This is a genomic window from Arthrobacter sp. UYCu712 (assembly GCF_040547005.1).
Classification (GTDB): domain Bacteria; phylum Actinomycetota; class Actinomycetes; order Actinomycetales; family Micrococcaceae; genus Arthrobacter.
The window spans coordinates 278,289-328,985 of sequence record NZ_JBEPOZ010000003.1 but is presented as its reverse complement, the minus strand read 5'-3'; the positions used below and the strand labels follow the sequence as shown (position 1 = coordinate 328,985).

At 66.6% G+C, this 50,697-nt stretch carries 50 protein-coding genes and 6 pseudogenes (1 of these 56 cut by a window edge); 33 read left to right on the top strand and 23 right to left on the bottom strand.

Translation table 11 applies throughout. The annotated features are described in order from the left end of the window. From ABIB51_RS05350 to ABIB51_RS05330, 5 genes and pseudogenes are all read left to right on the top strand, one after another. Nucleotides 1-108, top strand: a pseudogene (locus ABIB51_RS05350) (lipoyl synthase); the annotation flags it as partial. Between the two features lie 33 nt (nt 109-141). Next, nucleotides 142-981: a methylenetetrahydrofolate reductase gene (locus tag ABIB51_RS05345; RefSeq protein WP_354186178.1), complete on the top strand. Its 840-nt coding sequence runs from the start codon at nt 142-144 to the stop codon at nt 979-981. Then, complete coding sequence (gene cycA / locus ABIB51_RS05340; protein ID WP_354186176.1) at nt 971-2,437, top strand: D-serine/D-alanine/glycine transporter; 1,467 nt, start codon at nt 971-973, stop codon at nt 2,435-2,437. Before ABIB51_RS05345 ends, cycA begins: the two co-directional genes overlap by 11 nt. After that, nucleotides 2,434-3,339 (top strand): formyltetrahydrofolate deformylase, encoded by a 906-nt coding sequence (purU, locus tag ABIB51_RS05335; protein WP_354186174.1) that lies wholly within the window; start codon nt 2,434-2,436, stop codon nt 3,337-3,339. Before cycA ends, purU begins: the two co-directional genes overlap by 4 nt. Before the next feature lie 38 nt (nt 3,340-3,377). Beyond that, entirely contained in the window at nt 3,378-3,563 is a 186-nt protein-coding gene (locus ABIB51_RS05330; RefSeq protein ID WP_354186173.1) for a hypothetical protein, read from the top strand. Nucleotides 3,564-3,754: 191 nt separating this feature from the next. Here ABIB51_RS05330 and ABIB51_RS05325 read toward each other — a convergent pair whose 3' ends face one another. After that, a complete protein-coding gene (locus tag ABIB51_RS05325) occupies nt 3,755-3,958 on the bottom strand; it encodes a hypothetical protein (RefSeq protein WP_354186172.1) in 204 nt (67 codons plus the stop codon). A 509-nt stretch (nt 3,959-4,467) separates the two neighbouring features. On the opposite strand from ABIB51_RS05325, the gene ABIB51_RS05320 reads away from it, so the two are divergent. From ABIB51_RS05320 to ABIB51_RS05305, 4 genes are read left to right on the top strand one after another with little or no spacing between them, the layout of a single operon-like run. Beyond that, nucleotides 4,468-4,923 carry a hypothetical protein gene (locus tag ABIB51_RS05320; RefSeq protein WP_354186170.1) on the top strand — a complete coding sequence of 152 codons (456 nt, stop codon included), beginning with the start codon at nt 4,468-4,470 and terminating at the stop codon, nt 4,921-4,923. After that, nucleotides 4,892-5,794: a tetratricopeptide repeat protein gene (locus ABIB51_RS05315; RefSeq protein WP_354186168.1), complete on the top strand. Its 903-nt coding sequence runs from the start codon at nt 4,892-4,894 to the stop codon at nt 5,792-5,794. Before ABIB51_RS05320 ends, ABIB51_RS05315 begins: the two co-directional genes overlap by 32 nt. Further along, entirely contained in the window at nt 5,761-6,042 is a 282-nt protein-coding gene (locus ABIB51_RS05310) for an FAD-binding protein (protein ID WP_354186166.1), read from the top strand. The genes ABIB51_RS05315 and ABIB51_RS05310 overlap by 34 nt, the downstream gene beginning before the upstream one ends. A gap of 42 nt (nt 6,043-6,084) precedes the next feature. Beyond that, nucleotides 6,085-6,663, top strand: a complete 579-nt coding sequence (locus tag ABIB51_RS05305; RefSeq protein ID WP_354186164.1) for a BBE domain-containing protein — start codon at nt 6,085-6,087, stop codon at nt 6,661-6,663. Between the two features lie 336 nt (nt 6,664-6,999). Here ABIB51_RS05305 and ABIB51_RS05300 read toward each other — a convergent pair whose 3' ends face one another. Then, nucleotides 7,000-7,911 (bottom strand): alpha/beta fold hydrolase, encoded by a 912-nt coding sequence (locus ABIB51_RS05300; protein ID WP_354186162.1) that lies wholly within the window; start codon nt 7,909-7,911, stop codon nt 7,000-7,002. A 99-nt stretch (nt 7,912-8,010) separates the two neighbouring features. Here ABIB51_RS05300 and ABIB51_RS05295 point away from each other — a divergent pair, with 99 nt between their 5' ends. Next, entirely contained in the window at nt 8,011-9,435 is a 1,425-nt protein-coding gene (locus tag ABIB51_RS05295; RefSeq protein ID WP_354186160.1) for a sensor histidine kinase, read from the top strand. On the opposite strand, the gene ABIB51_RS05290 is transcribed toward ABIB51_RS05295, so the two are convergent. Further along, on the bottom strand, nt 9,410-10,093 hold the full coding sequence (locus ABIB51_RS05290) for a response regulator transcription factor (RefSeq protein ID WP_354186159.1): 684 nt from the start codon (nt 10,091-10,093) through the stop codon (nt 9,410-9,412). The genes ABIB51_RS05295 and ABIB51_RS05290 overlap by 26 nt on opposite strands. 193 nt (nt 10,094-10,286) lie before the next feature. Between ABIB51_RS05290 and ABIB51_RS05285 the strand changes: the two genes are divergently transcribed. Both ABIB51_RS05285 and ABIB51_RS05280 read left to right on the top strand, forming a co-directional pair. Further along, nucleotides 10,287-10,667 (top strand): hypothetical protein, encoded by a 381-nt coding sequence (locus tag ABIB51_RS05285; protein ID WP_354186157.1) that lies wholly within the window; start codon nt 10,287-10,289, stop codon nt 10,665-10,667. A gap of 127 nt (nt 10,668-10,794) precedes the next feature. After that, nucleotides 10,795-12,174, top strand: a complete 1,380-nt coding sequence (locus ABIB51_RS05280; RefSeq protein WP_354186155.1) for a sensor domain-containing phosphodiesterase — start codon at nt 10,795-10,797, stop codon at nt 12,172-12,174. Nucleotides 12,175-12,182: 8 nt separating this feature from the next. Here ABIB51_RS05280 and ABIB51_RS05275 read toward each other — a convergent pair whose 3' ends face one another. Both ABIB51_RS05275 and ABIB51_RS05270 read right to left on the bottom strand, forming a co-directional pair. Next, nucleotides 12,183-14,519, bottom strand: a complete 2,337-nt coding sequence (locus tag ABIB51_RS05275; protein ID WP_354186153.1) for a putative bifunctional diguanylate cyclase/phosphodiesterase — start codon at nt 14,517-14,519, stop codon at nt 12,183-12,185. Between the two features lie 229 nt (nt 14,520-14,748). After that, complete coding sequence (locus tag ABIB51_RS05270; RefSeq protein WP_354186151.1) at nt 14,749-15,021, bottom strand: hypothetical protein; 273 nt, start codon at nt 15,019-15,021, stop codon at nt 14,749-14,751. Between the two features lie 347 nt (nt 15,022-15,368). Between ABIB51_RS05270 and ABIB51_RS05265 the strand changes: the two genes are divergently transcribed. Next, nucleotides 15,369-15,701 (top strand): sugar phosphate isomerase family, encoded by a 333-nt coding sequence (locus tag ABIB51_RS05265; RefSeq protein WP_354186150.1) that lies wholly within the window; start codon nt 15,369-15,371, stop codon nt 15,699-15,701. Nucleotides 15,702-15,739: 38 nt separating this feature from the next. On the opposite strand, the gene ABIB51_RS05260 is transcribed toward ABIB51_RS05265, so the two are convergent. After that, nucleotides 15,740-16,546: a DeoR/GlpR family DNA-binding transcription regulator gene (locus tag ABIB51_RS05260; RefSeq protein ID WP_354186148.1), complete on the bottom strand. Its 807-nt coding sequence runs from the start codon at nt 16,544-16,546 to the stop codon at nt 15,740-15,742. 167 nt (nt 16,547-16,713) lie between these two features. Between ABIB51_RS05260 and galT the strand changes: the two genes are divergently transcribed. The 6 genes and pseudogenes from galT to ABIB51_RS05230 all read left to right on the top strand — a co-directional run bounded on the left by galT (nt 16,714) and on the right by ABIB51_RS05230 (nt 21,483). Continuing rightward, nucleotides 16,714-17,880 (top strand): galactose-1-phosphate uridylyltransferase, encoded by a 1,167-nt coding sequence (gene galT / locus ABIB51_RS05255; protein ID WP_354186146.1) that lies wholly within the window; start codon nt 16,714-16,716, stop codon nt 17,878-17,880. Then, nucleotides 17,877-19,064, top strand: coding sequence for a galactokinase (gene galK, locus ABIB51_RS05250; RefSeq protein ID WP_354186144.1), 1,188 nt, complete (start codon nt 17,877-17,879; stop codon nt 19,062-19,064). Before galT ends, galK begins: the two co-directional genes overlap by 4 nt. 38 nt (nt 19,065-19,102) lie before the next feature. Then, nucleotides 19,103-19,324 (top strand): annotated as a pseudogene (locus ABIB51_RS23185) (NAD-dependent epimerase/dehydratase family protein); the annotation flags it as partial. A 208-nt stretch (nt 19,325-19,532) separates the two neighbouring features. Further along, complete coding sequence (locus tag ABIB51_RS05240) at nt 19,533-19,739, top strand: hypothetical protein (RefSeq protein WP_354186140.1); 207 nt, start codon at nt 19,533-19,535, stop codon at nt 19,737-19,739. A 161-nt stretch (nt 19,740-19,900) separates the two neighbouring features. After that, on the top strand, nt 19,901-20,293 hold the full coding sequence (locus ABIB51_RS05235; protein WP_354186138.1) for a M20/M25/M40 family metallo-hydrolase: 393 nt from the start codon (nt 19,901-19,903) through the stop codon (nt 20,291-20,293). 116 nt (nt 20,294-20,409) lie between these two features. After that, on the top strand, nt 20,410-21,483 hold the full coding sequence (locus ABIB51_RS05230) for an NADH:flavin oxidoreductase/NADH oxidase (RefSeq protein WP_354186136.1): 1,074 nt from the start codon (nt 20,410-20,412) through the stop codon (nt 21,481-21,483). A 23-nt stretch (nt 21,484-21,506) separates the two neighbouring features. Here the strand turns inward: ABIB51_RS05230 and ABIB51_RS05225 are convergent, their stop codons facing one another. Beyond that, on the bottom strand, nt 21,507-22,049 hold the full coding sequence (locus tag ABIB51_RS05225) for a TspO/MBR family protein (RefSeq protein ID WP_354186134.1): 543 nt from the start codon (nt 22,047-22,049) through the stop codon (nt 21,507-21,509). A gap of 72 nt (nt 22,050-22,121) precedes the next feature. Beyond that, entirely contained in the window at nt 22,122-22,724 is a 603-nt protein-coding gene (locus tag ABIB51_RS05220) for a TetR/AcrR family transcriptional regulator (protein ID WP_354186132.1), read from the bottom strand. Nucleotides 22,725-22,806: 82 nt separating this feature from the next. Between ABIB51_RS05220 and ABIB51_RS05215 the strand changes: the two genes are divergently transcribed. From ABIB51_RS05215 to ABIB51_RS05195, 5 genes are all read left to right on the top strand, one after another. Next, complete coding sequence (locus ABIB51_RS05215) at nt 22,807-23,586, top strand: SDR family NAD(P)-dependent oxidoreductase (RefSeq protein ID WP_354186130.1); 780 nt, start codon at nt 22,807-22,809, stop codon at nt 23,584-23,586. 47 nt (nt 23,587-23,633) lie between these two features. Next, nucleotides 23,634-23,966: an ArsR/SmtB family transcription factor gene (locus tag ABIB51_RS05210; protein WP_354186128.1), complete on the top strand. Its 333-nt coding sequence runs from the start codon at nt 23,634-23,636 to the stop codon at nt 23,964-23,966. Between the two features lie 13 nt (nt 23,967-23,979). Beyond that, the gene (locus ABIB51_RS05205; RefSeq protein ID WP_354186126.1) at nt 23,980-24,477 is read left to right on the top strand and encodes an SRPBCC family protein; all 498 of its coding nucleotides are present in this window, start codon (nt 23,980-23,982) and stop codon (nt 24,475-24,477) included. Between the two features lie 116 nt (nt 24,478-24,593). Beyond that, a complete protein-coding gene (locus ABIB51_RS05200; protein ID WP_354186124.1) occupies nt 24,594-25,751 on the top strand; it encodes an aminotransferase class V-fold PLP-dependent enzyme in 1,158 nt (385 codons plus the stop codon). A gap of 111 nt (nt 25,752-25,862) precedes the next feature. Beyond that, nucleotides 25,863-26,042: a hypothetical protein gene (locus ABIB51_RS05195; RefSeq protein ID WP_354186122.1), complete on the top strand. Its 180-nt coding sequence runs from the start codon at nt 25,863-25,865 to the stop codon at nt 26,040-26,042. Nucleotides 26,043-26,170: 128 nt separating this feature from the next. On the opposite strand, the pseudogene ABIB51_RS05190 reads toward ABIB51_RS05195, so the two are convergent. From ABIB51_RS05190 to ABIB51_RS05180, 3 genes and pseudogenes are all read right to left on the bottom strand, one after another. After that, nucleotides 26,171-26,615 (bottom strand): annotated as a pseudogene (locus ABIB51_RS05190) (fumarylacetoacetate hydrolase family protein); the annotation flags it as partial. Nucleotides 26,616-26,754: 139 nt separating this feature from the next. Further along, a complete protein-coding gene (locus ABIB51_RS05185) occupies nt 26,755-27,387 on the bottom strand; it encodes an HpcH/HpaI aldolase family protein (RefSeq protein ID WP_354186120.1) in 633 nt (210 codons plus the stop codon). 25 nt (nt 27,388-27,412) lie between these two features. Continuing rightward, nucleotides 27,413-27,874, bottom strand: a complete 462-nt coding sequence (locus ABIB51_RS05180; RefSeq protein WP_354186118.1) for a hypothetical protein — start codon at nt 27,872-27,874, stop codon at nt 27,413-27,415. Nucleotides 27,875-27,962: 88 nt separating this feature from the next. Between ABIB51_RS05180 and ABIB51_RS05175 the strand changes: the two genes are divergently transcribed. Then, a complete protein-coding gene (locus tag ABIB51_RS05175; protein WP_354186116.1) occupies nt 27,963-28,301 on the top strand; it encodes a YciI family protein in 339 nt (112 codons plus the stop codon). Between the two features lie 10 nt (nt 28,302-28,311). Here the strand turns inward: ABIB51_RS05175 and ABIB51_RS05170 are convergent, their stop codons facing one another. Continuing rightward, the gene (locus ABIB51_RS05170; RefSeq protein ID WP_354186114.1) at nt 28,312-29,070 is read right to left on the bottom strand and encodes a FadR/GntR family transcriptional regulator; all 759 of its coding nucleotides are present in this window, start codon (nt 29,068-29,070) and stop codon (nt 28,312-28,314) included. A gap of 263 nt (nt 29,071-29,333) precedes the next feature. Between ABIB51_RS05170 and ABIB51_RS05165 the strand changes: the two genes are divergently transcribed. The 7 genes and pseudogenes from ABIB51_RS05165 to ABIB51_RS05135 all read left to right on the top strand — a co-directional run bounded on the left by ABIB51_RS05165 (nt 29,334) and on the right by ABIB51_RS05135 (nt 37,255). Next, nucleotides 29,334-30,647: an MFS transporter gene (locus ABIB51_RS05165; protein ID WP_354186112.1), complete on the top strand. Its 1,314-nt coding sequence runs from the start codon at nt 29,334-29,336 to the stop codon at nt 30,645-30,647. Nucleotides 30,648-30,812: 165 nt separating this feature from the next. Continuing rightward, complete coding sequence (locus ABIB51_RS05160) at nt 30,813-32,597, top strand: dihydroxyacetone kinase family protein (RefSeq protein ID WP_354186110.1); 1,785 nt, start codon at nt 30,813-30,815, stop codon at nt 32,595-32,597. Next, nucleotides 32,594-33,064 carry a ribose-5-phosphate isomerase gene (locus ABIB51_RS05155; RefSeq protein ID WP_354186108.1) on the top strand — a complete coding sequence of 157 codons (471 nt, stop codon included), beginning with the start codon at nt 32,594-32,596 and terminating at the stop codon, nt 33,062-33,064. The genes ABIB51_RS05160 and ABIB51_RS05155 overlap by 4 nt, the downstream gene beginning before the upstream one ends. Further along, entirely contained in the window at nt 33,048-33,884 is an 837-nt protein-coding gene (locus ABIB51_RS05150) for a triose-phosphate isomerase family protein (protein ID WP_354186106.1), read from the top strand. The genes ABIB51_RS05155 and ABIB51_RS05150 overlap by 17 nt, the downstream gene beginning before the upstream one ends. Beyond that, the gene (locus tag ABIB51_RS05145; RefSeq protein ID WP_354186104.1) at nt 33,881-34,678 is read left to right on the top strand and encodes a sugar phosphate isomerase/epimerase family protein; all 798 of its coding nucleotides are present in this window, start codon (nt 33,881-33,883) and stop codon (nt 34,676-34,678) included. Before ABIB51_RS05150 ends, ABIB51_RS05145 begins: the two co-directional genes overlap by 4 nt. 1 nt (nt 34,679) lies before the next feature. Beyond that, nucleotides 34,680-35,540, top strand: coding sequence for a phosphogluconate dehydrogenase C-terminal domain-containing protein (locus ABIB51_RS05140; RefSeq protein WP_354186102.1), 861 nt, complete (start codon nt 34,680-34,682; stop codon nt 35,538-35,540). Nucleotides 35,541-35,635: 95 nt separating this feature from the next. After that, a pseudogene (locus ABIB51_RS05135) lies at nt 35,636-37,255 on the top strand (transketolase family protein). 75 nt (nt 37,256-37,330) lie between these two features. Here ABIB51_RS05135 and ABIB51_RS05130 read toward each other — a convergent pair. The 9 genes and pseudogenes from ABIB51_RS05130 to ABIB51_RS05090 form a co-directional block, all read right to left on the bottom strand. Further along, nucleotides 37,331-38,683 (bottom strand): LssY C-terminal domain-containing protein, encoded by a 1,353-nt coding sequence (locus ABIB51_RS05130; RefSeq protein WP_354186100.1) that lies wholly within the window; start codon nt 38,681-38,683, stop codon nt 37,331-37,333. Between the two features lie 71 nt (nt 38,684-38,754). Further along, nucleotides 38,755-39,155, bottom strand: a pseudogene (locus tag ABIB51_RS05125) (NADPH-dependent F420 reductase); the annotation flags it as partial. Nucleotides 39,156-39,247: 92 nt separating this feature from the next. Next, nucleotides 39,248-42,730, bottom strand: coding sequence for a polysaccharide deacetylase family protein (locus tag ABIB51_RS05120; RefSeq protein WP_354186098.1), 3,483 nt, complete (start codon nt 42,728-42,730; stop codon nt 39,248-39,250). A gap of 420 nt (nt 42,731-43,150) precedes the next feature. Beyond that, nucleotides 43,151-43,306 carry a hypothetical protein gene (locus tag ABIB51_RS05115; protein ID WP_354186096.1) on the bottom strand — a complete coding sequence of 52 codons (156 nt, stop codon included), beginning with the start codon at nt 43,304-43,306 and terminating at the stop codon, nt 43,151-43,153. A gap of 160 nt (nt 43,307-43,466) precedes the next feature. Next, complete coding sequence (locus ABIB51_RS05110) at nt 43,467-45,341, bottom strand: Na+/H+ antiporter (RefSeq protein WP_354186094.1); 1,875 nt, start codon at nt 45,339-45,341, stop codon at nt 43,467-43,469. 47 nt (nt 45,342-45,388) lie between these two features. After that, complete coding sequence (locus ABIB51_RS05105) at nt 45,389-46,726, bottom strand: ammonium transporter (protein ID WP_354186092.1); 1,338 nt, start codon at nt 46,724-46,726, stop codon at nt 45,389-45,391. Nucleotides 46,727-46,905: 179 nt separating this feature from the next. Further along, nucleotides 46,906-48,246 carry a S8 family serine peptidase gene (locus ABIB51_RS05100; RefSeq protein WP_354186090.1) on the bottom strand — a complete coding sequence of 447 codons (1,341 nt, stop codon included), beginning with the start codon at nt 48,244-48,246 and terminating at the stop codon, nt 46,906-46,908. Nucleotides 48,247-48,478: 232 nt separating this feature from the next. Beyond that, nucleotides 48,479-48,703, bottom strand: a complete 225-nt coding sequence (locus tag ABIB51_RS05095; protein ID WP_354186088.1) for a hypothetical protein — start codon at nt 48,701-48,703, stop codon at nt 48,479-48,481. A gap of 119 nt (nt 48,704-48,822) precedes the next feature. Beyond that, nucleotides 48,823-49,140 (bottom strand): DUF6221 family protein, encoded by a 318-nt coding sequence (locus ABIB51_RS05090; RefSeq protein ID WP_354186086.1) that lies wholly within the window; start codon nt 49,138-49,140, stop codon nt 48,823-48,825. Between the two features lie 107 nt (nt 49,141-49,247). Between ABIB51_RS05090 and ABIB51_RS05085 the strand changes: the two genes are divergently transcribed. Beyond that, a complete protein-coding gene (locus ABIB51_RS05085) occupies nt 49,248-49,940 on the top strand; it encodes a GAF and ANTAR domain-containing protein (RefSeq protein WP_354186084.1) in 693 nt (230 codons plus the stop codon). Nucleotides 49,941-50,172: 232 nt separating this feature from the next. On the opposite strand, the gene ABIB51_RS05080 is transcribed toward ABIB51_RS05085, so the two are convergent. Both ABIB51_RS05080 and ABIB51_RS05075 read right to left on the bottom strand, forming a co-directional pair. Further along, nucleotides 50,173-50,457 (bottom strand): CapA family protein, encoded by a 285-nt coding sequence (locus ABIB51_RS05080; protein ID WP_354186082.1) that lies wholly within the window; start codon nt 50,455-50,457, stop codon nt 50,173-50,175. Between the two features lie 94 nt (nt 50,458-50,551). Next, nucleotides 50,552-50,697 (bottom strand): annotated as a pseudogene (locus tag ABIB51_RS05075) (CapA family protein) (its annotated part continues 199 nt past the right edge of the window); the annotation flags it as partial.

Below are 50,697 nucleotides of genomic sequence, written 5' to 3'. Positions count from 1 at the left end.
ACCGCGATGCGCAAGAAGGGCTGGGAAATCCCCGCCGAACTCGCGCACATCGAAAGCTCCGGAAGCACCCGCCAGGAAGCCAGCTCGCTGCTCGCCGCCACTGCCTGACCAGACCCAAACCCTGATGCTCAGAGAGGACCAATGATGTTCCCCATCAGAATTGAAATCATCCCTACCGAGGGAATTGTTGAGCAGGTCGTGGCCCTGGTGCCCAAGACCACAACGCTCAGCGTGACGTGCCTGCCGCAACACGGAATCGAGCGGACTATGCGCGCCGCCGTACAGCTGAGCATGCTCGGATACACCGTCGTCCCGCATCTCGCGGCGCGGAGCCTGCACGGCCGTGCCGATCTCACCGGAATCCTGCGTGACTGCGACGTTGCGGGCATCGGCGAGGTGTTCGTGATCGGCGGGGACCGGAAGCGGCCGGCCGGTCCCTACGAATACGCCCTTCCGCTCCTGGAAGACATCGCACAATACTCCGGCGGCGCCATGCGGGCAGGCGTCGCGGGCTACCCGGAGGGCCACCCCTCCGTCAACCCCGTCGAAATGCTCGACGCCCTGCTGGCCAAGCAGCACCTGGCCACCCACGTGGTCATGCAGATGTGCTTCTCTGCATCGAAAATCCATGATTACACGGCGCTGCTGCGCCGCGAAGGCGTCCGGCTGCCCGTCTGGGCCGGGGTGGCGGGGCCCGTCCAGCGGACCAGACTGGTCTCCCTGGCGACGCAGATCGGCGTCGGAAGTTCCCTGAAATTCCTGAGCCGGAAGGGCCCGCTGGCCCGCAAACTCCTCAGCGGGGACCGCTACTCGCCACAAACCCTGGTCTCCGGGCTGGAAAGCCGGCCCGACCACATCGCGGGCATCCATCTCTACAGCTTCAACAGCCTTGATCCGGTTCCCTTCGGGCCGGGCCAGGCGTCGTCTACCTCCGCAACACTCCAGCCAGCATTGATTCGAGGAGCAGCACGTGACTACTAAATCCCTAGCCTCCCACCAGGAGCCGCATCTTGAGCGGCAGCTCAGCAACCGGCACATCCAGCTGATCGCCATTGGCGGCGCTATCGGCACCGGCCTGTTCATGGGTTCGGGCAAAACCATCTCCGCGGCCGGGCCTTCCGTCATCTTCGTCTACATGATCATCGGCTTCATGCTGTTCTTCGTCATGCGGGCCATGGGCGAACTGCTGCTGAGCAACCTGAACTACAAATCCTTCAGCGACTTTGCCGCGGACCTCCTGGGTCCCTGGGCCGGCTTCTTCACCGGCTGGACCTACTGGTTCTGCTGGGTGATCACGGGAATCGCAGACGTCATCGCCATTGCCGGCTACTCAAAGGAACTCTGGCCAGGGCTGCCGCTGTGGATCCCCGGCCTGATCACCATCGCCCTCCTGCTGTTGTTGAATTTGGCCACGGTGAAGGCGTTCGGCGAGACCGAGTTCTGGTTCGCACTGATCAAGATCATCGCCATTGCGGCACTGATCGTGGTGGGCCTGTTCATGATTTTCAGCGGGTTCCAGTCCGACGCCGGCCCCGCCACCTTTACGAACCTATGGAGCCACGGCGGATTCTTCCCGAACGAGTTCATGGGATTTGTGGCCGGCTTCCAGATCGCCGTGTTCGCCTTTGTAGGCATTGAACTGGTCGGCACCACGGCCGCCGAGGCCAAGGACCCGGAGAAGAACCTGCCCAAGGCCATCAACTCCATCCCCATCCGCGTGCTGCTCTTCTACGTGGGCGCCCTCATCATCCTGATGTCCGTCACGCCCTGGACCCAGTTCCAGGCCGGCCACAGCCCGTTCATCGCAATGTTCTCCCTGGCGGGCCTGGGCGCCGCGGCCACGGTGGTGAACCTGGTGGTACTCAGCTCGGCCATGTCCTCGGCCAACTCCGGCATCTACTCCACATCACGCATGGTGTTCGGGCTGGCGCAGGAGGGCGACGCGCCGTCCGTCTTCGGCGGCCTGTCACGGCGCAAGGTTCCGCAGAATGCCTTGTTCCTGTCCTGCGTTCTCCTGCTCTCCGGCGTGGTGCTGATGTACGCGGGCCAGGACATCGGCAAGGCGTTCGACATGGTGACCACCGTGTCCGCGGTCTGCTTTGTGTTCGTGTGGTCCATCATCCTGGCCAGTTACCTGGCCTTCCGCAGGCGCCGGCCGCACCTGCACGAGGCGTCCAAATACCGGATGCCCGGCGGCGTGCCCATGGTCTGGCTGGTCTTTGCGTTCTTCGCCTTCGTCCTGTGGGCACTGACCACACAGCCGGATACTCTGCTGGCGCTCCTGGTCACGCCGGTCTGGTTCATCCTGCTGGGAGCCGCCTGGCTGGTGCTGCGCCGGCGCCCCGCGCACCTGGCCCGTTACGCCGCGTTCCAGGCCGATCTTGCCCGGGAAGAGGAAACCTCCAACGCTCGAGAGTTCGATAAGGTGCAGAAATGAGCACGGCACAGACCCCGGACAGCCCTTCCCCTACGCCGCAGGACACTCCAAGCGTGGTTGAACATGTTCTGACCGTCGACTGTGCCGAGTCGCCGGGCATCGTCCGGGATATCTCAGGATTCCTGTTCGACCACGGCTGCGACATCCTGGACATTAAGCAGTACGGGGACAAGGGGCACGGGCACTTCTTTATGCGCGTCCACTTCTCCTCGGCGCAGGAGTCCAGCACCGAGGGCCTGCGCCGGGACTTCACGCCTGTGGCCGAGAAGTGGCAGATGAGCTGGCAGTTGGAGCCACACGGCCGCAAGCGCCGCGTGCTGGTGATGGTGTCCAAGATGGGCCACTGCCTCAACGACCTGCTGTTCCGGGCACGCACAGGAGACATCCCCGTGGAAATCGTCGCGGTGGTGTCCAACCACCGCGAACAGGAAGGCCTGGTCCAGTGGCACGGGATCCCGTTCTTCCACCTGCCGGTCTCGAAGGACACCAAGCCCGAGGCCGAGGCCAAGCTCCTGGAAATCGTGGACGCCCTGGACGTGGAGCTCGTGGTCCTGGCCCGCTACATGCAGGTGCTCAGTGACGAACTGTCGGCCAAGCTTGCAGGGCGGACCATCAACATCCACCACTCGTTCCTCCCCAGCTTCAAGGGTGCGAAGCCCTACCACCAGGCCTACGACCGCGGCGTCAAAACGGTGGGCGCCACGGCGCACTACGTCAACGCCGAACTCGATGAGGGCCCGATCATTGCGCAGCAGGTTATCGAGGTGGACCACACGTACACCGCCGATGACTTGGTGGCAGTGGGCCGGGACGCCGAATGCGCGGCCCTCCGCAACGCCGTCCGCTGGCATTGTGAAGGCAGGATCCTGCTGCTCGGCAACCGCACCGTCATCTTGCGGTAGTGCTCATGGAACCGACAGGGGGAACACTCTGGCGCCGTGTGTCGTGGAACACGCTACCCACCGGGCAACCGGTGCGGCTCTCGCAGGACGGGCGCACTATCGGCTCCGGCGTCGTGGACGGCACCACGCCCGACGGTTCCATCATCTGGGTTGTCCTGGACGGCTGGCGCGAACGGCGGATGTTCCACCGGGAGGACTATGTGCGCGTGGAGATCATTGCGTAGCGGGCCAAGGCGCCCGCGGGATCTGAACCGGAAACGGACCGACCGGCGGTTGCGCCTGGAAACATGGGCGGTCACCGCCACGTTCCTTGTTCTGATGGCCGCCACCGTTTCGCAGGCAATGTCCTTCGGGCGATGAGAAAACGGAAACGGACGACGGCGGGAGGTGACTCCCGCCGTCGTCGTTGTGTTTGCTAGGCCGAAACTGCCTCGAGGCTAGCTGGGCCGTGGTTCAGGCTGAGCGTAAAGGTGTTGGGTCCGCTGGCGTGGACCGCGATGTTGCTCTTGGGGGTGTTGTGCCGGACCGAGAGGTCGTGGATCAGGGAATCCAGCTCGTGGTGCATCGTGGAGCGGTCCCAGAGCTTGTGGGTTACAGAGTTGGCAGTTTCAAACGTCATTGTTCAGTGCTTCCATTCATGAATCCGGATGTCCGGCTGCCGCACCGATGCGGAGCCGCCGTGGGGCCAAACCAGGAACGCCTGAGACCTTGGCAGCTCTACGAGCTCACCGGTTTGGCCTCATTGCGTCCACCAGGATGGGTAATGCTGTGCCGCTGATCCGCTGCGTACGCTGGGCGTCGGAGTGGTCAGGGCTGCTGCGGGCTGGGACGCTTTCGTCCCGGCCGTGCCTTTCCATAGTGCATGGGGCAGCTTGGGCGGCCCAAGCCAGATGGCGATTTTTGCGGGTGAGACTCATCACAGCTGTGCAGCTGGAAGGTGCTGGCCCGCGAAGGTACGTCAACTGCGTCATTGCGGCTGACCAGGGCCACGGCGTGCTGCGATTGCTGTTGCCACGGCATTTCCCGGTTAGGATCCTCAATGTCAGAGGACTCCACAGTGTGCATCAAGACCGAAGCGATGACCATTGCCAGCACCTAAGACACGATCCCTGCGGCGAAGGGTTGAATATGGCCGCCGGCACGCTCGAAAGAGGGCGGACGGCTTTCAAGCAGCAGGCGTGGGCGGATGCGTTTGCTGAGTGGTCGGCCGCAGACCGTGGCGTGCGTCTGGAACCGGATGATCTCGAATTGCTCGCCACGACCGCCTATTTGATAGGCAAGGACGACGCCGGTGCAGAGGTCCTGGCGCGCGCGCACCGAGAGCGATTGCACCGTGCGGATCCACCCGGCGCTGCCCGGTGCGCGGTTTGGCTCGCGATACACCACATGCTGGGCGGCGAAAACACCCGGGCCGGCGGCTGGCTTGCCCGCGCCCGTCTATTGCTTGACGAGGTCGGACATGACTGTGCGGAGCAGGGCTACGTCCTGGTGTTGGCCGGGTTGGAAAGTCTGGCGAAGGGTGACGCACCGACCGCGCGCGCCACATTCAGCCTTGCCGCTGATTCAGGCGGCCCGGTTCAGTGACCCCGATCTGGTGGCACTTGCCCGGCTTGGGCTCGCGCAGTCCCTGGTAATAGCCGATGAGTCGAGCCGGGCGGTTGATTTGCTGGACGAAATCATCGTCCCTGTCACCGCCGGAGAGGTCTCCCCAGTCACTGCCGGGATCGTATATTGCGCGGTGATCGAGGCGTGTTTTGACCTGTTCGACCTGCGTCGGGCGAAGGACTGGACGGCGGCTCTCGGCCGCTGGTGCGCGGCGCAACCGGATTTGGTCCCATACCGCGGGCAGTGCCTGGTGCACCGGGCCCAGATCCTGCAGCTCCACGGGGCTTGGACGGATGCCGTGGTTGCGGTACACGCCGCATGTAGGCGGCTGGCCGACCCCCCGGACCAGCCAGCACTCGGCGGAGCGTACTACCAACAGGGCGAAACGCATCGCCTGCGCGGCGAATATGCGAAGGCCGAGCAGGCCTACCTGCGTGCCAGCCGCTGGGTGCGGGACCCTCAGCCGGGCCTCGCTCTGCTTCGGCTTGTCCAAGGGCAAATCGAGGCGGCAGCCGCGGCCATTCGCCGGTCGCTGGGCGAAGCACGCAACAGGGTGGACCGCGCCAAGCTGCTCGGTCCTTGCGCCGAGATCATGCTCGCGGCAGGTGATGTGCACGCCGCCCGGGCGGCGGCCGACGAACTTCAGGGGATCGCGGATGGATTCGGCGGGTCGTGGCTGGGCGCAGGCGGCGCAGGCATCCGGGCCGTGCTCGTTGCAGAGGGGCATTCGCAGTCTGCAGTGGCGGCGTTGCGCCGCGCATGGTCGGCCTGGGATGTCTGCTGCAGGACGTGGACCGGGCCACACAGGAATAGGGGTTGGCGACCGTACTCGGCTTCATCTCCGAAGTAGGCGTCGCAGGTCTGGCCCTTGGCGGCGGCCTGGGCTATTTGACCCGCCGATTCGGCTGGACGGTCGACAATTTGGAGGAGGTCGGAATCGTGACAGCTGACGGTCAGATCCGCACCGCCAACCGCGCCGAAAACGCCGATCTGTTTTGGGGGGTGCGCGGAGCCGGGGCCAACCTCGGGGTCGTTACACGGTTCACGTTCCGGCTGCACGCCGTCGGCCCCACCTTGTTCGGGGGCTTCATCGCCTAGCCGTCCGAGCGGACGGATGAGATCCTCCGCACCTACCGGACAATGACGGGCGACGCGCCCCGGGAGCTTGCAGTGTGGCTGCGCCTCATCACGGCGCCGCCGGAGCCGTTCATCCCGCTGGAGTGGCAGGGCAGGAAGATCTGTGCCATGACCGAGCCCAAGGGCCTGCACTACTACTGGAAGACCGAGTACGCTGCCGAACTCCGCGACGAGCTCCTCACGACCGTTTCGGGCCAGTTCGCCGAGTGTCCTGTCCCGGGCGCGGAGCTGGGATTCCTCCACCTCGGCGGAGCGATCAACGAACACCCCGAGGACGACGGCGCGGTCGGGAACCGGAACGCGCGGTATGTGCCCGGCGTCAACGGCATGTGGGAGCCGAACGAGCCCCGGGCGGAAGCGTACCGCCAGTGGATCCGCGACGCCTGGCGGCGGCAGCGCCCCTTCGCGACCGGTCGCACCTACATCAACTTCCAGACCGCAGACGATAGCCAGGAACGTGTCCGCGCGAGCTACGGCGCAAACTACGCGCGGCTGGCGGACATCAAACGCAGATACGACCCGGGAGACCTGTTCAGGGTGAACCGCAATGTCGTACCCTCAAAAGTCGTTCCGGAAAGCTGATGTCCCGAGCCCAGTATCCGCGAAAGCCACACGGCCGTAACGGACCGGATCCGCACGGATTGCCCGCCCGGGACGGCCGCCGTCGTCAGTGTTCCACGAACCGGGGGGGCGCTAGGTGGCGAGTCCCCTCGTCTCTTCCCTGGCGCCCCTGCCGAGCCAAGCGTTAACCCCATCACATGGTGCTGGGATGGGTGCGAAGCTGTAGTCATGGCCTTCCCTTTCACGCATGCTGCCGGCTCTTCAGGTGGAGAGCCGGCCTCGCGGCAGGGAGGCGCAGGAATCCTGCCGACGCCCACATTTTACTCCTGAAAATAGCCTGTGAGCAGGGAAAACATCTCAGGACCGCAGCTCGTCGAGCAGCCGCTGCACGTACTCCGGCTGCTCGATGTTGGCGAAGTGGCCGCAGCGCGGGATCGTCACCAACTGGACGTGCGGGACTATTCCGGCCAAGCGGACCAGGTCGGACGCAGGCGTGAACACATCGCTGTCGCCTCGGGTCGCCAACACCGGGCAGCGGATGCCGCGCCACCGGCCAAAATCGTAGTGAGCCGCGGCCTGCGCAGCCGCTGAGAAGCTGGCCGGCCGGGCGTCCTGGCCGAGGCCGCGGATCGCCCCCGCGGAAATGGCTGCGGGAGCTGCGAAGAAGGGGGACATCAGCGGTCCCATCACAGGTGTGGCGCCGGTTGCACGGACCAGCGCGGGCCCTGCCGGTCCAAGGGCCGCCATGGACCGCATGAGCAGCAGCATGCCGACAAACAGCGGGAACCTGGAAAGGCTGCGCAATGGCCGCCGGGCCGCCTCGGCCACGCCGAAAGTGGTGGCCGAAATGGCGGCGACGCTGGCCGTCCGCTCCGGCCAGGCCGCGGCGATGTGCAATGCCAGGAAGCCGCCCATGGAGTGGCCCACCAGGTTCCACCGCCGGTAGCCGAGCACGTCCAGAACCCCGGTGACAGAGCGTGCCATCGCTTCGATGTTGAACTGGTCCAGCCGGGCATCCGCCGTGGAGTCACCCCAGCCCGGCAGATCAATCAGCACCCGGTCATGGGCCGGCGCCCCGGAAAGCAGCGCCTGGAAGGTCGTCCAGGATCCGGCGGCGCCGTGAAGGTAGACATCCGGTGTGCCAGACCCTGGCGGCAGGCCTCCCGCGCCCTGCTGGACACGCACCGTGCAGGGGCCCAGCTCCGTGGCAACGATATGCCGCCGCAGCGTGGCCGCTCCCGTGCGGGCCGTTTCCTGCTGAACACTCATGGTCACTTTCTGCTTGTGGTCTCTGAAACTGATTCGGAGCCGCAGGGCTGCGGGACGGGGCCGGTTGTCGGTGGCCGGCTGTTAGCCCATTCTTGAATCATGAACGTCGAGCCCCGTGCCGGTCTGCCTGCGTCCCGCGCGGGACAGTGGGGAGTCCGCAAGCGCGCGACGGCGACTGCCCTCGGCGTCGTCGCCATGGCGCTGCTGCTGGGCGGGGTCACCCTTCTGGTCCTGCTCCAGGGGTCGTTGGTCGCTTCGACCGAGTCGGACGCACGGCACGAATCCCAGGAAGTCATCGTCGTGATGCGGGACCACGGCGTTGCCGAAGCAGGACGCTACATTGCCGCAACCGTGCTGGGCGGGCAAATCGTCCAAGTCCTGAACCCGGCCGGCGCGGTCGTGGCCGTGTCCGTACCCGGCGCGGGGGACAGCCCGCTCACCTCCCTGCGGCCGGCCCCGGACCAGGTCCTGACGGAGAATGTATCGAGCCTGGAGAGCATCGGTGACTCCGATGAATTCCTGATCGTCGCGACCGCTGTCCGGCTGGATGACGGAACCTACACAGTGGTGGTCGCGTCCCCGGAACACGTCCTGGCGGAAACCGTTTCCACCGTCTCCTGGTACCTGCTCGGCGCCACTCCGGTGTTGCTGCTGATCGTCGGCATCTCGGTTTGGCTATTGGTGGGGCGGTCCCTGCAACAGGTCGAAAGAATCCGCGGTCAGGTCTCCCGCATCGACGGCGCGCGCCTGGACGAACGAGTCGATGTTCCGCCCACCAACGATGAGATTCAGTCCCTGGCGCTGACCATGAACAAGATGCTGGAACGGCTGCAGTCCTCGGACCGCGAGCAGCGCCGTTTCATCTCGGACGCCAGCCACGAACTCCGCAGTCCCTTGGCGACCCTGCGCGCCGGGGTGGAGGTCGCTGCCGCGGACCCGTCGGGCAAGACCTGGCGCGAGCTGACGGACATCCTCTCCGAGGAGACCTCCCGCATGCACTACCTCGTCGAGGACCTCCTGACCCTCGCCAAGGCCAATGACGGGGGCTTCCGGTTCAACGAGGACGAGGTTGACCTCGACGACGTCGTCGACCGCGAAACCCGGCGCCTCCGCTCCACAAGCAGACACGTCATAACAGCGGACCTCACCCCCGTCCGGATCACCGGGGACGCGCGGCGGGTGGGACAGGTTCTCCGCAACGTCCTGGACAACGCCGACCGGCACGCCTTCTCGCGGATCCAGATCAGCCTGAATTCCGGTGAGGCCGGAACCGGCGCGGTTATCACCGTGGACAACGACGGCGATCCGGTACCCGAAGCGGAGCGGCAAAGGGTTTTCGAACGGTTCGTCCGCCTCGACGCGAGCAGGTCGCGGGAAGGCGGCGGAAGCGGACTGGGGTTGGCTATTGCGGCCGGAATCATGGCGGCCCATCACGGCTCCATCCGCGCCACCGAAAGCCCGCTGGGCGACTGCCGCTTCGAACTGGTGTTCCGCGGACCTACCCAGGACCCTGGCCGGCGCTGAGCAGATAGCCCATCCCCCGGACCGTGGACAATGTCTGCACGCCGAAGGGAACATCGATTTTGCGCCGGAGGTAGCCGATGTAGACCTCCACCACGTTGTCCCCGCCCTCAAAAGCCGGGTCCCATACGTTGTCGAGTATTTCCGCCTTTGTCACGACCTGGTCGTGACGCCGGATGAGGTATTGCAGGAGCCCGTATTCCCGCGGCGTGAGTTTGATCGCGGTGTCCCCCCGGCGGACGCTGCGAAGCAGTGGGTCCAGCGTCAGGGTGCCCAGGGTCAGGACAACAGGACGCTCAGGCGCGCCGCGGCGGATCAGCGCCCGGACCCGTGCCACCAGCACCAGAAAGCTGAAAGGCTTCGTCAGGTAGTCATCAGCGCCCAGATCGAAGGCATCGGTCTGATCGTATTCGCCGTCCTTCGCCGTGAGCATCAGCACCGGAGTCCAGACCCCGCGCTCGCGAAGCAACCTCAGGACCTCATAACCGTTCATCTGCGGCAACATCAGATCCAAAAGGATCGTATCGTAGGGATTTTCCGTGGCCGCCCACAGACCGCTGACGCCGTCGTTCATGACGTCCACGACGAACCCTTCATTGGTCAGTCCGCGGCGGACCGTTTCGGCGAGACCCTTTTCATCCTCCACGAGAAGAATCCTCATAGTCCCCACTCCCCTTGATACAGGCAGTATGACGCACCGAGTTGAGCCGGACCTGAGAAGTCCCGGCGATGGGTCCGCGGCGGCCGCTGGCGTGCACCGGCCCGCATTTGCGGGGCGTGACTCCGGGCAATGACGGCACTCAGCCTATTCTCACGTTCTCCTGAGTAACGTGGCAAGCATGAGGACATGCTCCGTGCTCCGATGCCAGAATCCCGGCTCCGCCGTCGTGGTGGCCGGGCATAGATCGGCCGATTTCCTCGACATCGACGTCTGTGCCGCGCACAAGGCGAAGATGGACTGCGGTGCCCACTGGGACCTTTGTGGAGACCACGTAGTGATGGATCAGGACATCGCGCCGGCCCTCGAGAGATGGACACTTGTCCCGAGCATGGGGACCCACGGCTTCACGCTGATCCTTGAAACCGCGGGCCGGACAGCGCCCATTGAAATGTTCCTGACCACAGCCGATTCCACCTCGCTGGCCCTGTTCCTCTACCCGTCAAACGGCCTGCCCTTGCCCGCTGAATTCGTGGACGCCGTCCTGAAAGAAGGGGAAGAGGACTCGGACTGGTAGAGGCCAATTCCCTTCCTGTCCCGCAGAGGCTCAGGTGTTCTGCAGTTTCCGCACCGGACCCGGGTCGGTGAGGAACCGATACCGCATCGCGGGTTACCATCTGTTCGACCAGCAAGGGGGTGCGGAAATGGCAGATAGAGAACCGGGCAGGCCACGCGTACGGGACGTTCTGGCATGTGTGCTGGCGGTCCAGGTGGTCTTCGCACTGACGGCCGGCGCGGTGCTGATAGTGGATCCGACGGGGTTGTTGGACCATCCAGGGGCGCAGTTGCTGGCCGCATTGTTGACTCTGATGCCGATTGTCATGGCCGGCCTTCTTGCCTGGCGGTTCCGCGAAGGTCACCGCGTGGAGAAGCTCCGGGCGGGGGACGCAGCTCAGCTGATTGACACGGTCCTGAGTACCAGCCGGGAATGGCTGTGGGTCGTGGACGGCCAGGGAAATTTCACGTTCTCCAGCCCCACCAGCCTGGGCCTGCTTGGGTATTCGCCGTCAGAGCTTGTCGGCAACCATTGCAGCCTGGTCATCGATCTGGCCGATCTCGCCAAGGCCAAGGGCGTTTTCCAGGGGTCGGCCCAGTCCAAGGGACGGGTCGTGGCGCGCTGCCGGCACCGGGACGGCAGTGCAGTCTGGATGGAGGCGGTCTCCACGGCACGAACGTCCGGTGACGGGCAGACGGGCGGCTTCCAGGGGACCAGCAGGCTCGTCCAGCCCAAGACCGCGCAGGAAGCAGCGGCCGCACGCAGCCGGGCCCGCATCAGGACAATGATTGACGGAGGCCAGCTGCTGACAGCGTTCCAGCCCATCCACAGCCTGGCCGCAGGCCACGTCATCGGGGTCGAAGCACTGTCACGGTTTGTCGGGGACGACGGGGCCGGCCCTGAATTCTGGTTCACCGAAGCTGCCGCCGTGGGACTCGGTGAGGATCTCGAGTTCGCCGCGCTCCATTCGGCACTCAAGGCAGCCCAATCCTTGCCAGCATGTGTTTATGTGGCACTGAACGTCTCCCCGGCGAGCTGCCTGGATCCTCGGCTCCCGCGTGTCTTTAAAGAGACAGGTGTTCCTTTGGACCGAATTGTCCTGGAGCTGACGGAGCGGCTCGAAGTGTCCGAGTACGGCCCGCTGCTCGCGGTGCTGAAGCCGCTGCGGCAGCGCGGACTGCGCGTCGCGGTCGATGACGCCGGGTCAGGCTTCGCCTCCATGCGGCACGTCCTGCACATCCGGCCCGACATCATGAAGCTCGACCGCAGCCTGATCACCGGGATCGACGATGACCAGGGCCAGCATGCCCTCGGCGCCGCGCTGGCGGAATTCGCCCGCCAGATCGGCGCCACACTGACCGCGGAGGGAATCGAAACCGAGGCGGAACTGAGCGCCGTCACCGGGCTCGGGATGACCGCCGGACAAGGCTATTTTCTCGGCAGACCGACCGTCGACCCCGTCGAATGGGCCACGTGGCACGATGTTCCGCATTCAAGTCCCTCCCGCGACACAGTCAGCGGCCACTAATCCCTCCGTCAGGGTCGGGGGCGCGCGCTTTCGGCCGCCGGGTCCGGACAGAGAATGGAAAAGGGGCCTGCCTGCGGTTGTTGACGGCGGTCAGCGAGCCATGCGTCCAGTTCCGCGGCGGGGACGGGCTTTGACATGAAAAAGCCCTGAGCCACGTCGCAGCCGTAGTCGCTGAGGGCGCGGTAGGCGTCCGCGTCTTCGACTCCTTCGGCGGTCATGTCCAGTCCCAGGCTGTGCGCCAGGTCGATGGTCGAAACCACCAGTGCCGTGGCGCGGGAGTCATCGGTCATGGACAGTATGAAGGACTTGTCGAGTTTGAGCTCGTCGATGGGGAGTTCCCGCAGGTAGGACAAGGAGCTGTACCCCTTGCCGAAATCGTCGACGGCGATCCGGACGCCCATATCGCGCAGCGCGGACAGCACCCTGTAGGCACGGTCGCGGTCAGCCACCAAAACGTCTTCCGTGATCTCGAGTACGAGGACGGAGGGGGACAGCCCTCGCTCTGAGGTCATGGCGTCAATCTGGTCCGGCAGGCCGGAGTCGATGATTGATGGTGCGGAGAGGTTCACCGCCACCGTCAGCGGCCGGCCCTCCGCTGACCAGGCTGCCGCCTGGTCCAGGGCCTTGCCCAGGACGATGCCCGTCAGGCCCGGCATGAGCCCGGCTTCCTCGAACCGCTTCAGAAAATCGTCGGGCTGCAGGAGCCCCAAGTCCGGGTGTTGCCAGCGGACAAGGGCCTCCACACCCCGGACGTGCCCAGTGTCCAGATCGATCTTTGGTTGGAAGTGCAGGAGCAGTTGGTCCTGGCTCAGGGCCTCGTTGAGCACCTGCACGGTGTGGGACGGGTTCGGGCCGGAGATGGCCTCCCCGCCGTCGTAGACGAAGTGGCCGCTGTGCGTCGATTTCGCCGTATACATCGCCATGTCAGCCCTGCGCAGCAACATCGCCAGGTCCTGCCCCTGGTCCGGGTAGCACGAGATTCCAATGCTGGCGTTGACATGGACGGTGACACTGCCCAGATCGTAGGGTTCGGCCAGAGCAGCCCTCAACTTCAGGGCCACGGCCTGCGCTTCCTCGGTTCCACAGTTATCGACATGCATGACGAACTCATCGCCTCCCATTCGTGCCAGCAGGTCTGCGGGCCGAAGCTGTCCGGATAGGCGGGCGGCGACCTGGGTGAGGAGGGTGTCGCCCACATCGTGGCCGAGGCTGTCGTTGATCTCCTTGAACTTGTCGAGGTCCAGCAGGAGCACCGCACTGCGCCGTCGACCGTTTGAGGCAAGGCGACTCGGCACGTCCGCGTAGAGGGCCCGCCGGTTCGGAAGCCCCGTCAGCTCATCAGTCCGTGCCTGGCGCTGCAGGTCGGCCAGCCGGATCCGCTGCCGGAAAACCAGCGGCAGCGCCGCCAGCGACAGCGTCAGGCTGGCCAGGAAAACGGCGAGCAGGGCCACACGCACCTGGGTCCCCAAAATCAAGACCACTAAACTGGCGACCGTCGCCAGGGCAGGAACGGCCTGGGACGGGACGCGCAGTTTCTTGTTGCCGGGCGCGTCGTCATTGCGGCCCTGCATGACTACCCAGATGCCGATCAGGGCGATGCCCAGGGCCCAGAAAGCGTCCAAGGTGGTTCCGACGACGTAGACTCGGTTCAGCTCCAGCAGGGCATAGCCGACGTCGGCGCCGGTAAACGTGAGCAGGCCCATGACCAGCAGGCCCCATCCCCGTCCGATGCTGCGCCCTGTGCTCGCTGCAATGCCAATCACTGCTGCCACCAAAAGCAGGTCCAACAGGGGATAGGCGGCGCCGAGAGCCATGGCCAGGGAACGCGGGCCGTCGAGGACGGAGTTCAGGATGGGCTCCAGAAGGATCCCGAGGATGGCGGAGGCCCCAAGGGCTCCGACGGCGCTGTCGAGGACGACGGGCCACGTCATGTCGGGCAGGCGGCGGCGGATAACCACGGCCAACGTGGCCAGCATGAACACATAGAAGCCTGTGTAGCCGACGTCGGCAGGGGAGGGCAGGGGCACGTCCTCGCCGGCGGCAGACTTGTACACGTAATAGGTTTCACCGGCAGCCTGGCAGGTCAATGCGGCCGCGGCGAGGAAGATCTCCGGCCGCCGGCGCTTCGTGCGGTGCACTATCAACCACCCGACTGCAGCGGGAAGCCATACCGTGAGCAGGTCGAGGAATCCGTCCACCAATGGGCTGAAGTCCTCATCCTGCCGAAAGGCGAGTCCGGCCGAATAGGCCCCGGCCACAGTTAAGAGTCCGTAGCTCCACAACCGGGAATGACGCCTGTCTATCCCGGGGAAACCGCGCCGGCCAGCGGGCTCTTCGGTAACCATCGATCTCCATCCCGTTCCTGGCCTGCCATCGCTTTTCGAGGACAGCAACCGGCCACCTGAACGTGGAGCCGATCGATTGCACAGTCCACTATGCAGTAACGACGATGCAGCTCAACGTCACGGGGCAACGACGCGCGGAACCACCCGGAAGAAGGTCATCCTCCGGACTGAGGTGGCAGGTTCTGTCGCTGGAAACGGGCGGCTCCGCGGCCGGACCGGCGTTCAGGCGTCAGACTGCAGCGGACTCGTCATAACGGCCATGGCGGTGCAACCACACATAAAGGCCCGCTGAGGAACAGGCGGCCAGCACAGGTACAGCCCAAATCGCTGAATCTGTACCGCGCAGCAAGACGGCAACTGCAACGACGGTGGCCGCCGTGATGCCGATGCCCGGTGACGCAGCCGAGAGGCTGCGCATGACGTCTTTTCTGAACTGTCCATGCAGAACTGTGAGGCCGATGATGACAACCGGGAGTGCGATTGCCGCTCCGAGCAGAATCATCCCCTCGGCAAGGCCGATGATAACGACTCCGGCAGCGAAAGGACGCTAAGGAGTATCCAAAAGGCGTTCTTAGTCTCACCATTCCGAATTATTTGGTTCATTGGTTCGACCCTGCGCAGCAACCCCGCGGCCGTCCTGGGACTCGCCACCGGCTCCTCGCCGTTGCCGCTGTATGAGGCACTGGCACTGCGGGATGTCGACCTCGCCGCGGTTGCCGCCTTCGCCCTGGACGAATACATCGGACTGCCGGCCGGGCACCCGCAAAGCTACGCCACCGTCATCCGGTCACAGGTGGTTGAGCCGCTTGGCCTGACGCCGCGGCTGGTCCACGTCCCGACGGCAACCCGGTGGATGAGGGCCACGCCGGCGACGCTTACGAAGCCGCGATCCTGGCTGCAGGCGGGATCGACCTGCAGATCCTGGGCATCGGATCCAACGGCCACATCGGTTTCAACGAGCCGGGCTCGCCGTTCTCGTCCCGAACCCGGGCGGTCACCCAGGGGCTGGCGACGATCTTCGAGGCACGGCACCTGCTCCTGATCGCCCATGGTCCGCGCAAGGCGCAGGCGATCAACCGGGCACTGCGGGTACCCGTGACGGAGGACTTCCCGGCGTCGCTGCTGCAGCTCCACCCCCGGGTAGCCGTGGTCCTGGACCGGGCGGCGGCGGCCGTCCTGTAGGTGCTGGATCCGGCTCCGCGTCGGGCGGGGCGGGAATATTAGCCGGCTTGGGCGTCCTCAGCTGCCGCGGAGGCTCCGCCGCCAGCCAGGCGCAGCCGCCCCACGCGCTCACTGAGGATCCGCCGGGCCTCGCCGGGAAGCCCTTCGTCGCTGATGAGCTCGTCGGCTTCCTCCAGGCCGGCGATGGTGCTGATGCCGAAGGTTCCCCACTTCGTGTGGTCGGCCAGCACCACCACGCGGCGGGCCGCCGCCACAAAGGCGCGGTCCGTTTCGGCCTCCAGCACGTTCGGCGTGGTGAACCCGGCGTCGGCGTCAACGCCGTGGACGCCGAGGAACAGCACGTCGAGGTGCAGCTGCTTCAGGGCCGAGGTGGCGAGTGGACCCACCAGGGCATCGGAGGGCGTGCGCTCGCCGCCGGTGAGGATCACCGTGGACGGGGACGCGCTCTGGTGGAACACATCGGCGACGCGCACCGAGTTGGTGACGACCGTGATCCGGGGTCCGGCGGACAGCAGCTGCGCCAGCGCCCAGGTGGTGGTGCCCGCGCTGAGCCCCACCGCCATGCCCTCGCGCACCTGTGCCGCGGCCTCGTGCGCGATCGCCATCTTCTCATCCTGCAGCTGCGTCACCTTCAGCTCGAACCCGGGCTCGTGGGTGCTCACGCCGCCGGGCAGCTTGGCCCCGCCGTGGATCTTCTCGACGGCGCCGGCGACGTCCAGGGCTTCGATGTCCCGCCGGACCGTCATGAGGGATACACCCAGCATCTGAGCGAGGTCCGCGACCCGGACGATCCGCTCGCGCTGGACCTCGGCGATGATGGCGGAATGGCGGGCTGCGGCTAGCATTCTGCGTCCTTCGTGGTGTGCTGGCGGAAACGTGGGGGAGCGGGCGGCGGCGACTCGGCAAGCTTCCTCCTGCACATCCTAACGTCCGCGTGCACTGAACAGACCAACATTTTGATTCATTATGTGCTCTATTGTTTGAAAATGTTTTCTCATGTACAAATAGAACCATGACGCGAACCACGATGACCAGGCTGGCCGACGGCCGGGAGATCCTCTACTTTGACGACGCGGGGTCCGCCGAGCGCCCCGCGGAATCCCTGGTGGACCACCGGGATCTGCCTGCCCGCCCCGAGCCCGGCCAGCTGCGCTTCGATGCGCTCAGCCGGGAATGGGTGGCCGTCGCCGCGCACCGGCAGTCGCGCACCCACCTGCCGCCGGCGGACCAGTGCCCCATCTGCCCGACGACGCCGGCCAACCAGACAGAAATTCCGGCGCCGGACTACGACGTGGCCGTCTTCGAAAACCGGTTCCCCTCGCTCGGCCCGGACACGAGCGAGATCCCCTCGGCACCGGCCTGGGGGACCACGGCACCCGCGGTGGGACGCTGCGAAGTGGTGGCCTTCACCCCCGAACACACCGGATCCTTTGCCGAACTTGGCTGGCGGCGCACCCGGACGGTGGTCGACGCCTGGGCCCAGCGGACCGAGGCCCTCAGCGCCCTGCCCGGCATCCAGCAGGTCTTCCCGTTTGAAAACCGCGGACCGGAAATCGGCGTCACCCTGCACCATCCGCACGGGCAGATCTACGCCTACCCCTACGTGACGCCCCGCGCCGCGGTCCTGGCCGCCGCGGCCGGCGAGTATTTCGACAACTCGGGCGGCACGGCAACGCTCACCTCATCCCTGCTCCAGGCAGAACGCAGCGACGGCAGCCGGATGGTGCTCGAAGGCGAACACTTCAGCGCCTACGTCCCCTTCGCCGCCCGCTGGCCGCTGGAAGTCCACCTCGTCCCGCACCGCCAGGTTCCGGACCTGGCCGCCCTGAACGGGGCGGAACGCGATGAACTGGCGGATCTCTACCCCGAACTGCTCAAGCGCTTCGACGCCCTGTACCCGACGCCCACCCCGTACATCGCGGCCTGGCACCAGGCTCCGCTGGACCCGGCCCTGCGCCGCGCCGGTCAGCTGCATCTCCAGCTGACCTCGCCCCGCCGCGCCGCGGACAAGCTCAAGTACCTGGCCGGCTCCGAGGCCGCCATGGGCGCCTTCATCAACGACACCACCCCCGAATCCGTCGCGGCCCGGCTGCGCGAAGTGGCCGGCGAGCGGGCCGGCGTCGCGAGCCCCGCAACCCTCGCTCCCGCCACTCTGGCCCCGGAAGGCGCCCCCGCATGAACCCGACAACACGCACCGACGCCCAAGCCGGCAGCCTGGCGGACCGCTTCGAGGCCACCTTCGGCGCAGCCCCGCACGGCGTCTGGGCCGCCCCCGGCCGGGTCAACCTGATCGGCGAGCACACCGACTACAACGAGGGCTTCGTGCTGCCCTTCGCCATCGACAAACGCGCCAGGACTGCGGTCCGGCTCCGCAGCGATTCCGTCCGCAAGGACAGCACTATCCGGCTGCTGTCCACTTTCGGCGACCAGGAGCTCGTCGAGGCCGACGCGGCCGCCCTGATACCGGGCACCGTCACGGGCTGGGCAAAATACCCGCTGGGTGTGGTCTGGGCCCTGCAGCAGCACGGCATCGAGATCCCCGGCTTCGACCTCCTGCTCGACTCCGATGTGCCGCTCGGGGCCGGGTTGTCCTCCTCGCACTCGATTGAATGCGCCGTCATCACGGCCCTCAACGAGCTCACCGGGGCCGAGCTTTCGGCTGAGGAAATGGTCCGGCTGACCCAGCATGCGGAAAACGCGTTCGTCGGCGCACCGACCGGCATCATGGACCAGTCGGCGTCCCTGCACGGGGCCACCGGCCATGCCGTTTTCCTCGACTGCCGGGACCAGGCCGTGGAACTCGTACCCTTCGAGACCCCGGAAGCCGGGCTCGTGCTGCTGGTCATCGACACCAAAGTCTCGCATTCCCACGCCGACGGCGGCTACGCTTCCCGGCGCGCGTCCTGCGAGCTCGGCGCCGACGTCCTGGGCGCCAAGGCCCTGCGTGATGTCGCCGTCGAGGACCTCGAGGAGGCCAGCGGGCTGCTCGATCCGGTGACCTTCCGGCGGGTCCGCCACATCGTCACCGAAAACGACCGCGTGCTGCGGACCGTGGACGTCCTGCGGACCCAGGGGCCGGCGCACATCGGCAGCCTCCTCGATGCCAGCCACGTCTCCATGCGGGACGATTTCGAGATCTCCTGCCCGGAACTCGACCTCGCCGTGGACACTGCCCGTGCCCACGGTGCCATCGGTGCCCGGATGACCGGCGGCGGCTTCGGCGGCTCGGCCATCGCCCTGACCCCGGTGCAGGACGAGCAGCAGGTCCGGGACGCCGTCCTCCGGGCGTTTGCCGACGCAGGGTTCACCCGGCCGGACATCTTCACCGTCACGCCGGCGGCAGGGGCGGAACGCATCGCATGAGAATTCTGGTTACTGGCGGCACCGGTTACATCGGTTCGCACGGCGAGCACAACCCCAGCCCGTACCTGGAAAAGATGGAGATCGGCGCGAACAACCCCTACGGCCGGACCAAGGAACAGGTCGAGGACATCCTCGCGGACCTCGGCGCCGCGGACCTGCGCTGGCACATCGCGCTGCTGCGCTACTTCAACCCGGTCGGCGCGCACCCCTCCGGCCGGATCGGCGAGGACCCGCAGGGCATCCCGAACAAAGAAGACCCTCGGCGCCGTCGCTGCCGCCGCAGCCATCGCCCTCTCCCTGTCCGCCTGCGGCGGGTCCGGCCCGGCATCCACCGAGTCCAAGGGCGAAATCAACTACTGGCTCTGGGACGCCAACTAGCTCCCGGCCTACCAGCAGTGCGCGGACGATTTCACCAAGGCCAACCCGCGAAGTACCCCGAGTACGCCGCGAAGAAGCAGCTGCTCGCCCTTGATTCCCCGCCCGAACCTGCGGCTGGTCCTCAACGGGGATGAGGATGTGGGCAGCCCGTCGTCAAGGCCGGTCATCGAGGCTGAAGTGGTCCGCGGCGCCGCCGTCCTCGTGTTTGAAGCCAGCGTGGGGGGAGCCCTGAAGACCGCCCGGAAGGGCGTGGGCATCTTCCAGGTCAAAGCCACCGGACAGGAGGCGCATGCCTGACTTGACCCGGAAGCGGGCGCCAGCGCCATCGATGAAATCGCCCGCGTGATCGCACAGCTGCACGGTGAAACGGACCTCGAAAAGGGGGAGGGACCCGGACGGACGTCAATGCCGGCTCCGCGACAGCAGACATCGACGTCCGGGTCTCCTCCGAAACGGAGGTGCAGCGCATCAACGCGGTGCTGGACGGTTTGACGGCACGCAATCCCAGCGCCACCCCGGGCGTCAGCGGCGACTGGAACCGGCCGGTCATGGCCCGGTCAGCGCAGACGGCACGGCTGTTCGCCAAAGCGGCATACGTGGCCGACCAGCTTGGATTTCCACGCGCCGAGACATCGGTTGGCGGTGCCAGTGACGGCAACTTCGCTGCGGCGCTCGGCCTGCCGGTCCTCGACGGACTGGGTGCAGTCGGCGACGGCGCACACGCCCGGAACGAATGGATCAGCATCGACGGCATGCTCGAGCGGACGTGCCTTGCAGCCGGGCTGCTGACTGCCCTAGCAGAGGCTCCGGAGCGAAGCATCGGCGCTGTCGTGGGAGCGGCTGCCGGGTGAGAAGTCCGACGGCGGGCGGCGGCTCCGCGGAACCGCCGCCCGTCGTCGTCGTCGTGCATCACCACAGGGCCGACAACCTCGTCGGCCAGGACACTTGATGTGGAGAATGGATCGGAATGGATCGCGGAAGATTTGCTGAGCCGCTGAAGCTGCGCGGAGTCGAAATTGCCAACCGGGTCTGGATGTCGCCGATGTGCCAGTACTCTGCCGGTCAGGACGGCGTGCCCACCAACTGGCACCGCGTGCACTATGGTTCCCGGGCCGTCGGCGGCGCGGGAATGATCATGGTGGAGTCCACAGCCGTCGGGCCCCGGCACCGGACGACGCCCAATGACCTCGGCATCTGGAGCGCGGAGCAAGTCGCGGGGCACCGGATGCTTGCCGCCCAGATCAAGGAACTGGGGTCCGTCGCCGCAGTACAGCTCAACAGTGCGGGCCGGAAGAGCTCACACAGGCAGCCCTGGGTCCAGAGCGGGCAGAACAGCGCGGTCCCGGTCCAGGGCGGGGGATGGCTGCCGCTGGCCCCCTCCGCCCGGGCCTTCGGCAAACTGACCACGCCCGTTGAAATGACTGCCGCGGACATTGACGGCGTCGTTTCCGCGTTCGTCGCCGCCACGGTGAACGCCCACCACGCCGGGTACGACGTGGTGGAGATCCATGCGGCCCACGGGTACATGCTCCATCAGTTCCTGTCCCCGGTTTCGAACGCCCGCCAGGACGAGCACGGCGGACCGCTGGAGAGCCGGATGCGACTCCCCTTGCGGGTCGCGAAGGCCGTGCGTGAGGCCTTCCCGCCGGAGAAACCCGTGTTTGTCCGGATGACCGCAACGGGCTGGATCGAGGGCGGCATCAGCCTTGACGAGGCAAAGGTGTTTGCGCAGCGCCTGGGCCGGTTGGGGATCGATCTGCTCGACGTGACATCCGGGGCCCTGGCTGCGGACGCCCCGCCGCCGAACAGGAAGGGCCTGAACCTGGATTTCGCGGAATCGCTCAAGGAAGCCGCGGGAATCGCCGTGGCCCCGGTGGGGCAAATGGCGGACCCTGACCTGCTCCGGACCGTCTTCGAGACATCCAGCGTCGATGCCGTGATCGTCGGAAGGGCGCTGCTGCTCGACCCCTACTATGCGCTCCGACTGGCTGGCGGCCGGCCGAAGGAATACTGGCCGAGTCAGTACCACCGCGCCCTGTAATTCCAGCCAATCGATGCGACTCTTCAGTTGTTCACGGCGGCGTAGACGTTCAGGCTCGCCGAGAACACCAGCCACGAGACGTAGGGCAGCATGAGCAGCCCGGCTGTGGTGCTGATGGGGCCGAAGCGGAGGACCGTGATGATCGCAGCCACGGCGTGCGCTCCGATCACCAGGAGTCCCAGCCACAAGGCGGCGGTCCCCAGCATCGGGTACATGCCGAAGAACGCCAGCGGCCACGCCAGGTTCAGCACGAGCAGGAGCCCGTACACGGTGAGCGCATCCCGCCGGGGGAGCGACCGCTGGCGCCACACGAGCCACGCTGCCACGGCCATCGCCGCGTACAGTACTGCCCAGACCGAGCCGAACATCCACCCCGGCGGTGTCCACGGCGCCTTGTCCGCGGCGGCGTACCAGCCGTTGCTGTTCAGGATGATCGGAACGGAGCCCAGCGCCGACACGGCCCAGGACAACGCCAGGAAGCCGAGCAACGCGGCCAGCTGCCGCGGCCACGGGCGTCTGGCCGGGCGCGACGAGCCCGGGACGCTTAGTTCAACATTCTCTTGCACTGACCCACCTTGGTCGAGCCTGGGCGGTCCGTCAAACTGCGACGGCGGGATCTCCCGCCGCCGCGGTTCCAGTCAGGCCTGCGGGAGCCGCAACACGTCCATGGCCGCCAGCAGATACGGCGCCGGATCCGGGTCCGTTCCGGCCGCCCATCGTGTCCACGCTTCAAAGGTGGCCCCGATGTACGCGGCACACAGGTATCCGGCGGTGCCTTCCTCGACGCCGGCGGCCGTGAGGTGGAGCCGGGCGCGTTCGCGCTGGGGTGCCAGCGAGGCGTAGCTCCGGCTCGCGAGTTCGGGGTGTTCGGCGATCAGGCGCAGGCGTCCGCGCGTCACGGCGAGGTCAGGGATCACCGCCGCCCCGGCGAGGGCGGCCGCCCTCAGCCGGCACAGGACGTCCCCGTCAGCGCCGTGGGGCCGGGAGCCCGCCAGGACAAGCCCGGAGGCCTCCACCACCGGGTCCATCCCGCCCCAGATGAGATCGGCCTTGCTGGCGAAATAGCGGTAGAGGCTTTTCCTGCCGATTCCCGCCTCGCGGGCAATGTCTTCCATCGAGGTCTGCTCGTAGCCGCGTTCGGCGAAGAGCCGCAGCGCGACGCCGGCCACGGCGTCCGGATCGATGGTCACCGGGCGCCCGGTGGCACGTGGAACGGCACGCGTCCGGTCTTCCTCAGGCATCCCACCAGTATCCACCCTTACATAATGACACAGGGTGTCATAAGCTCGCGGGGTCACACTCTCCAACGTTCGGAAGGACATCATGGGCATCGAAGCTGCATGGCAGGAAGCCGCCACCACGGGCCGCTTTGCCGGGAAAAACGTCATCGTCACCGGGGCGGGCTCCGGGATCGGCCAGGCCACGGCCCTGCGCATCGCCAGGGAGGGCGGCAGGGTCATCGCCGCGGACATCAGCAAGGAGCGCCTGGACGCCCTTGTTGCGGACAATGCCGGACTGGACCTGGTTCCGGTGCCCGGGGACATCTCCACCGAGGAGACCGTGGCGGCCGTTGTGGTTGCCGCCGGCGGACGGGTCGACGCCCTCGCGAACGTCGCCGGCATTATGGATAACTTCGCCCCCATCCACGAGGTGGATGACGAGCTGTGGGAGCGGGTCTTCCGGATCAATGTCACCGCCCTCATGCGGCTCACCCGTGCGGTGGTGCCGCTGATGCTGGAGGCGGGCGCCGGCTCCGTGGTCAACGTCGCCTCCGAGGCCGGACTGCGCGGGTCCGCCGCCGGGGCCGCCTACACCGCGTCCAAGCACGCCGTCGTCGGCCTGACCAAGAACTCCGCGGTGATGTACGGGCCGACGGGCCTGCGCTTCAACGCAGTGGCCCCCGGCGCCACCATCACCAATATCGAGGCCACCTGGGGATCGCAGCTCGCGGCCGAACGCCTCGGCCCGCTGATGGGCGCCACCATTCCCGCCCCCGCCACCGCCGCGCAGCTCGCCGCCTCCATCACCTTCCTGCTCAGCGAGGACGGCACCAACGTCAACGGCGCCATCCTCGCCTCCGACGGCGGCTGGTCCGCCCTGTAGCCGGGACCCCTTGACACTCCTCCGCCGCCGTCATATTCTACAACCAAATGGTTGTAGATCAGTTGAGTGATGCCGAAGTCGACCGCCTGTTCCAGGCGCTCGCGGATGTCACCCGCCGGGACATTGTGCGGCGCGTGACGGTGGGGGAGTATTCCGTCTCCGGCCTGGCCGCTCGCTATGCCATGAGCTTTGCCGCCGTCCAGAAGCACGTGGCGGTGTTGGAGCGTGCCTCCCTGGTTACCAAGGAGAAGCGCGGAAGGGAGCAGATCGTGCGGGGCAATCATGACGGCCTGCAAAAAGCCCGGCGGCTGCTCGATGAGTACGAGGCGATCTGGCGGCAGCGTGCCGAGCAGATTGCAGACATTCTCGCTGAAGGATAGGAAGGGTTCCGCAATGACTGTTGTCAGTTCCACCAAGAATCTTGAAGCACTCAGCTTCACCCTCGTCACCGAATTCGACGCTGACGTCAAGCGCGTCTGGCAGGTCTGGGAGGACCCGCGGCTGCTGGAGCGCTGGTGGGGGCCGCCGACCTGGCCGGCCACCTTCGAGCAATTCGACTTCCAGCGTGGCGGGAAGGCGGCCTATTACATGACCGGCCCCGACGGTACGAAGGCACGAGGCTGGTGGCGCATCACAGCCATCCAGGCTCCGAACCAGCTGGAGTTCGACGACGGCTTTGCCGACGGGAACGGCGACCATGTCGAGGCGATGGGCATCACGCACGCGACCGTCACGCTCGAAGAGGTCGGCGACCGCACACGGATGACGGTGCTCTCCACGTTCGAGTCGGAAGAACAGATGAACCAGATGGTCGAGATGGGCATGGAGGAGGGCATGAAGGAGGCCGCCGGCCAGATCGACGCCCTCCTCGCGGAGCACTCCAACCCCTGACAGGCCCACTGGGGGCGGCATCCGCCCGACGAGGCGCAACGCGCAGAGGACGACGGCGGGAGCTTCCGCCGTCGTCCTCTCTGCGTGCCGCCGGGGTCCGGAGGAGGTGCGGCAACATGTCCCAGCAGGTACGCGGCGTTCCCGATCCGGGGTTGCCGCCGCTGGTCAGTTCGGCCGATTTCGCCGGCCTTCCGGGGCTGTGCCACCTGGCAGCGGCAGGGGAGACGCCCATGCTCGCCTCCCATGCAGCGCTCTTCAACGAGTTCATGCACGACAAGGCCCTGGGGATGGGCGGGCGGGAACGCATCTACGCGAAGGTTTCGCGGACCGCCGACTCGCTGGCGGCCCTGCTCGGCTGCCGGCCGTCCGAGCTGGGATTCCCCCAAAACGTGGCGCAGGCCGTGAACATGGTGGCGCGCAGCATCGACGTTCCCGGCGGCAACGTCGTCATGCCGCAGTGGGAATACCCGTCCGACATGTATCCGTGGCGGACCGGCACGGCCATGGAAATCCGTCTGGTCCGGAGCCCGGACCATCTGATGGATCCCCAGAGGTTCGCCGACGCTGTGGACAGTTCGACCCGGGCGATCGTGACCAGCCTGGTCTCCTACTACACCGGCGAGCTGATCGATCTGCAGGAATACCGCGCGATTGCCGACTCCTGCGGCGCGGTGCCGATCGTGGACGTCTCCCAGGCCCTGGGCGTTGCGGGTTTCGACGTTTCGCTGGCTGACTTCGCCGTAGCGTGCGGGTACAAGTGGGCCCTGGGCACGCACGGCGCAGGGATCGCGTACTGCAACGCTGCCCGGCAGCCTGGCTGGCAGCCGCGGGAATCCGGCTGGACCTCTGCGGTGTGGGTGGATGCGGACGTCCGGGACACCTCGGTTACACCGGTCCGGGACGGGCGGCGCTTCGAGCTCGGAAACCCCGCCGCGCTGTGCGTGCAGATCCTTGGAGCCGGCATCGACTACCTGCGCGCCAGCGGACTGGCCAGGATCGAGGCCCATGTGCGGGCACTGACTGACGTCTTGTGGACTGAGCTCGACGCCCTGGGGATGCGGATGCTCACCCCCGCCGACCCCGCCAGGCGGGCGGGAATCGTCGCGTTCGAGGTCGACGACGAAGGCGTGTGGCGCCGCGGCCTCGAAGCCCACGGGGTGCTCGCCTGGACCGGGGACAAACGGGTGCGGATTTCGCCCCACCTGTACAACGGGATGGCGGACATCCGGCAGGCCATCGAGGCCGTCGGGGCGGTCCGGAAAACGGTCAGGTAATGGGATCCGCCTGAGTGGCTGACTTCCGGCGGAGCACGGCGGGCACCGTGCCTCAATCAGTAAGCCGGCAGGGACGGCCATCTGTGCGTGAGCCGGCGTCGAATTCCTGTCATGAACGAATACAGCCCGGCGGCGCAGGAGCGGGTACGGGACGCCGCCTACGACGCACTTGAAAACGTCCTCAACAGCATGTTCGCGCCCCTCGGCCGGCATGCCCTCGCCGCACGGTGGAACCAGGCCTGCGAAGCGATGGCGAAACACCTCGAAGCGCAGGACACCGGCGAAGACTGATCCGATCTGATCGGGGCACGTTTCACGACAAAGCGCCCCCCCATCGGTAGTTGCCGTCCGCAGCGATCAAGACGGCAACTACCGCGAGCTACCTCGGCGGTGATCCAGGATTCACCCGGGCAGTACAACTAGATGACGGCTGCAGCAGACGCCTGCACGGGCCGCTGGGCAGGCAGGTAGTCGAACAATTGCCGCAGACCGAAGGACCTTCCGGCAGCTCTTCCGCGGCGCCCACGCGGTTGACCAGGGCCCGAGATGGCGGCTGCGGATCGTCGCAACGTCGCCCATATGGTGGGTGAAACCCTGGCCCGGCTCGTCCCTGTCCCGGGTCGGGGCGAACAGGGTGCCTGTAAACAACGCGAAACCGTCCGGGTACTGATGGTGCTTCCCGAACGTTGCTGCCACGAGTTCTTCGAACGGCCGGCTGATCCTGGCCACGGAGCTGCGGCCCTCCAGCGAATAGCCGTCCTGGCCCTCGACACGCAGCAGGAACTCCTCCTGGCGCAGTGTTTCCAGACTGAACCCGTCGTCGAACAGCCGGATCAGCGGGCCCAAGGCGCCGGACGCATTGTTGGACGTGCCGGGGAAGGTCGCCGCGGGCAGCTGCCAGGTGACTGGCGGCTGCCTCCAACATGTGCGACAGGTCGTTTGCGACCGCAACGAAGGTGAATCCCTCCTCCAGGCGGCGGGCAGCGTCCTCGCCGCTGCCGACCTAGATGCCGCTCGCAATCCCTGCCGCGTCGGCAGCAGCCCGGATGCGTACGAGAGCCGCCTCGAAGGCGGCGGCCGCATCGGGATCGCCGGGGAACCTGGCACCCACAGCCAACGACAGATCGACGGGGCCGACGAACACGGCATCGACCCCGCTGACCGCGCTGAGTTCCTCGACCCCGGCCAGTCCTTGCACGGTTTCGATCATGACGATCCGCAGTATCTGCCCATCCCTTTGGGACAGTTCCCTACCGTCCGAGGGCTGCGTCCGCATGGGGCCGAAGGACCGGTTGCCGCGGGGCGGGTACATCGACGCCCGCACGATTTCCGTTGCCTCGGCCGCGGTGTCGACCATCGGGACGATGATCCCGGACGCGCCGGCGTCGAGCGCCTGCCCGATGTACTCGGCACGCGCCGCCGGGACCCGGACGAAGCCGGCGGTGCCCGTTCCGCGGAGCGGACCGAGACCCGCCAGCCAGCCGCGGAAATCCGTGGCACCGTGCTGTCCGTCCAGGACGATGAAGTCGTAACCGACGCCGGCGAGCTTCTCCGCCGCCAGCGCCGAGTCCAGCACGGACCAGTAACCCACGGTCCGCTCCCGATCCCGGAGTTTGTGCACAGTTGCTTCGCTCATTGGCGGTTTCCCTTTCCCGGGCCATTCAGTTGCGGGCGATCTGCTCGTTGATTCTTGACGCTACTGCCTCGGGGTGTTCAGCGGATACGATCCATTTCCGGGTCTTGGTTTCCAGGGCAACGGCACGGCCGCCGGCGAGCGCACCCCGGGTGTTGGCGCCCACGGCCCGGGCTCCGTACCCGTCGGCCAGGGTCGTTTCTGATGTCTTTGAGGCCGCCAGGATGCCGGACAGGCGGATCTTCGACGTGTAGAACGGCCTGCAGCGAATGACCACATGTCCGGCGACGACGTCGATGCGCACGCGCATGCCGAGGACCACCCAGGTGAGCGCGATGACCCCCGCGCTGATGATCAGCCCCGGCCCCGGGATGTTGCCGGCGATGATCGCATCGCCCGGCCGAATTCGCCGGAAAGCTGCCCGTTCGCCGGAATATTCCAGCGAACTCGCAGGTTTCCGGCGAATTCGCGCTTCGGGAGGAGCCGACATTCCGGCATGCTCCCGGAGGGGCCGAGGGGTTGCCCTCAACTGTCCATAACCGTTGCAGTCCGGCCCGCCCGCGGGGCAGCATCGAGACATGACAAAATACCTCATCTCCTTCCCGAGCGAAGCCATGGTGCTCACCGACGAGGAGTTTCCGATCGTCTCCGCCGAATCCCATGCTGTGATCGAGGAGGCGAAGGCTGCCGGCGTCTACGTATTCGGCGGTGGGATCGAGGAGGAAGTCGATCCCGTGCTGGTCTCAGCCGACGGGTCGGTGAGCACCGGGATCTATCCGGGCTCCGAACTCAAGGGCGGGTTCACCGTGCTGGAGCTGCCGACGCGCGAGGACGCGGTCGAGTGGGCGAGGAAGATCGCGGTGGCCTGCCGTTGCTCGCAGGAGCTCCGCGAGTTCATGTACGACCCGCAGAGCTAGCCGTACTCAGCTAGGCGCCGGTTTCAGGCTGGTCGGCGTCGAAGCCGGCCAGCAGGCGCCGGGACGCCGTATTCATGTGCGAGTGCATCGCCGCCGTGACGGCAGCCTCGTCGTGTGACTCCAGTGCGCGGAAAATCTCCCAGTGTTCGGCGAGCGCTGCCGCAGCGTGGCCCTTCTCCGTCAGTGCCCGGTCCACCCAGATCCGCAGCAGCGAGCGGATGCTCTGGAGGAGTTCCTTGAGGACCTGGTTGCCCGAGCTGGAGGCGATCTCCCGGTGGAAGGCGGCGTCGGCCTCCACAAAGGCACCCAGATCGTCGAGGCTGTGCTCCATCGTGGCAAGGTTGCCGCGCATGCGCTCCAGCGCCTCGTCGGTGATCCGCAGGGCCGCGAGCTGGCAGGCCTGAACCTCGAGGCCGCCGCGGAGTTCCACCAGTTCGCGGGTGCGCGGGGCGCCAAGCATGAGGCCCCAGCTGAGGGTGCGGGGCAGCAATTCGGAAATGCCGTCGCGAAGGTACGTTCCGGAGCCGGGCCGGACAATGACGATACCCAGGATCTCCAGGGCGGCCAGCGCCTCCCGGACCGCCGAGCGGCCGACTCCGAGAGAGGCGGCGAGCTGGCGCTCCGCCGGCAGGCGGGTCCCGACGGCGATCTCCCCGCTCGTGAAATAAGCCAGCAGGCGTTCCGCGACCTCAGACACCACCGAGCCCTGTTCCATGGAACCGAGGGCAGCACTGATTTTGGCCGTCGAAGCGGCGGAGTTAGCGGACACACTCAAAGCCTAACAACGGGAGCCTGCGGCAGAGAGCAGGAGCAGCTTCAGAAATAAACATGTCAACCGGTTGACCAATTTACCGTTCGGTCTTATGGTGTTAATCACACGCTTAGTGCCGGCCGTGCCAGCTTTCCCGAACTAGGCAATGAGACACATCCCGAGGCATCCAATGCAGGAAGCCGCCGGGAGACCAACATCTAGGAGTCAATGTGGACACCACACAATCAGTGGTCGAAAGATCTGCAATCAGGAAAGTGTCAATGCGGCTGGTGCCGTTTGTCGCCCTCATGTTCTTCATCAACTATCTGGACCGCACGGCCATCTCCTTCGCCGGCCCCAACGGCATGAACGCGGACCTCGGCCTCTCAGCAGCCCAATTCGGCTTCGCCTCCGGCGTCTTCTTCATCGGCTACATCCTGCTGGAAATCCCCAGCAACCTGGCCCTGCACAAGTTCGGCGCCCGCCGCTGGCTCGCCCGCATCATGGTCAGCTGGGGCATCGTCTCCCTGCTGTTCACCTGGGTCAGCAGCGTGGAGCAGCTTTACACCCTGCGCTTCATCCTGGGTGTGGCCGAAGCCGGGTTCTTCCCCGGCGCCATCCTCTTCCTCAGCCTCTGGGTGCCTTCCCGTCACCGCAGCAAGATCCTGGCCCTCTTCTACCTGGCCCAGCCGCTGACCACCGTCATCGGAGCACCGCTGGCCGGCCTCCTCATCCAGCAACACGGACTCTTCGGCCTCGAGGGCTGGCGCGTCATGTACCTGGGAGTGTCCATTCCGGCCATCATCGTCGGCATCATCGCCTGGTTCTACCTCGCCGACTCCCCGGCCAAGGCCAAATGGCTCAGCCCGGACGAGAAGACCTGGCTGACCCACGCCCTGGAGAAGGAAAAGAAGGAAACCTCGGCGAGCAACCAGCACGTCAGCGTCCGCACGGTCTTCTCCAACGGCAAGGTCTGGATGCTGTCCGCCATCTACTTCGGCTTCATCTACGGCCTGTACGCGCTGGCGTTCTTCCTGCCCACCATCATCGCCGGCTTCGAAGGTCAATACGGCACCAAGTTCGACGTCTTCCAGAAGGGCCTCATCACCGCCATCCCGTACCTGCCCGCGGCCCTTGCGCTGTACTTCTGGTCCAAGGACGCCACGAAGCGCGGCGTCAAGACCTGGCACATCGCCCTGCCTGCCCTGGTCGGCGGCCTGAGCATCCCGCTGGCCCTGTTCGCCGGGTCGCCGGCCGCGACCATCGCCGTCATCACTGTCACGGCCATGGCCATCTTCGCCGCACTGCCCAACTTCTGGACGGTCCCCACTCAGTTCCTCACCGGCGCCGCAGCCGCGGCCGGCATCGCCCTGATCAACACGGTGGGCAACCTGGCCGGCTTCAGCGCCGGCTACGTTACCGGCTGGCTGAAGGACTGGACCGGCGGCTACACCGTCCCGATGTTCGTCGTCGGCGGCTTCATGCTCCTCTCCGCCATCCTCATGGTGATCCTGAGCCGCTCCGGCAAGGTCAGCGAAGGAGTTCCGGCCGAAGCCCTGGACCCGGCCGGAGCCGGACACCACTCCGAGCCCTAACAGACCCGGGGACGTCCCCCTCACCCGGGGACGTCCCCGCACCAATCCGCACCGGCCGGCACATGCAGACCCCGCCGCAGTCACGTCCGCCGCCGCCGCCGCCACCGCCGGCGCCTCCACGAACAATTTCCCCCAGCTAGCCTCTATACTTCCGGGAGACACCGCATGACCCGCCTGTTCAATGAACCTTCGGCCTTCGCTGACGAAATGATCGAGGGCTTTGTTGCCTCCCACAGCCGCTGGGTCATGCGCGTCTCCGGAGGTGTCGTCCGCAACACCCGCAGCGCACCCGGCACCGTTGCACTGGTGATCGGCGGCGGCTCCGGCCACTACCCGGCCTTTGCCGGCCTGGTGGGACAGGGCCTGGCCCACGGCGCCGCGATGGGCAACCTGTTCGCCTCACCCTCGGCGCAACAGGTCTACACCGTGGCCAAGGCGGCTGACAACGGCGCCGGAGTCCTGTTGGGATACGGCAACTACGCCGGTGACGTCCTGCACTTCAACCAGGCCCAGGAACGGCTCCGCAACGAGGGCATCGACTGCCGGAGCATCGCGGTCACGGACGATGTCTCCTCCGCTCCGCTGGCCGAACGGGCCAAGCGCCGGGGCATCGCCGGCGACCTGACGGTCTTCAAGGTGGCTGCCGCGGCCGCGGAGGCCGGCTACTCCATGGACGCGATCATGGACATTGCCGATCGCGCCAACCACCGGACCCGCTCCTTCGGTGTTGCCTTCACCGGCTGCACCCTGCCCGGCGCCGACCACCCGCTCTTCTCCGTCCCGGAGGGCCGCATGGCTGTCGGTATGGGCATCCACGGCGAGCCCGGCATCGGGGAAACGGACATCCCGACGGCGGATGAACTCGCCGAACTGCTCGTCGCCAAGCTCCTCACCGAAATCCCCGAATTTCCCGAAGGCCTCGCCGCCGATGGCACCCCGCGCCGCGTGGTCCCCATCCTCAACGGCCTGGGCAGCGTCAAATACGAGGAACTCTTCGTCGTCTACCGCCGCGTCGCCCAGCTCCTGGCCGAAGCGGGCCTGGACGCCGTGGACCCGCAGGTGGGCGAACTGGTCACCAGCTTCGACATGGCCGGAACCTCGCTGACGCTCTTCTGGCTCGACGACGAACTGGAAACCCTCTGGAATGCCCCGGCCGACGCCCCGGCCTTCCGCCGCGGCGCCGTCACGGCGGAGGCGCTGGAAACGCCTGCCGGCGGAACAGGCGGCGAGCCCGCCGACGTCGAACTGTCCATCCCGGAGGCCACCGCGGAATCCCGTGCCGGAGCCGTCCGTGTGCTCGCCGTTCTGGGCGCTGCGAAGACCGTTGTGGACGCCAACGCCGACGAGCTCGGCCGGATCGATGCCATCGCCGGCGACGGCGACCACGGCATCGGCATGGAACGCGGAGTCGGAGCGGCCGTCGCCGCCGCCGCGGACGCAGTCGCCCGCGGGGCAGGAGCCGCCACGACCCTCCACCTGGCAGGCGACGCCTGGGCGGACAAAGCCGGCGGCACCTCCGGTGCCCTGTGGGGCATGGCGCTGCGGGCGGTCGGCGACGCCCTTGGCGACGCCAAGACCCCGGATGCCCGGGCTGTGGCCGACGGCGTGGCCGGCGCCGCAGCCGCGATCATGGAATTCGGCAAGGCAAAACCCGGCGACAAGACACTGGTGGACGTACTGGTCCCGTTCCGCGACTCCCTCAGCGCAGGCGTCGACGCCGGCAGGTCCATCGGGGACGCCTGGGGCGCGGCAGCCAGCGTGGCCGAGCAGGCGGCCAAAGACACCGCCCAGCTGCTGCCGCTCATGGGACGCGCACGTCCCCATGCCGAGAAGAGCCTCGGCACCCCCGACGCCGGTGCCGTCTCCATGGCGCTGATCGTACGAGCAATTCACACCACCCTCACCGGGGGCACCCCCGCCGAGAACAACGAAGTCAAGGAGAACGCATGAGCGCCAAACTGCGCCTGGTCATCGGAGCCGACGACGCCGGATTCGACTACAAAGAGGCACTCAAGGCCGACCTCGAGGCCAGCGACCTCGTCGAATCCGTCCACGACGTGGGTGTGGACGCCGCCAGCCACACCCCCTACCCCTCAGTGGCCATCGCGGCGGCCGAACTGATTGCCGCCGGCAAGGCGGACCGCGCACTGCTGGTCTGCGGGACCGGGCTGGGCGTCGCAATCGCCGCGAACAAGGTCCCCGGCATCCGGGCCGTCACAGCCCACGACAGCTACTCCGTGGAACGCTCGATCCTCAGCAACAACGCCCAGGTGCTCACCTTCGGCCAGCGTGTTGTAGGCCTGGAACTTGCCCGCCGGCTCGCCCGCGAATGGCTTACGTACACGTTCGACGAGGCCTCCGCCTCGGCCGAAAAGGTCACACTGATTAAGGACTATGAAGGTGTCACTTCCCGCTAAGCGCAGCGCCGCCTCCGCCACCGTGACGCCCAGGGCCACCATCGGCGTCAGCCTCAAGATGTACCTCGGCTACGAACACACGCTGCAATGGTGCCGGGAGGTGGCCGAAATCGCTTCGGCACACCCCGCGGTCCGGAGCGGCGGCATCGAACTGTTCGCCCTGCCCGCCCATCCGGTGCTCGCCGAAGCGGCACGGATCCTGGGCCCGGCCGGTGCCGCCACCGGAGCCCAGGACATCTTCTGGGAGGACGAGGGCGCCTTCACCGGGGAAGTCGGCGGCAAGATCATCGCCGAGGTCGGCGGCCGGTACGCGGAAGTCGGCCATGCCGAGAGGCGCCGCATCTTCGGCGAGGATGACGACGTCATCGGGCTCAAGGCTGCCGCCGCCTACCGTAACGGGCTCACGCCGGTCCTGTGCGTCGGGGAACCCGGCCGCGGGACGGCAGCGGACGCCGTCCGGCACTGCATCCGCGAGATTGATGGCGTGCTGAACCGGGCCGATAGCCTTGGCCAGTCCGGACGGACAATCGTCGCCTACGAACCGCAATGGGCCATCGGCGCGGCCGAACCGGCCACGCCGTCGTTCATCAGCGACGTCATCCGCGGCTTGGAGGCGCACCTCCGCAGCCGGCCTGGGCAGTCCGACAGCCCGGTCATCTACGGCGGCAGCGCCGGACCCGGCCTCATCGGACAGCTGGACTCCGCTGTGGCCGGGCTCTTCCTGGGCCGCTTCGCCCACGACCCGGCCGCACTCAGGACCATCCTGGACGAAACAGCCGAACGGCTGGGACTCCTGGCCAGGACAGGGGCGAGAGCATGAGCACCATCGGACTGAGCAGCTACGCCTTCTTCTGGCAGCTCTCGGAAAAGGTTTCGGAACCCCTCAGCCTCCACGAGGCACTGCAGCGCACGGCGGCCCTCGGCGTGGACCTGTTCCAGATCTGCGACTACGCACCGCTCGAATCCATGGGCGAAGTGGAACTCACAGACATCCGGGCCACCGCCGACTCCCTGGGAATCGCTCTGGAAATTGGCACCAAAGGCATCCGCCCGGACCACCTCCGGAAGTTCCTGCGGATCGCCGGCATCCTCGGCTCGCCGCTGCTGCGGACCATGTTCAACGTTCCGGGCCACACTCCCTCCGCGGAGGAAGCCGCCGCGATCTTCACTGCCGTGCTGCCGGAGTTCGAAGCCGCCGGGGTCAAGATCGCCGTGGAAACCTACGAACAAGTTCCCACGGCCCGGATCCTGGAGGTCATCCGCAGCGTCGGCAGCCCTTATCTGGGTATCTGCAGCGATCCCGCCAATACGGTCGCGGCCCTGGAGCTGCCCCGGGACGTGATTGATGCCGTGGCGCCCTACGTCTTCAACATGCACATCAAAGACTTTGCGTTCAGCCGCAAGGAGGGGTGGGTCGGGTTCACATACTCCGGCGCACCGCTCGGCGAGGGCCTTCTGGACTATGACTACATGGCCGGAAAGCTTCAGCCCAAAGAAAGAAACATCAACCAAATTGTCGAGCACTGGCTGCCTTGGCAGGACTCCGAAGAAGAGACCATCCGCCTCGAAAACCAGTGGACCCAGCAAAGCCTCGATTTCCTAAGGAGCAAGTGAAATGTCAGCAGAACAATTGACCGTCGCCGTCATCGGGGCCGGAGGCAAAATGGGGCTGCGTGTTTCAGCCAACCTCCAGAAGAGCGCCCACACCGTCTTCTACAGCGAGAACTCGCCGGCCGGGCAGGAACGTGTCCGGGCCGAAGGCCGCGAGATCAGCAGCACCGAGGACGCCATCAGGGACGCCGACGTCGTGATCCTCGCTGTCCCGGACACCGTACTGGGCGTCGTTTCCGAGGGTGTGGTTCCGCAGATGAAGTCCGGCGCCATCCTCCTCACCCTTGACCCCGCCGCAGCCTACGCCGGCCTGCTGGCCAAGCGCGACGACGTCGTCCAGGCCGTGGCCCACCCGTGCCACCCGTCAGTGTTCCTGGAACGCACCACCAAGGAGGAATGGGCCGATACCTTCGGCGGCCAGGGCGCGCCCCAGAACGTCGTCGCCGCCATCGACGAGGACGCCTCCGAGGAGACCAAGGCCGCCGCCGAAGCGACCATCAAGGTCATCTACGCGCCCGTGATCGACGTCCACTGGGTCACCGTGAAGCAGCTTGCCATCCTCGAACCCACCCTCGTGGAGACCGTGGCCTGTATGATCGGCACCCTGCTGAACGAGGCGCTCCACGAGACCGTGCACACCGCCGGTGTCCCGGAGGAAGCCGCCAAGGCCATACTTTTCGGCCACGTCCAGATCGCCCTCACCAACGCACTGCGTGGTTCCAACCCGTTCTCCGAGGCCTGCGAGATCGCCATCCAGTACGGCAAGGACACCATCATCAAGGACGACTGGAAGAAGATCTTCGACGACTCCGAGCTGGACAGCGTGATCGCCAAGATGCTCAAGCTAGACGCCGTCAAGCGCTAAGTCATCCGACGCACCACCGACAACGGGCGGGCGGCAACCAGTCACTGGCTGCCGCCCGGCCGGACGGCCGGGCAGTTGCCCGTTCGCGACTACGAATGGACCCTACTTTGAACACCGGCACCACCGTCAGCGCGCGCCGCAGCGGACCCTCCTCCGAAGAACTGTCATGGACCAGCTTGGATCAGCGTGCGGTGGACACCATCCGTGTTCTCGCTGCGGATGCCGTGGAGTAGGTCGGTAACGGCCACCCGGGGACCGCGATGAGCCTGACGCCGGCCGCTTACCTTCTCTTCCAGAAGCTGATGCGGCACGACCCGAAGAACCCGGACTGGCTGGGCCGGGACCGTTTCGTGCTCTCCCCGGGCCACACCTCCCTGACGCTGTACATCCAGCTGTTCCGCTCCGGCTACGGCCTGGAACTGAGGGACCTTGAGGCGCTGCGGACCTGGGGTTCGCTGACGCCGGGGCACCCGGAGTACAAGCACACCAAGGGTGTGGAGATCACCACCGGCCCGGACGTCCTGGCCCACGCCCGTGAAGCCGTGGACCACGGCGCGGCCGCCCGCACCACCTGGCAGGAGGCCTTCGAGGCCTGGCAGTCCGGGAACCCCGAGGCCGCTGCCCTGCTCGAGCGCGTCGAGGCCCGCAGGCTCCCGGCCGACCTCGATTCCGCCCTGCCGGCCTTCGAGGCCGGCAAGGACGTCTCGACCCGCGCCGCCTCCGGGAAGGTCCTGAACGCGATCGGCCCGGTCATGCCCGAACTCTGGGGCGGCTCCGCGGACCTGGCCGAGTCGAACAACACCACGATCGAGGGGTCGCCCTCGTTCATCCCGGCCTTCCGCTCCACGGCCGCCTGGAAGGGCAACCCCTACGGCCGGGTGCTGCACTTCGGCATCCGCGAACACGCTGCCGCGTCGATCGTGAACGGGATCTCCCTGCACGGGAACACCCGGGCGTTCTCGGGCACGTTCCTGATCTTCAGCGACTACCAGCGCCCCGCGATCCGGCTCGGCGCCCTCATGGGAGTCCCGTCGCTGTATGTCTGGACGCACGACTCGATCGGCCTCGGCGAGGACGGACCGACGCACCAGCCGGTCGAGCAGCTCGCCTCCCTCCGCGCCATCCCGGGCCTGGACGTCGTCCGCCCCGGAGATGCGAAAGAGGTCGCCGCGGCCTGGAAGGTCATGCTCGAGAACCACGAGAACCCCGCCGGGATCGTGCTGACCCGCCAGAACATCCCCACCTACGCCCGCGGCACCGGCGAGGCCGAAGCTGACACCTTCGGGTCCGCCGCCGGCGTCGCGAAGGGCGGCTACGTCCTGGCCGAAGCCTCCGCCAACGGCCGGACCGCCGACGCCCGGGTCATCCTGATCGGCACCGGCTCCGAGGTCCAGCTCGCCGTCGCGGCCCGGACCGCGCTGCAGGCCGAAGGCATCCCGACCCGCGTCATCTCCATGCCCTGCGTGGAGTGGTTCAACAAGCAGGACGCCGCCTACCGCGAAGCGGTCCTCCCGGCCGCCGTCAAGGCGCGGGTATCCGTCGAAGCCGGACTCGCCCTGGGCTGGAAGGAATTCGTCGGCGACGCCGGCCGTTCCGTCTCCCTCGAGCACTACGGCGCCTCCGCGGACTACAAGCGCCTGTTCCAGGAATTCGGCATCACCGCGGAAGCCGTTGCCGCCGCCGCCAAAGAATCCCTCGCCAGCCTCACGGCCTGATCCAAACGCGGGGAAGAGGGCGACGGCGGGATCCTCCCGCCGTCGCCTCTTCTATTTAGTATTTAGCCGGAGAGTTCAGTAGGCTGCCCGGCCGCCTTGCCGGCCGGAATCCCGTTTGGGCTCCTTCCGGGCGCGCAGCGCGTAGACACGCGCCCGTTCGCTCGAGAGGGCAAGGATCAGCAGGATGTCGAGCGTCAGTCCGGGAAGATTGGACTGCAGGGTGATGCCCGGGCCGCCGTTGAGCACATCGAGGACCTGGATGAGGATGGCCGACGCGCTCAGCGCCATTGCCGAGGTCCGTGCCCAGTTCCGCCCCAGGAACACGAACCAGGCGAGCAGCAGTTCCGCCACACCGAACGCGAGCACCACCAGGAGTGACGCCAGCAGCATGCCTTCCGCCTGGCCGACAGTGATGCCGGAACCGCTTTCTGATTGAAGCAGCGGTTCCAGATGTTCCTCCTGGAAGAGGAAGATCGAGAGTGCCAGGAGGCCGGCGGCAACCGCCCGTGCACAGACCAGGGCCGCGCCGACGATCGTGGGGGCGGGACGCTTGCTGCGACTGTCGCTCGGCGGCCCGGCAGCGGCGGGCCCTGCCGGAGTGGTTTTCCGGAGATCGACGATGGGCAGGTCGCCGTCGGTGGAGATCGTGTCGCCGCCGCCGTTGCGTGTGTGATAGCCCGTCGAGAAGTCGCGGATCACCCTGACGGCCGTCGCCGGATCCGCCCGGACGATGCTCGTAACGACGTGGTCGCGTTCGTCGTCGGTCCCCTCGTCGATCTTGTGCGTGATCTGGAGGGTAAAGAGCGAAAAGCCGACGCTGCGGTCGTACGAGCCGGCGGCCAGCCAGTCCGCCGCGAGGCCGCCGGGCAGCAGCCAGCCGGACGGGCAGCGCCAGAACCGCACGTGGTGGCGCTTTCCCGGCGTCCCGTCCACTTCCTGCTCGTAGGCGAAGTCCTGCTGGCGGCCGAACAGGTACAACGGGCTGACCGGTGCATGGAGGTAGCTGCGGTGAAAAAGGGTTGCGGTGCCTATCCTGCGGCTGCTGGCCAGCGTCACGTCATCGGCGAGCATCCAGCCTCCGGCCAGCATCACACCGTGTACCTGCGGTTCTGATCCCAGCAGGGCCACATTGACCGGATCGCCGAGCAGCCCGTCGCTGGTGCGCGCCCTCCCGATGAAGTAGTCCGGGACGTAGATGCGGGTCAGGATACTGTGCAGCCGGGGGAGTACCAGGTACGCGAGGAGTGCCCAGAAAACGAAAAGGAACCAGAGCTGGGCCCAGCCCCACTGGAAGCTCTCCTGCAACAGCAAGGACGTCAGCCAGAGCGCCGAGACGCCGCCGTTGAGGAAAAACACCTTGTCCAGCACCGAGTACGGAATCTCGCCGCTCGCGGCGAGGACCTCAACCTCAACGTCGGGCCTGGTCATGGCGGTCATATTACTAGAGGTCGCCCGCTGACAGACAGGGAGAGTCAGGATGCCGCTGACGGCGGTGGCCGTCAGCGGGTGCGCGGCGCCCTGGCGAGGTTCGCGGTGAGCTCGGCCGCGTTCTGGCGGACGGCGTAGGCCGGGCGGTCCCGTTCCCCACGCCAGCTCCCGGACAGCGGGCCGATGGTGACCGTGTCGAAGCCGAACTCGTCGTAAAGCCTGGCCACGAGCTCGCCGGCCGCCGGGAAATCGCTGGTAGTGGCCAGTGCCCGGCGGTTCGGGGATCCCGCCGGGACCCGCCGGCGCCGATCTGGGTGGACAGGATGTGGTTGAAACCCTTGGCCACCTTGGATCGCGGCAGATGTTCCTGCAGCAGCCCGGAGGTAGTGGCTTCGCCGCGGTCCAGGGCGGGAACGTGGCCGTCACGTTCCCAGTAGTAGTTGTTCGTATCGATCACGATCTTGCCGGCCAGATGATTCCGATCGTTGTCATGTCCGTCCAACGGTCTGCCGGTCCAGGAAATTTCCGGTCAACGTCTCCGGCGCCCGACGGGTGAGTCCCGGATCAGCGTGCGTACGCGTTTCCCAGCAGTTTCGAGAACATGCCCGGTTCCTGCGGCACGCCGCTGCAATTATTGGAAACCCCGTTGCGCAGTTCCCCTTGGTTCGCAGCATTGCAGGCGGTGTCCCTGTTCAGCGACCACATGGACACCCGCCCGATGCCTCGTTCCACTGCGAAACTGTTGAGCCCCGCGGCATCCTCAGGAGTGAAGATCTGGCCCTTGACATCGTTTATCCCGATCATGGGTGTGAGCCCGATCTTGTTCCACAAGGCCGCAGCGTCCGCCGTGTTGCCTGACTTGCCGTACAGCTCGGTCAGCGCCCGATGCGTACCCTCGGCCGCGCCCGTGGCTGCGGCCAGCATGGTTTGGCCCGGCGCGAGGGGGCCGAAGTTCATGGTCATGATGTTGATGCCGGCGAGTTCGACGCCGGCTTCCAGCATGGTCCCAACCGACGCTTCGCCGTCGGGTGTCAGCCCGTCCGCCGAGACAGGCAGGGTCAGCCAAACTTTCAACGGGTCACCCGCGGGCCGTTCCTCCTGAAGCCTTACCATGGCCGCGGCACGCCTCATTGCCGCGGCCTGATCCTGCAGACCCCGGCCCTCGATGTCGAGGTCCACCGTGTTGAGGCCGTACTTTGTGATGACTGCCCCGTAGGCCCGGACCAGGGCCTCGCTGTCGGCGCAGGCGACGGCCAGTTCCGTACCGAGTTGCCCCCCGAAGGATACGGCGATCTCATTGCCGGCATCGCGGAAACTGGCAACCTGCGCATCGAGACCCAGTTCGGTACTGGCCTGCTCCAGGGTGTAATAGCCGTCCCAAGACGGCTCGCACGGCTTTGCGGGGTCGGAGGATATGAAGGACAGGACCGTGGTCACTTTGCCCTGCGGCGGCGGATCCTGGAGCCCGAGGCGTGGGAAGAGGGTGACGTCGAGGTAGCCGCCAAACCACTGCGTGCGGGTGGCGGGTGATGTCTGCGTCACGCCTGTCTCCGGCACGTTTCCACCCTGCGGCACTGGGTCACAGGCGGTCACGGCCATCAGTGCGGCGGCGATCATGAGCAACCTGCCCCAGCAACGGGAACCGGGCATACACCGGCGTCGCCTGATTGTTCCCATATCCCATACGGTCAGATCGTGCCGGGAGTAAGCGGGCTGATCTTCGCGGGCGCGGGCGCGGGACGGGGATGGCGATGCCGAGGAGACCGGGAGCAGGACGCTGTTAGTGCGTTCTGGTTTGTACCAGCCGACGTTGGAACCCCGCAGGGCCTGAAGCGCGGACCCGAACACGACGTAGGCGCGGAGAGGCTCGTAGATCAGCCGGTAGATGGGAACCATCAGCAGGTGAAGAAGGCTCTCCCGGACAATCAGCACCGCCACGATCGAGATGAGCATGTGGGTTGAGGCGACGAACACCGAGAAGATTGCGATGGCCTGCCATTCTCCGTGGGCCAGGCTGGACACGGCGACGAGGATCGTCAGGGGCATAAAGAGCAGCGGAATGAGCACCGAGATCAGCGCGTAGGGCATGGTCAGGAGGCCCAGCGCCCCGTAGCGGGGGTTGAAGAGCATGGAACGGTGCTTGTACAGCGTCTGGATGTTGCCGTAGGTCCAGCGGAGCCGCTGCTTGAACAAGCCGGAGACGGTCATGGGCGCTTCCGTCCATGCAATGGCCTCGTTCTCCTGGACGATGCTGTAGCCAAGGCGCTGCAGCGACAAGGTCAGGTCGGCATCTTCGGCGAGTGTGTCGTGGGAGTAGCCCCCGGCCTCGACGAGGGCGTCCCGGCGCCACGCCGCGCAGGCGCCGGGCACGATCGAGATCGCTCCCATGAGGCCTTCAGCCATGCGGGTGACACAGATGCCGGAGAGGTATTCGAGGCTCTGCCAGGCGGTCAGGAGGTTGCTGCGGTTTCCGACCTTGACGTGCCCGGCAACTGCACCGACTTTCTTGCCGTGCCGGGGTGCGCAGAAGTGACGGGCAAACATCTTGATGGTCTGCGGTTCAAACAGGGTGTCACCGTCCAGCGTGACCACGACTTCCCCGAGGGACTGGGCAATCCCGTTGTTGCTTGCCGCTGATTTGCCGCCGTTGGGTTGGTCAATGACGCGGAGCTGCGGCCATGCTCCGGCGTAGTTGTTAAGGACCGCAAGAGTGTTGTCGGTGGATCCGTCGTTTATTGCTACGACTTCCATGCGGGGGTAGTCACTAGCCCTCAACGCGTCCAGTGTTTTGGTCACGACAAGTTCCTCGTTGAATACCGGCAGGACCACGCTGACGAAGGGCCAGTCTTTCTCGTCGATGGCGTCCCATTGGCGCCTTCTCTGCCGGTAATTGTTGATCAGGGCAAGGACCACATACAGGAATGTCAGGATGGTCAGGGAGCCGATGCCGAACCAGAACAGCCAGCTGAGCACCACGGTGGGAGAGACCAGTACCGCGGTGTACGCGGTGAGGGTCACGTTGTCCGCCATGGTGGAAGCGACATTGTGCTGGGGCACGAATTCGGTCGGGAGCAGGGGCTGGACGGTGGAGAAGGTGTAGCCCTGCGCTTTGGCCTGCGGTATGAATGCCTTCAGCATTTCTATTGTTGCGGTGCGGTTGCCGCCGCCGTCGTGGACCAGGGCGATGTGTCCCTGGCCGTCCAGCTCGGGCATTTGGATGGGGGCACCCGGTGCGTTGTCCCAGTCCCGGGTGTCGAGGTCCATGTTGATGTGGAGGTATCCCAGCTGCTGGGCCTGCAGAAGCGCCAGTGTGTTGTTCTCGGGGTTTCCTGTCGGGATCCGGAACAACCTGGACTCGTAATTGTCCGCGGCGCGCATGACCCGGTCCGACGCGATGATCTGCTGGCGGTTGTAGGTGTCGTCATGCTCCCAGAAATCGATGTGGGACATGGTGTGGTTGCCGACCATGTGGCCTTCGCGGGTAATGCGCTGGAAGATGTCCGGGTGCTTGACGATGTTGTCCCCGACCGAGAAGAACGTCGCCGGCACGCCTTCGCGGGACAGCAGGTCCAGGACTTCAGGGGTGTACGTCGGGTCCGGTCCGTCATCGAAGGTCAGCATCAGCGTGCGGTCGGCCGGCTTGCCAAAGGTTTCCATGACGTAGGGGCTATCGCCGATCACCTGGGCTTCCTCGGCGGTGGCTTCCCTCCAGACGGTGTCGCTGAAGGGATCTTTCAGCAACACCTTGTCGTCGTCAGTACGCTCCGCGAGTGCGATCCGGTCGATGGCGAAGCCGTCGTCGAAGCGGATTCTGGGAATATTCTGCAGGTCCTGCGTCGACAGCAGCTGCCGCGGGTAGCTGGCGGCCTGGTTCCGCTCTCCGTTCCACACCGTGGCGGTTGCACCCGGCAGGATCCAGGCGATGGACAGGATTACCACCACGAGCCCGGCAAGCATGCCGAACAGGATTCTGCGCCACCGCTTTCCGCTCGGATCGAAGAAGACAGGTGCCAGACTGGCCGACTGTTCTGGGGCGGCGTGTTTCATGGATTACCTCGCAAGGGAACCGCGGGAATGACGTATTTACCGGAGCCAGGACCATCACCACACTGGCTTTCGGTTCGTCGGAGACCTGACCGGCCGAGAGATCTGCCCCCTGAAGCAATGGGAGTTCGCGGTTCCCCGGCGAGCCCCATTACTACGAGCGTGAAGCACCGGCGGCGGGCTTACACGCGTAGGGTCTACCTGACTTTTTCCGGGGGTTCTACCTGCAAAGTGGCCCCGCCGCGCGGGCCTTCGTTTCCGCCCGCGCGCTCGCCCGGAGGGCACGGGCAGGCCCCGGCTGCCCTGCGTCGCTGCTGGATGCAGAGGGAGGTTTTCCGAGGTATCGTCCGGTCAGAGCCGGCTGAAATGCGCGGATCCGCGGGCTACGGGGTGGCCGGCGGTCCGCAAACCGGCGCCGGCAAACTAGGCGCGGGGCTGCCCCCGTCGTACCTGCCAGCTGGCTTCCCAGTCGAAGCGGTATTTCCCGTCAGTGTCCGACTCAACCAACACATGCGTGACGGTATAGGCCACGGCGAGTCCGGTGAGCAAACGTACCTTCACCAGAGCGGGCCGGATCATGATGACAAGCCGTCCTGGGGCTTGCCGGAACGCGTGCTCACGTGCTGAGCGCCTCATGTCGTACATACCGCATGTTAACTCTCGGAGAAGAGCCGCACCTGTGGTTTTCCTTGATCCGGGTCAGGGTGCGACGGGACGCGACTCAAGGCAAACCGTGGCGTTATCCGAGCAGGTCATCCCGGTAGCACCAGCGCCAGTCTTCGCCCGGTTCAATGCTCCGCATCACCGGGTGGCCCTTGGCGTCGAAGTGCCTCGAAGCGTGCGTTCCCGGTGAGGAATCGCAGCACCCCACATTGCCGCAGGCCAGGCACATCCTGAGGTGGACGGTCGTCGTTCCCTCCCGCACGCAGTCCGCGCAGAACGCGTCACCCGGTGCGTTCCGGGACGGCGCGGACTCGAGGTGCCCGCAGACTCCGCCGGGCCGCGCGATGCCTTCCCCGCCGCCCTCGCCGGACGTGTCCAGCTCGTCCAGCGAGAGGTCGAGCATGGATTCTTCGATGTCCAGCTGCTCCAGGACGTTGCTGAGGATCTCGTGGGCGTACGCGCCGCCGCGCCGGAGCTCGAGGACCTTGGTCCGCTCCGCTTCCAGCATGGCCAGCCGCAGCTGGGCGTACCGCTGGCTGGGGGTCGCCGCTTCCGCCGTCGGCCGGCCGAGCCGTTCCCAAGCAGCCAGGCCGCGTTCCTGGGTCCGCCGTTTGAGCATGGCCACGACCTCCGGCGGATCGTTGTTGGTGCGCAGTTCCTGCAGGCGGGCCACTCCGGCGGCGGTGGCCAGCTGAACCAGCGAGGCCTGGTTCAGGGCGTCCTCGCGCGGGTCGGGGCCCTGGATCCGCAGCAGCCTGACCAGTGCCGGGAGCGTGAAGCCCTGCAGCGTCAGGGTGCCGGCCACCACCACCATGGCGGCCAGGATCAGTACCGGGCGGTGGTCCAGGTCCGCGGGCAACACCAGCACGGCGGCGAGAGTCACCACGCCGCGCATCCCGGCCCAGGACACGATCGCCGCGTACTGCCAGGGCGGGGCCGGGTCGTTCCGCCGGACGGCAGGAATGAGCAAGGGAAGGTACGTCGCAGGGAATACCCAGACCGGCCGGAGCACGAGCACCGCCAGCAGGATCACGGCGCAGCCGGCCCAGATCCGCTCCGTCCCCAGCGAATCATCCTGGATGCCGTCGATGATGCTCCGGACCTGCAGCCCGATCAGCAGGAAGACGGAATTCTCGAGCAGGAACTGCACCGTGTTCCAGTTGCTGCGCTGGCTCAAACGGGCGGCACCGTTGGGCATGGACGGCGCCTTCGTTCCCATCACCAGCCCGGTGACGACGACGGCGAGGACGCCGGAGGCATGAATCGCCTCGGCGGGCAGGTACGCGACGAAGGGCGCCATCAGCGACGTCGTGGTGTTGATCGCGACGTTGCGGATCCGCTTGCGGAACTCCGTGAGGACGTAGGCGACAGCCAGGCCGACCACCAGCCCGCCGCCGGCAGCGATAAGGAACGCGCCGGCGACCTGCGCCGCGGACACTGACCCAGCGATAGCGGCGATGGCCGCGCGCAGGCAGACGAGGGCGGTGGCGTCATTGACGAGGGACTCGCCTTCGAGGATGCTGACAATCCTGCGCGGCATGCCGACCTTGCGGGCGATCGCGGTCGCGGCCACGGCGTCCGGTGGTGACACCACCGCGCCGAGGGCGATTGCGGCGGCGAGCGGGATCTCGGGAAAGAGCCACCACACCACAAAGCCCACGGCGATGGTGCCGAAAATGACGTATCCCACCGAGAGCAGGCCGATCGCGCGGCGGTTGGAGCGGAAGTCGAACAGTGAGGTCCGCAGCGCGGCGGCATACAGCAGCGGCGGCAGCAGCCCCACCAGGACGAGTTCCGGCTCCAGCTCGATCAGCGGGACGAACGGAAGGAAGGAACCGGCGACGCCGGAGAGCACCAGGAGCAGCGGCACGGAAATGTTGAGCTTCCTGCCCAGCGCACTGCCGGCGCAGACCCCCGCCACGAGCACCAGCAGTCCCAGGGCGACTTCCATGTGGCCATTCTGTCAGCTGCGGGGGGATCGCTCCCCGGACGGGTTGCCTAGACGAGGCTCTCTTGCTTCTCGCGCCGGGCCGGTGCCTCGTTCTGGGCGGCCACGCTCCGGACGTGGTGAGCCTGGACGTGCTGCCCGAAGGGGTTGAAGCGGCTTTGTCCGAGGTCGGCGAATTCGTAAGCGCTTTCGGCGTGCTCGGAGCGGTCCACCCCGGAGGCTTCGTCGTCGCGGCTCACACGGAAGCCGATGGTCTTGTGGATGGCCAGGCCGATGACCGCCGTCGCGAGCCCGGACAACAGAACCGTGAGGACTACCGCGACGAGCTGGGCGATCAGTTGCTGGATGCCGCCGCCATAGAACAGGCCGCCGCCTGTTCCGTCGACCGGCAGGGCAATGAATCCCAGCGCGAGAGTGCCCACGAGGCCGCCGCCCAGGTGGACGCCGACGACGTCGAGCGAGTCATCGAGACCGAACTTGTACTTCAGATCCACAAACACGGCGCATGCGGCACCCGCCAGCAGTCCAAGACCGATTGCGGCGGCCGGGCTGACATTGGCGCAGGACGGGGTGATCGCCACCAGCCCCGCGACGACGCCGGACGCGGCACCGAGCGAGGTGGGGTGCCCGTGGCGGATCTTTTCCGTGACCAGCCAGCTGAGCATCGCCGCGGCAGGGGCGGCCAGGGTGTTGATCCAGATCAGGCCGGCCTGCTCGGCCGTCGTCGCTGCCCCGGCGTTGAAGCCGAACCAGCCGAACCACAGGATGCCGGCTCCCAGCATGATGAAGGGAATATTGTGCGGGCGGTGGGCCGGGTCCTTGCCGAACCCGTGGCGGTTGCCCAGGATCAGGACCAGGACCAGGGCAGCGGTGCCCGAGCTGATTTCGACCACGGTGCCGCCGGCGAAGTCGATCACCTGCCCGAAAATCGCGCCGACGGCCCCGTGCTGGCTCATCAGCCCGCCGCCCCAGACCATGAAGGCGAGGGGGCAGTAGACCAAAGTGATCCAGATGGGGACAAAGAGCGCCCAGGCGGTGAACTTGGCGCGGTCGGCGATGGCGCCGCTGATCAGGGCGACGGTGATGATGGCGAACGTTGCGCCGTAGCCGGCTTTGATGAGTTCCGCGGAGCCGAGGAGGTTCTGCAGGCCGAAGCTGGCGAAGGGGTCACCGAAGATGCCCAGGACGCCTTCCCCGCCGGTCATGGAATAGCCCCAGAGGACCCAGACGACGCCGACGATCCCCGCGGAGGCGAAGCTCATCATGATCATGTTGAGTGAGGCTTTCGCCCTGGTCATGCCGCCGTAAAAGAGGCCCAGTGCAGGGGTCATCAGCAAGACGAGCCCTGCCGCTACCATCACCCAGACGTTTCCCGCAGTGAGTTCCACCTGCGTGTCCCTTCCAACAATTCGCCGTACCGGCGCACTTGCCGCCGGCCCCCAGTCCGGGGTCAATCCTCCCGGGTTCGTGTTTCCGGGAGTGCGGCGGAATATTGCGGGGAAGTTACGGGGAACGGGCCGGCGTGAAGATCACGTGACGGCCATGTTTCAGGGATGTAAACAGGTGCTCAGAACTTGGCGAGTTGGGTCAGGTAGCCGTAGTACTGCTTCCCGTCCGGGCGGATGGGGTCGCCTGCGAATCCGTGATCGTGGTGCTTTTTATTGAAGGTCTCCGCCTGGTTCAGGAAATCCGCCATGACGCTCTTGCCGGAGCCTTTGCAGACGTCCCGGCTGATGCACAGGGCGACCGAACCTGCCACTGCGGGGCTCGCGAAGCTGGTCCCGTGGCTCACGCTGTAGCCCCCTGGTGCCGTGGACAGCATGCAGACGCCCGGTGCGGCGACGGTGTGGCTCTTGCCCCTTGATGACGTGGCGAAATTGGAGAAGAAGGCCGGGTGGTCATCCAGTTGTCCGACGTCGGTCCAATCTTCAGACCCGCAGACCGGCGAAGCCAGTCCACCGGGGAGTCCGTCGAAGTCCGCTATCGCGGTCGCCGTCAGGACCTCCCGGTACGCGGCCGGCACCGTCCCGGCGATGTCGGCACCGGAGTTTCCAGCCGCCACGGCGTATGCCACGCCGGCCTTGACCGAGCGGCAGATCGCGTAGTGCATCGGGTCCGTGCCGCGTCCGCAGTCAGCCGTGTCGCTGCCCGGGCCGCCGATGCTGATGTTTGCCACCTCGATGTTGTTGTCCGGGTCATCGTCCTTGCGCGTCGAAGTTACCCAGTCGATGGCACAAATCAGGCTCTCCTCGGTGATTCCGCCGGCGTCGTTGACCACGCGGACGGACCACAGCGGTGCCCCGGGTGCCGAACCGATGATTCCAAGATCGTTATTCCGGGCGCCGACGACGCCCGCCACGGCGGTCCCGTGGCCCAGGACGTCAATGGGGGTCACCGTGACCGGCGATCCCGAGGAGCAGTCAATGCCGCCCCGGACGTTGAGATCGGGATGCGTGCCGTCGATTCCGCTGTCGATGATGGCCACATTCACGTTGACCGAGCCGTTGCCGTCGCCGCTGTCTGCCGCGGTGCGGGCCGAGGAGCCGGCATCGGTGCCTCCGATGCGCAGCCACCAGTGCGGGGCGACCTGCGTGGTGGTCGGTGCCGGCTCTTGCGGCTGCGCGAAAGTCCGGCCCATGGAGACGAATTCAACGTTGGGGTCAGCAGCGACGGCCCGCGCCTCGGACGCAGTCATTGTGCCCGCATACCCGCTCACCGCGTGCCGGTAGACCTTGGCGGCAGCGAACCCGAATCTGCCCTGGTGCGCAGCCGCCACGGCGGCCGCGTCCGGCGCGGTGTCCTTGAGGACCACAATGTAGCTTTGCGCCGTCTCGGCGCCGAACGATGGTGCCGCTGCGACGATCCCGCCGCCGACAGCCAGTGTCAACGCCGAAAGGGCACCGAGCATACGGCGGGACCACGCGGCACGCGTCGGTGGATAAGCGGAATTCCAGCGCCGGCGTGGCCATTCCGCCATCGATGATGCTTGCGATCGGGCAAAATGACTGCGTTCATTGCTGAACATCGTGGCCTCCCATGAAGCGTCTTCGCTATCGAGTGCCCCCTCTCCGATGGTAGGCCCTTTGAAAATCCTTGGACAGCGTTGGCTCCGGGATTGGAGAGCAGATCTCGCTCGGCAATTATTGGGCAACCACATGCTCCGCGTCGTCCGGTTCGACAAAATGGCACGAGGCCGGGTGGCGGGCGGGCAGCGTGCAGGTGCGGCCGGTGGGGAGATGGACATTGCCGCAGCGGCCCGCCATGGCGACGTCCTCGCGGACGTGGAGGCTGCTCAGATCGGGCCTGGTGCCTTGTTCGGCTGCTGTCCGCGGGCTGTCGAAGGCGTTGTGGTCGTGACTGTTCATGTCTGCGTTACTCCTTGGAGTGGCTGCTTTGCAGCAGGGTAGACAGTCTCTGTTGAGTCCGATACCCACAGCCTCGCACGGAGGGGTTAACACAGGGTTACCGCGCCGTTAGATCCATGTCACAGCTGCAGCCAGTGCTGCTCGAAATCGGGATGATCGGCGTACGGCAGCGCCAGGGCATTGAGGGACAGGGTTGTCCATTCGATGGATTCCGTAATCCACGGGGTTTCCCCGTCGGGGTGGCGGACCATCGCCGCCAGGGCGGCCTGCCGGGCGGATTCCACGATGCCGATCAGCCGCTTCTTGGCCTCGCACTCCAGGAGCAGGCGGCGTTCGTACCACGCGCCTGACTCGGAAACGGCCCTGTCGTTGAGCAGATTCCGCGCCGCAGCCTCGTCTTCTGCGATGCGCTGGGACAGGAAATCGACTACGTCCACAGAAAGAGCGTACGCGTGGTCCCGGTTCGGCGGATATCTCTGGAGCCCGGTTCCCAAGGGCGGTATATTTCGCAGACAGGCACATCCCCCGATGAAGGAGGCCCGCTATGGCCGCCACTGCCGATCTTGCCTCGCGGCTCGGTGAACTTGCCCGGAAACTTCAACAAGAGGACGAAGCGGACTCGGTGCTGGCCGGCATCGTCCATGCCGCGCTGGAACTCGTACCGCACGCGGCCGAGGCCTCGATCGGCCTGGTGTCCGCCCACCGGACGATCGTGTCCCGGGCCGCGTCCAGCGACCTTCCGAGGCGGGTGGACGAGCTCCAGAACCAGACCGGGCAGGGTCCGTGCCTCGACGCGTCCTATGAGGACAGGGTTGTGAGCGTTCCGGATCTCGGCTCGGATCCGCGCTGGCCCGAATTTTCCCGGCCGGCCTTCGAACTCGGGGCGCGGAGCATGCTCTCCTTCCAGCTCTTCGTGGACGGCGAACACCTCGGTGTCCTGAACCTCTTCGGCAGCGATGTCGGCGTTTTCGATGCCGAATCGGAGCGGATCGGGGCGCTGGTCGCAGCCCACGCGGCCGTCGCGCTGGCTGGCAGCCAGCAGGTCAGCCAGCTCACCCAGGCGCTGGACACCCGGGATCTGATCGGACAGGCCAAAGGCATCCTGATGGAGCGATTCAAGATCACCGCCCAGGAGGCCTTCCTGTTGCTCTCGCGGGCCAGCTCCGAACTCAACATCAAGCTCCGCGACGTCGCGGAACAGCTGACCGTCAGCGGGGAAATGGCCGGGAAGCGCTGACCCTCCGTCACTAACTTGCGGCCTCGCCGACCGGAATTTCCAGGCAGCCTGATCGTCCCGCCACGTGCTGTGCGTGCCGAGGTGTTTGCTCAGCCGGTGCATCCGCATGGCGATTTCCCGGGCGTCCCCGCGCGCCAGACGGACCTGGAAATCGTCGATGAGCGTCGGGTGCAGCCGCAGCAAGCGGTGGAGCGCGGCGTCGGTGTCCAGCAGGAAGATGAACGACTGATCGTTAGGTTCCACCGGGTCCACGGCGTAGTCGTCCACGAAGTCCCCGGCTGTAGATGATGGGGCGGTTCCGAAAGACCTCGACGCCGCGGAAGATGTGCGGCGAGTGCCCGTAGACGACGTCGGCCCCGGCCTCGATCAGGGCGTGCGCCAGCCGCCGGTGCCAGGCCGGCACCTCCGAACCCCGGTTCGGCCCCCAACGCGCGGACACGACCAACAGTCCGGTGCGTGCCTTCGTCCGCCGGACCAGATCCAGGGGCTCCCCGACCCGGCGGTCCCCGTCCACCACCGGGACGTAGTAGACGCCCGCGGTCCGCCTCCCGGCCGGGCTGGTGGTCGGTGAAGGAAATGAGCCCGACGGCGCTGCCGGCGGCCCGCCGCACCGCCGGCCGGCGGGCATCGTCCCTGTCCACCCCGGCGCTGGCATGCAGGATGCCCGCCGCGTCGAGCGCAGGCGGCATCTGGCGGAACGCGTCGGTACCGAAGTCCAGCACATGGTTGTTGGCCAGCGAGACCAGATCTATTCCGG

Bases quoted from the DNA above. Each gene is read 5' to 3' on its own strand.
- ABIB51_RS05205 (WP_354186126.1), top strand. From the start codon at position 23,980: ATGACTGTTGTCAGTTCCACCAAGAATCTTGAAGCACTCAGCTTCACC.
- ABIB51_RS05145 (WP_354186104.1), top strand. From the start codon at position 33,881: ATGAGCACCATCGGACTGAGCAGCTACGCCTTCTTCTGGCAGCTCTCG.
- ABIB51_RS05270 (WP_354186151.1), bottom strand. From the start codon at position 15,021: ATGATTCTGCTCGGAGCGGCAATCGCACTCCCGGTTGTCATCATCGGC.
- ABIB51_RS05095 (WP_354186088.1), bottom strand. From the start codon at position 48,703: ATGAACAGTCACGACCACAACGCCTTCGACAGCCCGCGGACAGCAGCC.
- ABIB51_RS05130 (WP_354186100.1), bottom strand. From the start codon at position 38,683: ATGACCAGGCCCGACGTTGAGGTTGAGGTCCTCGCCGCGAGCGGCGAG.
- ABIB51_RS05085 (WP_354186084.1), top strand. From the start codon at position 49,248: ATGGCCGCCACTGCCGATCTTGCCTCGCGGCTCGGTGAACTTGCCCGG.
- ABIB51_RS05320 (WP_354186170.1), top strand. From the start codon at position 4,468: ATGGCCGCCGGCACGCTCGAAAGAGGGCGGACGGCTTTCAAGCAGCAG.
- galK (WP_354186144.1), top strand. From the start codon at position 17,877: ATGAACCCGACAACACGCACCGACGCCCAAGCCGGCAGCCTGGCGGAC.
- ABIB51_RS05165 (WP_354186112.1), top strand. From the start codon at position 29,334: ATGCGGCTGGTGCCGTTTGTCGCCCTCATGTTCTTCATCAACTATCTG.
- ABIB51_RS05185 (WP_354186120.1), bottom strand. From the start codon at position 27,387: ATGAGCGAAGCAACTGTGCACAAACTCCGGGATCGGGAGCGGACCGTG.
- ABIB51_RS05160 (WP_354186110.1), top strand. From the start codon at position 30,813: ATGACCCGCCTGTTCAATGAACCTTCGGCCTTCGCTGACGAAATGATC.
- ABIB51_RS05155 (WP_354186108.1), top strand. From the start codon at position 32,594: ATGAGCGCCAAACTGCGCCTGGTCATCGGAGCCGACGACGCCGGATTC.
- ABIB51_RS05290 (WP_354186159.1), bottom strand. From the start codon at position 10,093: ATGAGGATTCTTCTCGTGGAGGATGAAAAGGGTCTCGCCGAAACGGTC.
- ABIB51_RS05300 (WP_354186162.1), bottom strand. From the start codon at position 7,911: ATGAGTGTTCAGCAGGAAACGGCCCGCACGGGAGCGGCCACGCTGCGG.
- ABIB51_RS05175 (WP_354186116.1), top strand. From the start codon at position 27,963: ATGACAAAATACCTCATCTCCTTCCCGAGCGAAGCCATGGTGCTCACC.
- ABIB51_RS05210 (WP_354186128.1), top strand. From the start codon at position 23,634: ATGGTTGTAGATCAGTTGAGTGATGCCGAAGTCGACCGCCTGTTCCAG.
- ABIB51_RS05345 (WP_354186178.1), top strand. From the start codon at position 142: ATGATGTTCCCCATCAGAATTGAAATCATCCCTACCGAGGGAATTGTT.
- ABIB51_RS05325 (WP_354186172.1), bottom strand. From the start codon at position 3,958: ATGACGTTTGAAACTGCCAACTCTGTAACCCACAAGCTCTGGGACCGC.
- ABIB51_RS05230 (WP_354186136.1), top strand. From the start codon at position 20,410: ATGGATCGCGGAAGATTTGCTGAGCCGCTGAAGCTGCGCGGAGTCGAA.
- ABIB51_RS05260 (WP_354186148.1), bottom strand. From the start codon at position 16,546: ATGCTAGCCGCAGCCCGCCATTCCGCCATCATCGCCGAGGTCCAGCGC.
- ABIB51_RS05220 (WP_354186132.1), bottom strand. From the start codon at position 22,724: ATGCCTGAGGAAGACCGGACGCGTGCCGTTCCACGTGCCACCGGGCGC.
- ABIB51_RS05140 (WP_354186102.1), top strand. From the start codon at position 34,680: ATGTCAGCAGAACAATTGACCGTCGCCGTCATCGGGGCCGGAGGCAAA.
- ABIB51_RS05120 (WP_354186098.1), bottom strand. From the start codon at position 42,730: ATGAAACACGCCGCCCCAGAACAGTCGGCCAGTCTGGCACCTGTCTTC.
- ABIB51_RS05180 (WP_354186118.1), bottom strand. From the start codon at position 27,874: ATGTCGGCTCCTCCCGAAGCGCGAATTCGCCGGAAACCTGCGAGTTCG.
- ABIB51_RS05295 (WP_354186160.1), top strand. From the start codon at position 8,011: ATGAACGTCGAGCCCCGTGCCGGTCTGCCTGCGTCCCGCGCGGGACAG.
- galT (WP_354186146.1), top strand. From the start codon at position 16,714: ATGACGCGAACCACGATGACCAGGCTGGCCGACGGCCGGGAGATCCTC.
- ABIB51_RS05215 (WP_354186130.1), top strand. From the start codon at position 22,807: ATGGGCATCGAAGCTGCATGGCAGGAAGCCGCCACCACGGGCCGCTTT.
- ABIB51_RS05280 (WP_354186155.1), top strand. From the start codon at position 10,795: ATGGCAGATAGAGAACCGGGCAGGCCACGCGTACGGGACGTTCTGGCA.
- ABIB51_RS05305 (WP_354186164.1), top strand. From the start codon at position 6,085: ATGACGGGCGACGCGCCCCGGGAGCTTGCAGTGTGGCTGCGCCTCATC.
- ABIB51_RS05275 (WP_354186153.1), bottom strand. From the start codon at position 14,519: ATGGTTACCGAAGAGCCCGCTGGCCGGCGCGGTTTCCCCGGGATAGAC.
- ABIB51_RS05200 (WP_354186124.1), top strand. From the start codon at position 24,594: ATGTCCCAGCAGGTACGCGGCGTTCCCGATCCGGGGTTGCCGCCGCTG.
- ABIB51_RS05110 (WP_354186094.1), bottom strand. From the start codon at position 45,341: ATGGAAGTCGCCCTGGGACTGCTGGTGCTCGTGGCGGGGGTCTGCGCC.
- ABIB51_RS05100 (WP_354186090.1), bottom strand. From the start codon at position 48,246: ATGCTCGGTGCCCTTTCGGCGTTGACACTGGCTGTCGGCGGCGGGATC.
- ABIB51_RS05115 (WP_354186096.1), bottom strand. From the start codon at position 43,306: ATGATCCGGCCCGCTCTGGTGAAGGTACGTTTGCTCACCGGACTCGCC.
- ABIB51_RS05195 (WP_354186122.1), top strand. From the start codon at position 25,863: ATGAACGAATACAGCCCGGCGGCGCAGGAGCGGGTACGGGACGCCGCC.
- purU (WP_354186174.1), top strand. From the start codon at position 2,434: ATGAGCACGGCACAGACCCCGGACAGCCCTTCCCCTACGCCGCAGGAC.